This window comes from Pseudomonas frederiksbergensis (assembly GCF_017114915.1).
GTDB lineage: Bacteria > Pseudomonadota > Gammaproteobacteria > Pseudomonadales > Pseudomonadaceae > Aquipseudomonas > Aquipseudomonas frederiksbergensis_I.
The window spans coordinates 1-55,890 of record NZ_JAAUOE010000023.1; the positions used below are offsets into that span (position 1 = coordinate 1).

Here is a 55,890-nt window from a genome sequence, read left to right on the forward strand (position 1 = left end):
CTCGATGCGTTCTTTCGCGATGCGATGAACTGCACCATCCTGGCCTTCGCCCTGAACACCTGCGCCTACACCACGGAGATCTTCGCCGGGGCCATTCGCAGCATGAACCACGGTGAAGTCGAAGCGGCCAAGGCCTACGGTCTGTCAGGCTGGAAGCTCTATGCCTACGTGATCATGCCGTCCGCCCTGCGTCGCTCGCTGCCTTACTACAGCAACGAAGTGATTCTGATGCTGCACTCGACCACCGTGGCCTTCACCGCGACCATCCCGGACATTCTGAAAGTCGCGCGGGACGCCAACTCGGCGACCTTTCTGACCTTCCAGTCGTTCGGCCTCGCCGCGTTGATCTACCTGGCAGTCACATTCTCCCTGGTCGGCCTGTTCCGCCTGGCTGAACGCCGTTGGTTGTCTTTCCTCGGCCCGGCTCATTAATTCAGGATGCTTGTTCATGTACAAACTGACCGTTGAAAACCTGCACAAAAGTTACGGCAACCATGAAGTCCTCAAGGGCGTTTCGCTGAACGCCAGGACCGGCGATGTGATCAGCCTGATTGGCGCCAGTGGTTCGGGCAAGAGCACCTTTCTGCGTTGCATCAACTTCCTGGAAACGCCCAACGACGGCGCCATGAGCCTGGACAACCAGCCGATTAAAATGGTCCATGACCGCCACGGCATGCGCGTGGCCGACGCCAATGAACTGCAACGCATCCGCACTCGCCTGGCGATGGTGTTCCAGCACTTCAACCTGTGGAGCCACATGACCGTCCTCGAGAACATCACCGTGGCCCCACGCCGGGTGCTGGGCGTCAGCAAGAAGGACGCAGAGGATCGCGCCCGGCGCTACCTGGACAAGGTCGGTTTGCCGGCACGGGTTGCCGATCAATACCCGGCGTTTCTCTCGGGTGGTCAGCAGCAACGGGTCGCCATTGCCCGTGCCCTGAGCATGGAGCCGGAGATCATGCTGTTCGACGAACCGACGTCGGCCCTGGACCCGGAACTGGTGGGCGAAGTGCTCAAGGTGATCCAGGGTCTGGCCGAAGAAGGCCGGACCATGATCATGGTGACCCACGAAATGAGCTTTGCGCGCAAAGTGTCGAACCAGGTGCTGTTCCTGCACCAGGGGCGGGTCGAAGAACAGGGTGCACCCGAAGACGTATTGGGCAACCCCAAAAGCGAGCGCTTGCAGCAATTCCTCAGCGGCAACCTGAAGTAACCGCAGCGCCTTCGAGCGAACGCAGGGTCGCTCGAAGGCGCTGGCTCAACTTGATAGTCCATCTCTCTGCCCTGCCCCCCCGGCGAGCGCGATCCTTTAAAACCACTCTAGCCCGCACTCAACTCCCACAACACATCCAGCACATGTTGCGTTGGCCGTTCGACGTCTCGACTACGGTGGGCAATACCCAGTTGACGCCACAATAAGGGCTGTAGTGGTCGCATGACGATCCTGGTATCGGGCAATGGCGTGGAGGCCTCATGCGGCAACAAGGTCGCACCATAACCAGCGGCCACCAGGCTTTTGATCGCATCGTTGTAGTTCAGTTGAATACGCGGCGTGGGTTGCCGTCCGCCACTGGCGAACCACTCCGAGGTCAAGCGCGAAAGGCGTGTGGTGTTGTCATTCAGAATCAACGGCTGAGCGGACAGCCAATCGGGGGTCACAACATCCGGGGCTTCCCAGCGAGCCGGCAAGAAGGCCATGACCGGGTCCCGTCGCCACGGCTCGATCCGCAAGCCCTTCACCGGAGGCTGCGGCAGGGCGACCAAACCGATCTCCAAAGAGCCCTCGGCAAGCTTGTGCAAAGTTTCCTGCGACGTGAGCACCGCGACCTGCACATCGATCGCGGGATGGCGTTGGCTCAACGTCTCCAGAGCTTGCGGCATCAACTGTGCGATGGCCCCTGTGGAGGCGCCTAGTCGCACACGCCCGGCCAATCCCTGTACCTGACGTTCCACGTCCTCAAGCGCCTGCTCCGCATCCGCCAGCAGGCGTCGCGCACGTTCCACCAGTGTGTGTCCAATCGCCGAAGGCTGAACGCACCCGCGCGTGCGCGACAACAGCTTGCCGCCCACGCGCGACTCCAGGTCGGCGATATGCAAACTGACCGTGGGTGGCGCGAGGTGCAGCACGCGGGCCGCCTCGGCAAACGAACCCAGGTCGGCAATAGCCACCAACGTGCGCAGACGGTCCAGGCTGATTTCGCGCATGAGTGACTCCTTATTCAGAAAAACTGAATTTCATCGTTTATAAATTCAACTTTTCCTATCTTAACGCCTCGCTGAAGATTGGAACTCCTGATTTCCTATGTCCGGGAGCATTCCATGGCAAGTCCCCTTGTATTCATCGACGGCGACCAAGGCACCACCGGGTTGCAAATCCATCAACGTCTACGCGACCGGAGCGATCTGCGGCTTATCACACTCAGCCCCGAATATCGCAAGGATCCGCAACGTCGCGCCGAAGCCATCAACACCTGCGACATCGCGATTCTCTGCTTGCCCGACCCAGCCGCCCGCGATGCTGTGGCGACCATCGAAAACCCCGCCGTTCGGGTGATCGATGCGAGTTCGGCGCACCGCTCCCATCCAGACTGGGCCTATGGCTTTGCGCAGATGAATCCGCAGCAGGCCCAACGCATCGCCACTGCGCGACGGGTCAGCAATCCCGGTTGCTATCCAACGGGGGCGATTGGGTTGCTGCACCCATTACTGGCGGCCGGATTACTGCCCAGGGATTACCCGGTAAACATTCATGCCGTGTCGGGTTACTCCGGCAAAGGGCGTGTCGGAGTGCAAGAGCATGAGGGAGAAGGCGCATCACAGGCGTCGGCGTTTCAGGTCTATGGGCTGGGGCTGGCACACAAACATATTCCGGAGATTCAGCAGCAAAGCGGTCTGACTGAGCGGCCGATGTTTGTACCGGCCTACGGCGCTTTTCGGCAGGGGATCGTACTGACCATCCCCTTGCACCCCCGGTTGTTGGCGCCAGGTGTGAGTGCGGTACAGTTGCAGGCGTGTCTGATGCAGCACTACGTCGATGCGAGCCATGTACAGGTGATGTCGATGCAGGAGGCTAAAGGGTTGACGTACCTTGATCCTCAGGCACTTAACGGGACTGATGGTTTGCGATTGTCAGTGTTTGAGAATGATGAGACGGGGCAGGTTTTATTGGCCGCGGTGTTCGACAATCTTGGGAAGGGAGCCGCTGGGGCGGCGGTGCAGAATCTGGATTTGATGCTTGCAGGAACCTGACTCCGAACGACGCCGCCCAAAGAGTCAATTAGCTAAGCTTTATCAGTGCGCCACTTCGTGAAATCCTGAGAAGTCAGGAGGCAAAAAATGAGCAAACAACCTCAACCCCGCAGCCGCTCCAACCCTCAACCCAGATCCCGCCCGGTAGTGCCTGACCTGCCCGGCAAAACAGGCAACAGGTCCGGGGGCTTGCGTGGCAACAACTACCCGCCGAAGAAGTCGCAATGACCTCAGGTTGCGGCGGTCGCCTCAGGCTTTGAAGTCAGTGGAGAGAGCGAGCTCTTTGCGGACATGCCATTGCTTTCCATCGCCCTGAGCCAGCAGCTAAAGTACTGATTCATGGAGCTTAGAGACGAGCAATGAAACTGAACCACAGGCCAGTGAAGGCTAGCGACGTTAAAATGATTTGCGGCTTTCCTCAGAACGCTCAAGAGTTGTTTTTCATGTTTCCGAAGGCGCACTTCCCGCTAACGGAAACGCAGTTGATTACCGCGATCTCCCAACGCTTCGATTCTACCGTGGTGGAGAACAATGGAACTGTCGTTGGGTTTGCCAATTTCTATCGAGCTGAACGCAATGGCGTTTGCTGTATCGGCAATGTCATTGTCTCGCCGAGCGCTCGGGGCGAAGGAGTGGCCACGTTTATCGTAGAGACGATGACCGGCTTGGCATTCGAGCGTTACGGAGCCAACGAGGTGCAGATTTCCTGTTTCAACGAAAACACGGCAGGGCTGCTGCTCTACCCCAAGCTTGGGTTTGTGCCTTATGCCATTGAGGAGCGACCTTCTTTGGGAAACGGCCGATCGGCCCTCATACACATGACGCGCCGCAGAAGCTCGACCGGTTGAATCCACAATCGAAAGCTGCCGGACTGGACTCGCTCATCCCGCAACCCTGCCATACTGTTCAACATGACCCGTGCAACCTTCCGCTGCACGAGATCAGCCCGGAACTGGCCCGACAACAGGTGCCGCCACGGGTTGGCACCCTCTATTCACACTTCCTGCGCTGCGACGCCTGCCAACGGATTGACTGGGAGGGTTCGCACTGGCGCGGCATGTGTGCACTGCTGGCACCTTTGCTGAACCGATAGCCGAGTGCATCGCCCCCCAGACTAAAACGCTGATTCAACTCGCAGGAAAAACATCCTGTTTTGGCATAAAAAATCGAGCAAACAGTTCGGACTGTGACTTGATGTTTAATTTGGCGTAAATATTGCGGCGGTGAACTTTTATCGTTTCTACCGAGAGGGAAAGCTTTCCGGCTATCTCTTTATTAGAGAAGCCACTGAGCAATAATCTGAGCACATCACTTTCACGTGTTGTTATTTGCGTGCCAAGCTGGGCAATCGTTTCTGGCCATGGAGGTGGTTCGGTGAGATTTTTCTCCACGTCAACTTCAAAACACATGCGCTGATGCATCAATGCAGTCACCCAGGGTTTGACAATATCAAGCATTGTTATCTGCTCTTGATTAAAACGGACTTTGCTACCAACGGAAATGCACAATGTTCTATCGGAGTCGAGCTGAACATTGTACTGCGCCTCATCCACAGAGATATACTGTGCAAAATATTGATGATAATACTCAGTTTCAAGAAAGTATTCCGGCGCAATATCCAGCAAATGAAAGAAACCGCTCTGCGGGTTTTCTCGATTAGCTATATAAAATGGATCCAGCAGATAAAGCCCCTTCACATAGCGATGAGTGAATGCGTCTACCTCTTCCGCATCTGCTATCTCGGGAAGACTAACAACTTGCACTTGTTGATTACTGAAAATCAACACAACCCAATTATCGATTTGCACATATTCATTCAATATGCGAATAAGTGAACTCCAGAATTCCGGACGGTTCAACTGCATGATCAGCTTCCCAATCGATCGGTGCCAAGCCAGGCTCTGAAGGTCGAACGGCATTTTCTACCCCTTTAGGGTTAGGGATTCGGAGGTCAGAGGTAAGTATTCGTAGGTATTTACTATTCGGTAACGCCCGGTATATTCGCTGTCAGGACTTACGATGGCCATGAGGGCGCATCGTCTTGATAAGGATGTTGCATGAGAAAATCACGTTTGCGAACCATTTTTTCAGCCTCGCTTCTCTGTGCAGGGATAAGCACGTCAGTGGGGGCTGTAGAGCCTGGGGTGTATCTGTATAACTGGTTCGGGCTTCTCGCACCGGAGACCCCAAAGGAGTTCGAGCAGGAAACCGGCACCAGAATGCATATGGATGCGTTCGACAGCGCCGAAATCATGCAGAGCAGGATAATGGCTGGGCGCACGGGGTATGACGTGGTTGTGGCTACCTCCAATGTGTTGCCAAGCCTGATCCAGGCGGGAGTGCTTCAGCCGTTGGATCGTAATCAACTGAGTAATTTGTCCCATATCGATCCTGATATCTTGTCCCAGGTCGCGGTCAATGATCCTGGTAATCGCTACGCTGTGCCCTATTTATGGGGCACCACCGGCATTGGCTATGACGTTGATAAAGTCAAAGCGGCATTGGGTGATCATGCTCCGGTGAATAGCTGGGATTTGATCTTCAAAGAAGAAAACATCAGCAAACTCCAGTCGTGTGGTGTGGCAATGCTTGACTCTCCAAGTGAGATCATTTCGATTGCTTTGCATTACCTTGGGCTCCCCAGCAACAGCAGGAACCCGGATGATTACCAGAAAGCTCAAGCCCTGCTGTTAAAAATCCGTCCCTACGTCCTCTATTTCGATTCATCCAGAATCGACGCCGACCTGGCTGACGGCAATATTTGTGCAGTGGTGGGATGGGCTAATGGTGCCCTTGCCGCTCAGGCCATAAACGAGAAAGCCAACACGGGACGCAAGATTACCTACAGCCTTCCTCGTGAAGGAGCGCTGGTCTGGTCGGAAAATCTGGTTCTGCTAAAAGACGCTCCCCACCCTAAGGAAGGTATGGCGTTTATTAATTATATGTTGCGACCAGAAATCATTGCCAAGACCTCAAACCACACTCTATATCCTAACGCTAATAAAGATGCCACTGAGTTTGTCGAACAGAAACTGCGAGACAATCCCTGGATTTATCCAGACAAGAAGACTATTGCCACACTTATTCCACTTGAGCCACTGCCGTTGAAGCTGGAGCGAATCCGCACACGGATTTGGACCAAAGTGAAGACGGGTGTGTGATCTGACTTGATTTGTCGCCTGTTGCTCTATGCATGTCTTTATTTTATACGCGGGCGTGCTGTGAGCAGCAGGTTAAGGCTATTTATGTCCGGAAAGTAAGACGCAAACGCCGATATACAGAGGGCGCTAAACTAGTGGGTTAGTGCCTGTTATAGGCTCTTGCCCTGAGCTGGACTTATCCGGCTTCCTGATATTGCCATCTGCGGACAGCGCCGATTCAACACCTTAATGCAAGAAGAGAACAGTGGATGTTCAGCCCAGCCAATCAGACGCCTTTCAGTTTGACAATCGACGGTTTTGAGCACGACTTTCAAGTGCTCGCATTCACCGGAGAGGAGGCGATCAGCAGGCCTTACCTCTTCAGCGTGGAGCTTGTTAGCGAGCGGTCTGACCTGGATCTCGAAAGCCTCTTCGACATAGAGGCCTTTCTGACCTTCGACACGAAGGGCAACGGCATTCATGGACGGGTCTATCACATCGCTCAAAGCGGTAATGATCAGCGTTTGACGCGCTACAGCCTGGCCCTCGTACCGCACCTGTCCTACTTGCGCCACCGCATCAACCAGAGGATCTATCAACAGTTCTCGGTGCCGAAAATCGTCGCCTTGATACTGGAAGAGCACGGAATTTTGGGCGACGCTTATCGGTTTCATCTGGGGTCGACCTACCCCGAACGTGACTACTGCACCCAGTATGACGAAACGGATCTGCACTTTATTCAGCGCTTGTGCGAAGAAGAAGGTATTCACTTTCACTTCCAACACAGCGGTCAAGGCCACGTGCTGGTCTTTGGCGATGACCAGGCGGTTTTTCCCAGGATTGGGCAACCCACTGCTTATAGACAAGAGAGCGATCGGGTGGCCAACGAGCCACTGATCAAGCGCTTCTACCTGCGTCTGGGGAGAAACGAGCAACCGCCAGGCATGGAAAACGATGACAAGCTGGAGCGTTTCACAGGTCATGAGCACGGCAAGCGGATAAGTCTGCGTGCTATGGAGCGCCGCCACGCGGCTTATCGTCAAGCTGAAGGGCAAGGTGACCAGACCCGGTTAGTCAGTGGTCATGTGCTGGAAATCTCAGGCCACCCGCGCCAGGAATGGAACGCCCTATGGCTACTGACTCAGGTCATCCACGAAGGCAAGCAACCACAGGTATTGAGTGAGAACGTCGCCAGTGGCAACACTGACAACGAGGATGACTTTCATCAGGGTTACCGCAACCGCTTTATCGTTCTTCCGTGGGACGTGTCCTATCGTCCGCCTTTGGCTCATAAAAAACCTCAGGTGCCAAGCAATCAGACCGCTGTGGTCATCGCTCTGGAAGACGAGGCGGTCCAGAGTAATCGGCGCCTCGCAAGGGTCAAGGTCAAATTCCCCTGGGACCGCGAAGGTAGATTTGACGACAAGAGTTGTTGTTGGCTGAGGGGGACCTCCAATTGGAGTTGTGGAATTACGCCCCCCCGAACGGGAATGGAAGTCATGGTCACATTTCTCGAAAGCGACCCCGATCAACCGCTGATCAGCGGTTGCCTGTGTTGCCGTTAACCGCAAACCCTATTAGGGCAGCAACAGCCAGGTTGAAGTTTACCCATGTAATGACTCAGGCAAGGGCTCAAGCCAGCAGCTCGGTAATCCATCGGGCCTGCCGGGCGACGTCCTGCACCTTCTCCTCAGGCACGGCCTGCCGCGCCTGGGCGAAGTTGGCCAGGGTCTTCTGCTTCTGGCACAGCATGCGCTGCCACTTGACCAGGAACGCCGGGCTGCGTGCCTGCATCTGCAGTGGGCCGAAGTACAGCTCCTCGGCGGTGTACATCACCGGCCCGGCGCGCTCGGCGACGATGATTTCGTAGTCGAAGCGGTTTTCCCGCAGCACTTCCTCGCAGAGGATGCGGTAGCCATTTTCCATCAGCCATTGGCGCAGTGGCTGCTCGCCGCCGTTGGGCTGCAGGATCAGGCGCTCCTGGCCGCTCAGATGCGCCTTGCCGCTGTCGAGGATGTCGCGGATCGTCTCGCCGCCCATGCCGCAGATGCTGATCGCCGTGATCCCGTCTCCCGGCTCGATCGCCGCCAGGCCATTGGCCAGACGCACGGTGATCCGCTGCTCCAGGCCGTTCTCGCGCACGGTGCGGTCGGCCGAGCGGAACGGCGTCAACGCCACCTCGCCGGCCACCGCCGCCGCGATGGCGCCACGGCGCATCAATGCCACCGGCAGGTAGCCGTGATCCGAGCCGATATCGGCCAGGCGCGCATCTGCGGGCACATGCGCCGCCACGCGCTCCAGGCGCATGGACAATGTCTGTTCGTTCAACTGCGGTTCCTTTTCACCACGAATATCCGGCACCTTTGGCCGGATCGGGGCGCGATTCTGTCGAGCAACGCCGCGCATTTCAAATTTATGCGACCAGGGTCACGGCTCGGCCGGTACCTGCCGCTTGCGTATCGGCCTGAAGCGAACCCTGGTATCCAGCTTTTGGGGGGCAACTCACCAAGCCATCAAGAGCGCCCCGCGGTACCTGTGACCGGTAGATTCCCCAGCAATTTGAGCCCGGTACTCTTCACGAAGGCGTCATAGTCCATCGGCCTCTCGATACGGGTTTCAGCGTTGGGCAGTACGTAGGCCCAGGCACGCTTGGACGATGCGTCGTAAACCAGCTTGAACAGGCGGGTCGGCACCCAGACCTTGTTGTCGCCGATGGTGGTGTGGCCCGAATCAAAGAGCGGGCCGGTAAAGACAAAAACATTGCCATCGGCGCGCTTGGCAAACTTTCTGACATCGGACTCGACCTTGCTCCAGATCTTGCGGTTGTTGGTCGGGTCTTGCGGCACCATGTTCGACAGCGCAAAGGATTGGGCCATTGCGTTGGGGGTCGGTGCATCGGCTGCCGGGGATTGATGACCACGATCCACGGCCGGATGTTGGCCACGGTAGTCGCTCAACTCTGCCCGCCCACTCTTGGGGATGCGTGGGTCCGGGTAGAACTGGTTGGTGCGCTCCTCGCCTTTGGCATCCTGCAACTGGGCGGCATTAAGGCGTTCGACCACGACCAACGGCGTCTTACTGGTTTGCGAGTACAGCACCGCAAAGTTGTCGGAACACAGGGCCAGGGGTTTCATGGTTGCAGGCACAGTGGCCATGTTGATCGGTTTCGCTGCCGGGAACAGATCTGCGCAGCCGTCAAACGATGCCTGTTTCTGTTTGTTTGAATAGAGTTCCAGAGCCGCGTTCTGGCTGATCGAGCCCGAGCGGGACACTTGTTCCTGATGCTGGGTGGGCGGCTTGATGAGGTCCAGCAGACTGCGGGCTTCTGCCCCGGTCGAGAGCAAAACAAGGGCCGACAGCCCAACTGCAATTTTGCGTAGGTGCATGCTTTAAATCTTCGAATTGGATTGAGGGGTAAACGTACGGCAAGTCCCGATTCACGGAACCTGGTGGAAGCGGTTGCTGATTAAATAGCGGCAAACATGCTTTCGCTGTCCTTGATCAAAAGGCTGATGCGGATCCGAGCAGCACGACGGCTGACGGTCGTGCGGGATTTATTGACCACTACAAGTCACATTAGTGCTGAGCAGTTGGACTCGGTCCTGCGAATGACGGTCACTGCTGAGAATGAACGGCTTTGCTCGAACGAAAGACCACCCAGCTCGCCGCCACCAATACCCACGCAGCAATACCGCCATACAGCATCACCCAGCCAAACCCATGCGCCAAAGCTGCGTTGGCGACATCGGCCGGAACCGTAGTCCCCTGGACAGTCTGCGCCAACACGGCAGAGTTGCCGGCTGAAATATTCTCCGCCAGCCACCTCAGTTGCACATCATCGGCCGAGCCAGACAGCTGGTTGCGCAGGGAAGACAGGATGCCCTCCACCAAGATGAATCCCATCAGTGCGATATTGATTGCAAGACTGATCATACGAGCGCTGATATCGATGCCCGATGCCATGCCAGCACGTTCACTGGGCACCGATCCGGTGGTGGTATTGGTAACAGGCGTATTGGTCAGCCCCAGTCCGATTCCGGCGATCAGGCAACCTGGAAGCATCGTCAACCAGCTGGCGTGCGCGACACTGCTGCCCCATTTCATCAGCAGGAACCCCAAACCTATGGTGAACAAACCTGCGGGAATCACCACGTCAGGTCGATAGCGCAACGCCAGCCGTTCGCCTAACGGGGGAACAACCAGCGTCGGCAGCGTATAGGCCAGCAGTGCCAGACCTGTGCCGACACTGGCGTAGCCCAGGCTGTTTTGAAAGTACAGGGGCAGGTAAATCATGAACGGCCAGAAGCTGAAGTTCATGCCTGCCGACCCTAGCAAGGCACCCGAGAAGCGACGGATGCGCAATACCGAGAAGTCGAACATGGGATCGGCATAGCGTCGCTGCGCAACGACAAAGACGATGAAGCTGACCATTGCCACCACCAGGCTGGTGATGGCCGAACCGCTGGAGAAACCCTCCCCCGCGCCCTGAGTGATGAACCAGGAAAGGCCTGACACTGCCAGCGACAACGAAATAATGCCCAACACATCCAGCCTGCGACGCTGCGGATCACATGACTCATCGACACCGGCGATCACCAGCACCAGCGCGAGCACGGCAATGGGCGCATGCACCAGGAACACCCATTCCCAACTCGACAACGCCACGATAGTTGCGCCGATAATCGGGCCAAACCCCAAACCGATGCCGAACACGATCCCCCAGGCACTGAACGCTTTGCCGCGCGCAGCTCCCGACTGGAATCGATGAGACAGCACCGCCACCTGACAGATCAGCATGGCACCACCGGACATACCTTGCAGGAATCGGTTTACGATCAACGCGCTGGCGCTTTGCGCCCATCCACAGGCCAGTGAGGTCATGCCGAAAAGCACCAGGCTGATGACAAACACTCGCTTGCGCCCATACCGATCCGCCAGTATGCCGGTGGCCATCAGCACCGTGGTGCAGGCGATGGTGTAGGCATTCATGATCCACTGCAGATCTTTGAAATCGCTGTGCAGAACCGATTCAAGAGTGGGCAGGATTGCCGGCACGCTCGAGATTTCCAGGCCGAACATCAGCGAGGCCAAGCAAACGGCAGCTATTGTGAAAATATCCTTTTGCGAAGAAGAGAACGGCATCGTGATCTTCCAGATCAAGTTGATAGGCACTGGCAAGACCGCTCTGAACGCCGTCAGGGGTAGAGACGCGATAGCCTCGCCAGCGTCACCAGGCATAAGTCCAAGTGACCGGCCGCATTCTGGAAGTAATTAATAAATGACAGAAATGATTTAATTTCGTAAGTTTTATTAATATTCGTCATGAGTTGACTTAATGGACTTCGACCCAGCCCTGTTGCGTGCTTTTGTCGCGATCAAGGACACCGGTAGTTTCACTCGTGCCGCAGAGCGGCTGCACTTGAGCCAGTCAGCAGTCAGTCATCAGATCCGGCGCTTGGAAGAACAGGCCGGTACCACGCTACTGGTACGCACCACCCGACGTTTGACGCTGACAGAAGATGGTGAAGATTTTCTGCGCCATGCCGAACAAATCCTCATCGCACAAGACGCCCTCTCCCGACGTTTCGAAGCGTCGTCGGTATCCGGGGCTGTACGCTTCGGTGTGCCGGAAAATTTTATCGGCGACGGCCTGCCGCCGTTACTGACTCGGTTCGCCAGACAATTTCCCGCCGTGCGCCTGGATGTAACCGTCGGCACCTACCTCGATCTGCGCGCGCTGGTCGATGCCGATGGGCTCGACCTGGCCGTGGTCATGGCATTGCCGGGCAGTCAGGCCGGCGGTACCGTGCTGCGCGAAACCCGGTTTGTCTGGGCCGCTGCACAGAATTTCGACTTTACCGGCGATGCCCCTTTGCCGCTGGCGTTTGCCCCAGCGCCCTGCTTGCACCGCCAGGTGGCCGTGGAGGCGCTGGAGAGTTCCGCCGTGGATTGGCGGGTCGCCTTTACCTCTCCAAGTCAACAAGGACTGCGGGCGGCGGTATTGGCGGGGCTTGCCGTCACCGCTCTACCGCTAGGCGATCTAGAGCCCGGCATGGTAGTGATTGATGGTCAACATGGCCTGCCACCGCTGCTGGATGCTGATTTCAGACTGATATGGAGTGCCACGGGAACGACGCCAGCGGCCAATGCATTTGGACAACTGCTGGTGGAGGTGTCTGAGTCGCCATCGATCTAGAACAACGGAACGTTCACCCTTTGCTCAATCGTGTCAGGACATTCTCGATAGCTGCAGCCCTGCCATACTGTTGAGCATGACCCGTGCAACCTTCCGCTTCTATGAGGAGCTCAACGATTTCCTGCCGGCCGAACGGCGGCGGCAGTCCTTCACCTGCGAGTGCGCGCGAGGGGCGACGGTCAAGCACATGATCGAGGCGCTCGGGATACCGCACACGGAGGTCGAGCTGGTGCTGCTCAACGGCGAGTCGGTGGGCTTCGAGCGGATGATCTTCGACGGTGACCGGCTGGCGGTGTATCCCAAGTTCGAAGCGCTGGACATCAGCCCGCTGCTCAAGGTTCGTGCGCAACCTTTGCGGGTGCTGCGCTTCGTCGCTGATGCGCACCTTGGCGGGCTGGCCAGCCTGCTGCGCATGAGCGGCTTCGATACCCTCTACGACAATCGCTTCGAGGATGGCGAGATCGCCGAGATCGCTGCGCAGCAAGGACGCATCGTGCTGACCCGCGACCGCGAACTGCTCAAGCGGCGGATCATCAGCCACGGCTGTTACGTGCATGCCCTGAAACCGTCGCTGCAGCTGCGCGAATTGTACGAGCGCCTCGACCTGGCGCGTAGCGCGCGGCCATTCAGTTTGTGCCTTCATTGCAACCTGCCGCTGCACGAGATCAGCCCGGAACTGGCCCGACAACAGGTGCCGCCACGGGTTGGCGCTCTCTATTCGCACTTCCTGCGCTGCGACGCCTGCCAACGGATTTACTGGGAGGGTTCGCACTGGCGCGGCATGTGTGCACTGCTGGCACCTTTGCTGGACCGATAGCCGAGCATCGGGCCGGCTGCGTTTTCGCGCTCGCCACCGTCTAGTCTGAGTAGAGCAGGACCACAAACACGCCTCCAGCCTCTTGATCCAGGGGAAACGGGATGATCGGAAAAACAGCGCGCCAATGCTCGTCATGGATCCTCCCCTCCCTGCTCGCCATCAACCTGGCGCTGACCGCGGGATGTGCAGGCAAAGCTGTCACGGCTGGCTATTCGGCCTCAAGCATCGGCCCAAGCACAGGCTCAAGCTGCTACGCAAAAGCGCTGCCCACTGTCGGCGAGGGCGGCCTGGCCTGGGGTTCCACCCTGGACATGGCTCGTAAAAAATCCATGGATAATTGCATACGCTATGCCGGTCAATCCGGTGGCGCGCCGGATACGTGCCATGTGGTGTTGGCGGAGTGCAAAAATTAGAAGCCGATTCAGCAGGAAGATCCGCAGGCGTTCGCCAAGGCGGTGATTGATGCGGAGCACCTTTGAGACCTGACATCCGTGCACTTGCTTCGATAAGGGCAAATCGCAAACGTAGGAGCCCGGCTTGCCGGCGAAGGCACTCTTAAGGACACCTTCGCCGTCAAGCCGGGCTCCTACGAAAAGCAGTTCACTCGTTTAACTGACTGGCTTCGACATTTTCTATGGAAAGGGCTTCAAGCAGCACCTGCTCCAGGATGGCAAAAAAACATTTGATGTGGGCTTGTTTCAATGCCTGAGGCCGGGTCACCAGATAAACCTCCATATCTGGAAGTTGAAGCTCCGGGAACACCCCGATCAGGTCCTTCGCCAGAATACGGGGCAGTACTGCCACACCCATACCTCGCCTCACCGACTCGAGCTGAGCCGCGAACGCGTTCACGCTGATCTGCGCGCGTTCCAGCCCCGCGGCCTTTGCCGCACGCATCTGCGGCAACATGTCCAGCGGAGGAAGCAAGGCAATATTGACCGCAGTGGCCGGCGTCACTCCTGGAAACCGCTTCAGATAACCTGCATCAGCGAAGACACCGTAGGCGAGCCTGCCTATGGGTCGATAAATCAGCGACGGTTCACCCAGATGAGTGGTGCGTACAGCAATGTCTGCCACGCCGCGGACGATCTTGTGGAAGTCGGCTGTGACCAGCAACTCCACCGAGCAACGCGGGTGAAGAGCGGTGAAGCGACTCGCGGCCTCCAGCACGCAAGATGAGAATCCCTCCCCTGCGCTGACCAGGACGTTGCCGGATAACTCTGTGTGTAGCTCGGTGTTGCCAGCAACGGTTTGACCTCTCAAGCCCGCTTCCGCAGCAAGGGCAACTTCCACAAGAGATTGTCCCCGCGACGTCAACCAGCATCCTTCAACGCCCCGCTCGACGAGTGGCTCGCCCAGGGCGCCCTCAAGTTGGGTCAACCGGCGGGACACCGTGGACGCCGCGATACCCAATAACTGACCAGCCTGAAGAAAGCTGCCACGCCGCGAGACTGCCAACAGCAGACGAAGATCGTCCCAATTCGCTTGCAACGCCATGCTTCATATCCTCCCTGATTTGCATATGTGCAAAGCCATTATGCAGTAGTCGCTGTTTTTCGGCAGAGGCATCAAAGGTATATCTACAGGCCCTCGAAACCCATGGAATGGAACGGACTGTATGACTACTGGCCCTAACGACTTTGCCGAACGCGCCGCCAGCGCCTTCAATCGCCGTGATGTGGAGGCGATGGTTGCGCTGGTTTCCGAAGACTTCATCTACTTCGATGGGATGGGGATGCAAATCGGTCGCGAATCCATGCACAAGCGGGAAACCGCATTACTCGAAGCATTCCCCGACGCCCAGGTGACCTTGAGCCCATTTGTCGTCGGTGACGATCGTTTGGCACTGAGCGCCTTCCTGACCGGCACCTTCTCCGCACCCTTAGTGCTGTCGGACCGGGTGATTCCACCCCATGGCCGCCACATTGCCGTGTATTACGCCGCACACTTCACCTTCAGAGACGGGCTGGCCATTCGTGAAGAGGCCTTCTTCGACAGTGCGGCGTTGATGCCGTTAGCCGATCAGAGTAAGGGGTGACACATGCGTAATGCATTCGTTACTGGCGCGACGGGCTTGTTGGGCAACAACCTGGTGCGCGAATTGGTCGCTCGTGGCTGCGTGGTCAAAGCCCTGGTCCGTTCAAGAGCCAAAGGTGAGCAACAGTTCAAGCATTTGCCCGGTGTGGAACTGGTGGTGGGTGACATGGCCGATGTCGACGCGTTCGCAGCGTCGCTGCGAGGCTGCGATACGGTGTTCCACACCGCAGCGTTCTTTCGCGACAACTACAAGGGCGGCAGCCACTGGGAGGAACTCGAAAAGATTAATGTGTCTGGTACACGGAGCCTGCTTGATCAGGCCTACCGCGCTGGTATACGACGGTTCATCCATACGTCTTCCATTGCCGTGCTCGACGGCGCTCCCGGCACGTCAATTGATGAAACCTGCCTTCGGGCCGACGCTGACGCGGATGACTATTACCGCAGCAAGATCCTCGCCGACCGTATCGTCTTGTCATTCCTGGAAGTCCATCCCGAGATGCATGCCTGCATGGTCCTGCCTGGCTGGATGTGGGGCCCTGCCGACATTGGCCCGACCTCCTCGGGACAGTTGGTCAACGATGTCGTACGCGGTAAATTGCCCGGACTGATCCCCGGTAGCTTCTCTGTTGTCGATGCCCGCGATGTGGCGTTGGCACAGATTGCCGCAGCCAGATATGGGCGCCGAGGTGAGCGCTATCTCGCGGCGGGCCGGCATATGACAATGCGTGAGCTGGTGCCTGTTCTTGGGCGTATCGCAGGCGTCAAGACACCCGTTCGACAACTGCCGCTGCCCTTACTGTACGCTTTGGCGGCCGTGCAGGAGATCTATGCGTGTATTACCGGCAAGCCCATTCTGCTGAGCATGGCCACGTTACGCCTGTTGATACGAGAGAAGGACCGCACCCGTTTCAACCACAGCAAGAGTGAACGAGAGCTTGACCTGAGTTTCCGGGCGCTGGAGCTGACAATCACCGACACCGTGGCGTGGTACCGTGATCACGGTTGGTTTGAAACACACCAGAACAAGGACGTAAACATACTGTGAGCAGGAAAATAATCCTAATGCGTCACGGCCAGCCAAAGCTGGTCGCAACCGACAAAATGTCAGCGCTCGATATGAAAGACTGGATCGAACACTACGACCGGTCCGAAATTACCAACCACCCCGTCCCGGAGGCCAGCCTGCAGCTCGCCGCAACCGCCACGGTGATTGTCTCGAGCAACGCGCCTCGTGCGCTGACCTCCGTCCGGGCGCTTGGCCTGAAGCCGGCCCTCGTCGACACGCTTTTCTGTGAAGCGCAACTGCCTTATGGTCATTGGAAATTGCCAAGGCTATCGCCATTTACCTGGGCATTTATCCTTCGAGTCTTATGGTTGTGCGGATACTCGCGCAGAGTTGAATCCGTCGGCACGGCGAGAATGCGCGCCAGCACGGCAGCTCAACGACTTCAGTCCCTTGCCCGCGAAGGACCGGTTCTGCTGCTCGGTCATGGCTTTATGAATCGCATGATCGCCAAACAACTGGTGGCAGATGGATGGATCCGCCAAAAAAGTAACGGCAGCCGGTATTGGAGTGCGACGGTGTATCACTATGGCGGTGTTTAACGCAGGTCAGGCCCTTGGCAACCAGGATAAATTTCGTCGTAAGGAACACCCCGAGACTTGAATCGCATGTCAGGCCCGACCTTACTCTTGCCTGACAATATCGACCGAGATCTCCACCGCCGCAATTGTTCCTCTATCCCGAGTGCACACAGAAAGCCCGCATTACTTCAGCAACAGCGCCGATACCTCTTGCGAAAGCCCACGATTTTTTTCAACAAACGGAGTCACCTACATGGAAGTCATCAATCAGTTGCAACCCACAGAGTGTGCAGACATGGACGATATCCGACGCGAAATCGATGCCCTTGATCAGGCCGTTATCAAGCTATTGGGCAAGCGTTTTCACTATGTACTGGCGGCCTCGAAGTTCAAGACCTCAGCGACTTCGGTGCGCGCTCCGGAGCGTTTCAAGGCCATGCTGGCGACACGACGCGAGTGGGCCGAAGCCGAGGGCCTGAGCCCGGATGCCATCGAGAAGATGTACAGCGACCTGGTGAACCACTTCATTGCCGAAGAGATGAAACACTGGGCGGCTCATCGATCCGAAGCCTGATGCGAGTGTCAGGATTGTCTGCCCATGGGTTGAATCCACAGCTAAAAGCAATGGGATGGATCCTCCTCACTAAAAGACCGCGAACAGAGTTAGCGATGAAAATTATGCGCAGCGGTTCGAATGTGGGCTTTGATGTCCGTGCTTACTTATATGCAGCCATATTAGCTTCGACTCCGCACGAAGGTGGATGCGCCTAACGGCGGGTTCAGGTTGCCATGCACTTGTCTAATCAAGGAAGAAACGACATTGAAAATTGCTTTGGCCGCCCTGTTGTTGACCTGGCTGACTACTCTCGCACTCGCTGACGAGAACCCTGTCGGCTTCCACTCTTCCACACTGGCGGACTCGCACAATGACCGCGCGCTGGAGATGGTCGTCTGGTACCCCAGTGCAACTGCCGCCGCCACGCAAATGATTGGCGATGATGCGGTTTTCGTCGGGGCTTCTGCCGTTCGTGACGCGCCGCCCGCTGTGGGCAAGCATCCATTGTTGGTGCTCTCCCACGGGTACAGAGGTAACTGGAGCAACCAGATCTGGCTTGCCAGTGCTCTGGCCCATAGGGGTTACATCGTCGCCGCAATCAATCACCCTGGCACCACCACTCATGACCGTAGCCCTCAAGCAGCGGCGCAGTTATGGCAACGGCCCGTTGATTTGCGCCGAGTCATTGATAGGGTCACGACTCAACCTGAAAAATTCGGTTTGGTCGCCAATGGCCGAATTGCAGTAGTGGGCCATTCACTCGGTGGCTGGACCGCCCTGGAGATCGCGGGTGCTCGTTTCGATCCGGACCGCTTCGCCCATGACTGCAAAGCCCACCCGCAGATATCAAGTTGCACCGTCTATGGAAAGATAAACCCCGCAAGCACCTCAGAATCAAAGGCCGCATTGGCCGCCGATTTGCGCGATAAACGCGTCACTGCTGTGGTTACATTGGACCTGGGCCTTTCACGGGGCCTGACCGACGAAAGCCTGGCCGCGCTGCCGGTACCAGCGCTGGTGATCGCTGCCGGCGTACCGTCGCGCGAGCTTCCCGCTGAGTTGGAGTCTGCCAACCTGGCCAAACGCCTGCCTGCGGCGTCAAGCCGTTACGTCGAAATCAGCGACGCAAGCCACTTCAGCTTCTTGTCGATGTGCAAACCTGGTGCGCAGGTCATGCTCGAAGAAGAAGTACCAGGCGATGGCATCATTTGCCGGGATGGCGACAGCGGTCGCTCACGTGGGGTGATTCAACAGCAGATCACATCGCTGATAGCAGAGTTTCTTCAGTCATCTATTTACAAAGAAGACAGTTTGTAAACTCGTGGTCAATATGCCAGCCAAAGGACCCGACAATCGCTCACTCAGTCGTCGGGATCTGGGCTTTACTGCCCAAGCGGATCAGCTCATTGGAGAAACACAGCCCGACGATGATCAGTGCCGCCCCCGCGAACAGGCTTTCACGCGGTACTTCATGGAGCACCACAAACGCCAGCAACGCGGCGAACAGCGGCTCGGTCAGTTCCAGCGCCTGAACTTGGGATGGCTTGAGATATTCGATGGCCTTGGTGGTGCAAAAGAAGCCGAGGATGGTCGGCAGCGCGGCCAGCGCCAGCAGTGCGACGATCGCCAATGGCGACAGCTCGCCGATCACGAAACCATCGGCCGCANCCACAAACGCCAGCAACGCGGCGAACAGCGGCTCGGTCAGTTCCAGCGCCTGAACTTGGGATGGCTTGAGATATTCGATGGCCTTGGTGGTGCAAAAGAAGCCGAGGATGGTCGGCAGCGCGGCCAGCGCCAGCAGTGCGACGATCGCCAATGGCGACAGCTCGCCGATCACGAAACCATCGGCCGCAGCCGGCATCAGCAGGTACAGGCTGCCAAAAAACAGCAATTGCCGGGTCAAGTGCAGCCCCCCGGACACGCCCATCTGCTTCATGGCAACCGAAAAGGCCCCATAGCCGCAGCCGGCCATGGAGGCCAGCGCAGCACCTTGCAGGGTAAAGCCCTGCTGCAGGTCGCCGCCGAAGATCACCGAGATCCCAGCGATAGCCAGTGCGGCGCCAACGGTAGCGTTCGCGGTGATGGCATCCTTGAGGAAAATGCGCCCCAGAATGATCGAGGAAATTGAGGCACTGGCCATCAGCACCACCACCACACCTGCCGCAGCGTAGTGTCGATAGGCGGACGTTTCGAAATGGAACAGCACAAAGATGCCAAGGAATGCGCAGATAGCCGCCTGAGTCCATTTGGTCGACGCCGCCGGGCGCTTGAGGAAAAACAGTAAGATCGAGAGAAGCACGCAACCCAGTACGGTCTTGATGACAGCGACACTGCTAGCGGTGAAACCATTACTCATGAGTACTTTGCTGAGTACACCGATCGTTGCGTTCAGTGCTGCAGCGGAGAGTGCAAATATGACGCCTTTGCTGAAAGTAGATTGCATTGATGACGATCCCTGTCGCTGAATTGTCGTTCGATAGAATGCCGCCCTACATCGACGGCGCAAAGTTTGAGGATACGAAGATCCCACCAACCCCCAGTATTTATTGGGGCATAAGCTGGCTCGCCCAGTAGGATGCTGTCGGCCTTCTTGAAGTTCCCGTACGAAATGGCGGAAAAAGTTGTTGGATCAGATGGACGTTCACTCCCAAGCATCAAGCGGATGGCTGAGGCGATTGAGTGTTAGTTAAACATATCCCCCAAGCTAGAGGCGATTATGCACCCTGTTCTCCATGCATAGGATCAACATGACTCGACAAGGGCCGATTTCAAGCACGATGGTTGAACTTCTAAGTTGATGAATCCGCATTACTTACNAAGTCCATTTAATCGGGGCTAACGACTTTGTCGCCCCAAGGGAGAAGTCAGAGGGCCTAGCCCTTGGCTATGCAATATGAGTTGACGAACGTTGCAGTGTGCTGCAAAGACTGACGTATATCCGGTTTGGCTATTCCATGCCTATTGGCAAATTGCTCGACCGCCGCTGTATCAAAACGAGTGGTCTGGATAAAGTCCAAGGCTTCGGGTTTTGTGTTCAAAAACCGCGCGACGGGAGGAATACTCAGTAGCAACTTCAGCAATCGGAGTGAAATGTAATGCTTGGGAGACTTTAAGCCCAAAGGTTGTGCCACCTGTACCAGGAGTTCTCGCAAGTTGGGAGTTTGGTTATCAAGCGCCAGCAGTTCCTGGCCCACCATGGCAGGATCAAAAGCACAAACCGCCACCAGCTCAACCAGGTAATCCACGGTGACCAGTGGCAGCCAGTGCTCGGCGGTACCGGGCACTGCAGTCAGCTTTCCCTGCACAAGGTTGCGTATCAGCTCCACCAGCGGCTGACCGTCAAGGATATGCCCCGTACGGCTGTGGCCACAAACCGTCGCGGGGTGGACAACGGTAATCTCCCCGCCCTTGGCGGACATGACCTCCAGGGTCGCAAAATGCGCCTCCAGCTTGCTCCCCTCGTAACCACCGACATGTCGGTAGACGGCAGGCCAATTCGTCAGGTCCGGATAACGAGGATCAATTCCAATGCGTTGCAGATGTTCATGATTTTTCAGCATGTAGCCGCCGATCATCACTAACCGGCTTTTTTGCTCAGCCGCCAACAGCGCCACGCGCTTTGCCCCTTCCACATTCACCGCACGAGAATGCTCCACTGAAAGCCCCCATGCGAAGTGGGCGCCTAGGTGGAATATGACTCCGGCGTGCCTTAGCACTTCTCGGTCAGCAAGACTCAGCCCGAGGTTGTCCCGTTCCAGATCGCCAGCTACGGCAAATACCCGGGTTGCGCACCCTCCCAAATTGTCGACTTGCTCCCGCAGTGCAGCTAGTCGCTCTGGGCGACGCATCAACACCCGAATGGTGTGACCTTTTGCACTCAGGTACGCCACCAAATATTGACCGATGAAGCCGGTACCCCCCGTGACAAAGCACTCCACGCTCATTTCCCGCTCCTTGTTTAAGGTGAGAAATCAAGCGTAAACTATCGACCCAACTCTATAGTCAAGCGGTGTTTTCATGAAAATCGGCGAACTCGAGGCCCGCAGCGGCGCCAGCCGCCATACGCTGCGTTACTACGAGCAAATCGGCCTGATCTCACCGCTGCGGCAAACTAACAACTATCGCGTTTACACAGCGCAAACTCTGCAGGATCTGGACTTTATCCAGCGCGCGCAAAGCATGGGGTTTTCCCTGGGGGAAATAGGCGAGATTCTGGATGCGCAGCGGAACAAGCTGATCGATTGTGCTGACGGCGCTAAGCTAATTGAAAAGAAGATGGCAGAAATCAAACAGAAAATCGCCAACTTCCAAAGCATTTATCGGTATCTGGATGACGAGCGTGCAAATCTCGAAGCCAGTGCTGCCAAGCAACTTGAGCTTCAGCAGCTGAACAACTCTTCCAACTGAACTGTCAGCATCTGGGAAACGGAAGCTGCAGCCTGCTTCCTGTTTCAAGCCCATCGCTTACGCATTTTCTAGAACCTTGTGGCCAGGCCCTAGACAGTAAGCGTCCGCCCAAAAGACCTTGCGTGGTTAAACGGGCGCCCATCTATGCGGCAGCAACTCGATAATCTCGCTCGGCCGCTGCATCGGCAGTCGCGTGAGCACGCTCTTTAAATACGCATACGGATCATGGCCGTTAAGCCGTGCCGACTGGTTCAAACTCATAAACGCAGCCGCACGTTTGCTGCTGCGTAAGGAACCCGCGAATAGCCAGTTTGAACGCCCGAAAGCCCATGGCCGGATTTGATTTCCACATCAGTGAATTGCTCCGGATTTGCTAGACACATGATGTCTGTATATGGACTCCTCCTCATTGCAAGCCCCTTTGCTTTGGGTCGGTTGCTATCGGTGGGCAAGGAACGCTTTCAATCCAATTACCGTATGGGAAACCGATCACCACTTAACTCGTTGTCCCGTTCGTTCCTGTAACATGCCAGTCCCCACCACCTCGAGCTTTGAAAATGGATTCTCACTCGATTCTGACGTTTACATTAGTCGCCGCGATTGCCATTGCCAGCCCAGGGCCTGCGACCTTGATGGCGATCAACAACAGCCTGGCCCATGGGCAGCGCAGCGCCATATGGTCATCGCTCGGCAACGCCAGTGGCCTGTTCTGCCTGTCGTCCGCTGCCATGCTGGGGCTGGGGGCGCTGCTTGCCAGTTCCGAATGGCTGTTCAACGCAGTGAAGTTCATCGGTGCCGGTTATTTGTTCTACCTGGGCATCAGACAATTGTTCAAAAAGGGCCCAATGCTCCCGGACGGGATTCAGGACGACTTGAAGGAAAGCCGGCCGACTCGTTCCAAACTCTACAAAGCAGCCTTCCTGACGGCAGTGACCAACCCCAAGGCGACGATGTTCTTCACCGCGTTGTTCCCGCAGTTCATCGATCAGAGTGCGGCGTTGCTGCCGCAATTTCTGATCCTCACCTCGATCTTCATGGCATTGTCGGTGTCGTCCCTGAGCCTCTATGCCGCGCTCGCCTCGCGGGCCAAGGGTGTGCTAACCCGACCTGCGCTATCCCGTTGGGTCAGCCGGGTGGTGGGGTCGACATTCATCGGTTTCGGTGCTGCTATCCTGACCATGCGGCGGCAGGCGGCGTAGGGGCGTCGGGCTTGTAACTCCGGTAACAGGGAAGGCTGATAGGCCGAAGCCGCCAGCTATCGAATTCGCGCCGTCACCCAAGTGCTTGAGAACCTGTCCATGCGCGGCTCAGTCGAGTGCGATTCGACGATTCTCAGTGATTTTGCCTTGCTTTGTGCCATTCCATTGCGCGATGGCTGTGATGTGATGTGCTGGATGTGCTGGATGTGCTGGATGTGCTGGATGTGTTGGATGTGTTGGATGTGATTGGGCGGCGGTTGCGGGCTTGGCCTTCGGGCGATGTCTAGTGACGGATTAGTCCTGGGAATTTGTGGTGCTTGAGCGGGCCAATTCGCGGGCAAGCCTCGCTCCTACGGGTTTTGTGTCGTTTGTAGATATTGCGAGCGACACAAAATCTGTAGGAGCGAGGCTTGCCCGCGAAGGCGTCAGATCAATCAGCGATGCCCAACGAGCAGTTCTTCAGGTCCGGGCACCGCCAAGCTATCAATCACATGCACGCTATACCCCGGCACATTCTTCGCGTGGTGTTTGGCCTGCGACGCCATCTCTGCCAATTGGCTCGCGTCGAGTTGTCCGCAGGCTTGTGGATGCAGATGCACCACGCCGATGGACAGTGACAGCAATGGAAATTCCTGGCGTACGCCTTGGCGGTTGGGGGCGATGAAGCAGCCGGCTTCCAGGTGTTCGCTGCGGTAAAAGCGTCGGCATTGGCTGTGGAAGTCGTCCAGCAACTGGTTCAGGCGTTTGCGCCAGTCTTCCGGGCCGAGTACCAGCAGGAAGTCGTCGCCGCCGATATGGCCGACGAAGTCGCGGGACGGATCGATGCGGTCGTTCAGGCATTGCGCCAGGCACAGTAGGACTTCATCCCCGCGACCGTAGCCGTAGATGTCGTTGAAGGGTTTGAAGCTGTCGATGTCCACGTAGCAGATCACCGATTCCCGTTCCTGTTGCAGCAGCCGTGTCAGGCATTGCTGGATGGGCACGTTGCCTGGCAGCAGGGTCAGCGGGTTGGCGTAGCGGGCTTGCTGGATTTTCAGTTCGGTAATCAGTTTGAGCACGTCGATCACTCGGCCCAGGCCCAGATAGCCGCCGTGAAGGGTGATGATGAAGTCCTCTTCGATGCGCTGTCGGGCGCGGCTGGTGATCAAGCGGCTGACCTGTTGCAGCGACTGACTCAGCTCCACGGCGAGGAAGTCGTCGCTCATCAAGCGGCTGATGGGTTTGCGGGCGAACAGGTCGGTGGCAAAGGGCTTGAGCAGGGCGTCCGAGAGCGAATGACGGTGGACGATGCCGCACGGCTGGCCCTGCTTGTCGAGCACCGCCAGGGAGTTCAGGTTGGCTTGGCGACGGAAGGCTTCCAGTACGGTGGCGGTCGGAGTGTCGCTGGCCATCGCCGGCTGATCGTTGAGCAGGGCGCTGAGGTCACTGGCTTCCTCGTTCAGCATCGCCGCGGCGCTGTTGGGTTTTGGCATCAAGGTCCGGGCATCGCGGGGCGGTTGCTCTTGGGGCCGGCAGAGCAGATAGCCTTGCACAAGGTCGACGCCCATTTCGGTCAACACGGCGAGTTCTTCCGGCAATTCGATGCCTTCGGCGATCACTTTTGCCCGGGAAGCCTTGGCGATCTGCAGGATCGAGCCGACGAACTCGCGCTTGAGCGCGTCCTGATGAATGCCGTCGATGAAATGCCGATCGATCTTGACGTAATCGGGCCGCAATTCAGACCAGAGCCGTAAACTCGAGTAACCCGCGCCCAGGTCATCCAGTGCTATGGAAAAGCCCATCGCCCGATAGTGATGCAGGGCGGTTTGCAGCAACTGGAAATCATCGGTCGGGGTCTGCTCGGTGAGTTCGATCACCACCTGGCTCGGCGGTATGCCGAAATCCTGCAGCAGTTGCAGGGTGCGTCCGGGTTGGTGGGCGGCTTCGAGCAGGGATTCCGGGGATACATTGAGGAACAGTTTGCCGGGCAGTTGCTGTTCATTGAAACGACGGCAAGCGCTTTGGCGGCAAGCAATCTCCAGTTCGCTGAGGCGGCCGGCCTGGCGCGCTACCGCGAACAGGGCGATGGGGGAGTGCAGCGGGCTGTTGGAGGGGCCGCGGCTGAGGGCTTCGTAGCCGATGATCTGTCGTTCGGAGAGAGAAATGATCGGCTGGAACAGGCTGTGCAAACCGCTTTGAGTCAGTATTGAGCTCAAGGCACTCAGCTGTTCGGTTGTGGTCATGGCGATCTCTGGCGATAAAAAAGGACCGGGAGCGCAAAGCTCCCAGTCCTTTATTTCACGACAGAATGATGTCTGTTTGATGACGCTCCGGGGAGCGTCAGCATTAAATTGCCATCATTTTGGTTGTAAGCACTTAGTGCTTGGCCACCGCGGTGTTGAGTTTCAAGTAATCCAGCAGAATCCGCCCGGTCTCGCTCAGGTAGGCATCGTCTTCTGGCTTGGTCTTGTCCGGCTCGGCCGCGAGGGCATCTTCGTCTTCTTTCTTCAGCTCTTTGAGCGGTTCTTCGCCCTTGGCCTTGCGACGGATGTTTTCCATAGCCAGTTGCTTGGCTTCGATATCGGCGTGTTGTGCACGACGGTCGGCTTCATTGAGGCTGACGGTTTTTTCGCTCATCAGCTTCTGCGCCAGGGCCAGCTTGTCGCGGATGAACACGAACTCCGCGTCCTTGGTCGTGCGCACGTCATGCTCGGACTTGAGCTGCGTGAGGTACGGTTTGAACGGGTCGAGCGCAGGCTTGATGGCAGGACGGATGGTGTCCCACGGCATGGCTTCGGGCAGGGCGCTTTCGCCGATTTCCTTGGTGTCGATGAGCGACGGGTAATCGATGTCTGGCAGCACGCCCTGATGCTGGGTGCTCTGACCGGACACCCGGTAGAACTTGGCCAGGGTCAGTTTCAGTTCGCCATGGTTGAGCGGCTGAATGGTCTGCACGGTGCCTTTGCCGAAGGTCTGGCCGCCGATGATCAATGCGCGGTGGTAGTCCTGCATGGCTCCGGCGAAGATCTCCGACGCCGAGGCGGACAAGCGGTTGACCAGTAACACCATCGGGCCTTTGTAGAACGCCCCCGGGTTTTCATCTTCCAGGACATCGACCCGGCCGTCGGCGTTACGCACTAGTACGGTCGGACCTTTGTCGATGAACAGGCTGGTCAGCTCGGTGGCTTCCTGTAAGGAGCCGCCGCCGTTGTTGCGCAGGTCGATGACCACGCCGTCGACCTTGTCTTTCTGCAGTTCGGTCAGCAGCTTCTTGACGTCACGGGTGGTGCTCTTGTAGTCCGGATCGCCGGCACGGAAGGCCTTGAAGTCCAGGTAGAAGGCCGGGATCTCGATGACGCCGAGCTTGTAGTCCTTGCCATCCTGCTTGAGGTTGAGGACCGACTTCTTCACCGCCTGATCTTCAAGCTTCACCGCTTCGCGGGTGATCGGCACGATCTTGCTGGTCTGGTCGTTCGGCGCATTGCTGGCCGGGATCACTTCCAGGCGCACCACGGTGCCTTTGGGTCCACGAATCAGTTTGACCACTTCGTCCAGGCGCCAGCCGACCACGTCGACCATCTCTTTATTGCCTTGGGCCACGCCGATGATCTTGTCGGCCGGAGCCACCTGCTTGGTCTTGTCGGCCGGGCCGGCAGGCACCAGGCGCACGACTTTCACTTGATCGTTATCGCTCTGCAACACGGCGCCGATGCCCTCCAGGGACAGGCTCATGTTGATGTCGAAGTTCTCCGCGTTATCCGGCGACAGATAGTTGGTGTGCGGGTCGTAGGACATGGCGAAGGTGTTGATGTACGCCTGGAAGATGTCTTCCGCGCGGGTCTGGTCCAGACGCGCCAGTTGATTCTTGTAACGCTTGGTCAGGGTTTCCTGAATCTGCTTCGGCTCTTTGCCGGAGATCTTCATCCGCAGCACTTCGTCCTTGACGCGTTTGCGCCACAGGTCGTCCAGCTCGGCGGTGGTCTTGAGCCAAGGGGCATCCTTGCGGTCGACCAGCAAGGTTTCCTTGGCGGTGAAGTCGATCTTGTCGACGCCCTTGTTCAGCTCGGCCAGGGCAAAGTCCAGACGCGCCTTGACGCGGTCCAGATAGCGTTTGTAAATGGTGAACCCGGCGTTCAGGTCGCCGCTTTTGAGGAAGTCGTCAAACTGGGTTTTCCATTTGTCGAATTCGGCAATGTCACTGGCCATGAAGTAGCTGCGCGATGGATCCAGCAGCTTGAGGTAGCTGTCGTAGATGATCACGGAGCGCGCATCGTCGAGCGGCGGCTTGCTGTAGTGGTGACGCTTGAGCAATTCGACGACGTTCAGACTGGCAATGACTTCGTCGCGATCGGGCTGAAGCTTGTCCCAGCTGTTGGCTGCGAACGAATTGCTCGACATCGGCAAAAGACCGAGACCAATGACAAGAGCGAGGGCGGTGCTGGGGAAAAAATGCTTCATGCTGATTCGACGCGGGGACAATTGATCACGCATATTAGGCCGTCTTTGAAGTCGCCGGTTCCCACAAGGGCCGGTCGCATAATGCAAGAAAGCCCGGCGCTACAGCTTCGGGCTCAGTCCAGACTCACTATGGAGGCACTGTGAAAGCATTGCAAGGCGTTGAGGGGCGAGTGGAGTGGGTTGAAGAGCCGAGTCCTACATGCGATGTAGGACAAGTTCGTATCCGAGTGGCGGCAGCGGGACTCAATCGAGCTGATTTGTTACAGAAAGCAGGCCTGTATCCGCCACCGCCGGGAGCCAGTCAAGCACTGGGTCTTGAGTGTTCGGGGGTGATCAGCGAGGTCGGCCCGGGCTCGTCCTGGCAGGTCGGCGATCGGGTTTGCGCCTTGCTGGCCGGGGGTGGGATGGCCGAAGAGGTAGTTGTCGACGGACGGCATGTGTTGCCGGTTCCCGAAGGTTTGTCCCTGGCCGAGGCGGCGGCATTGCCGGAAGTGTATGCGACCGTTTGGCTGAATTTGTTTCAACTTGCTGCGCTCAAACCGGGTGAGAAAGTTCTCCTGCACGCCGGAGCAAGTGGAATCGGTTCAGCTGCCATTCAGCTGTGCAAGGCGTTTGGCAACCCGTGCTGGGTCAGCGTCGGTTCCGAGGAGCGTCTGGCCTACTGTGAAGCACTGGGCGCCCAGGGTGGCGTGGTGCGCAACAAGGATCTGGACAGGTTGAGCGATCTGGGCCCGTTCGACGTGATCCTCGATCCGGTGGGTGGCAACTACGCAGCATTGAACCTCAAGCTGCTGGCCCGCGATGGGCGTTGGGTGCTGATCGGTTTGATGGGCGGTCGCGAGGCGCAGCTGGATCTGGCGCAGGTGCTGGCCAAGCGTGTACAACTGCTGGGGTCGACCTTGCGCAATCGCGATGAGCAGTTCAAGGCCGATTTGTTCAGCGATCTTGGCCAGCACGTCTGGCCGCTGTTTGCCGAAGGGCGGTTGAGCCCGCAACTGGCCAGGACATTTGCGATCAGGGATGCCGAAGCGGCGTTTGCGGAGCTGGCGACCAATAAGGTGTCGGGCAAACTGGTGCTGGTGATTGACGAAAGCCTGGTTTAGCGATGATCGTTCCCACGCTCTGCGTGGGAACACCTCAATGGACGCTCTGCGTCCGCTTCTGGGACGCGGAGCGTCCCGGGCTGCATTCCCACGCGGAGCATGGGAACGATCAAGATCGCAGCCTCGCTTTTACTTCCAGATATGGATCGGCCAGCCGGCCTTTTCGGCATGCTCAAGCAACACCGGATCCGGATTCACCACGTGTGGGAAATCCACCTTCAGCAATAACGGCAAATCGTTGCGTGAGTCGGAATAGAAACTCGCGCCCTCCAGATTTTCCTCTTCGGCGTCCAGCCATTCCAGCAGTCGGGTGATCTTGCCTTCGCGGTAGGTCAGGGTGCCGACGGTGTGGCCGCTGTACACCCCATGCGCCACTTCCAGTTCGATGCCGAGAATCTCGTCGATGCCCAGACGGTCGGCAATCGGCTTGACCAGATGCGTGCCCGAGGCCGAGATCACCAGGATCCGGTCGCCGGCCTTGCGGTGGGCGGCGATGGCTTTGGTGGCGTCGCTGAAGATGATGGGCTCGATGAAGTCTTCCACCCAGGGCGCCACCAAGTGCTCGAGCTCTTGCGGCGTGCGACCGATCAGCGGCTCCAGGCTGAAGGCCATGTAGTCTTCCATGGCCAGGTGGCCCCTGCCGTAGGCATCCATCAATTCCTTGTCGCGACGCATGAAAGATTCGCCATCGACCCAGCCGAGGCGGGCCATCTGTTCGCTCCACAGCGAAGCGCAGTCGCCGTGGATCAGGGTTTCGTCCAGATCAAAAATTGCCAGGGCCATCAGTGCGGTTCTCTCTTCAACATCAGCAAGGTCATCAGGCTACCTCACACAGGGCTGTCGGATCGATGGAAAGTGCCAGGCGCTGACCATCGGGATGCAGGTCGGCCGCCGAGCGGTTCAGCACATCCACCACCAGTTCTACACCCCGGGCTTCGACCCGGTAGCGAATCACGTTACCCAACAGGCTGTGGCTGCGGATCTGCGCGTCGAGCTCGCCATTGAGGCTCAGTTCGATGGCTTCCGGGCGAATCGCGATGCGATGGGTGATCGGCCGTTGCAGCAGTTTACTGGCGCTGTCGGCGTCCAGCAGGTTGTAGTTGCCGATGAAGCCTGCGGCAAACACATCGACGGGCGCGGTGTAGAGGGTTTCGGCATCGCCACTCTGTACGATCTTTCCCTGATTCATCAGGAAAATTCGGTCAGACATGGTCAGGGCTTCTTCCTGATCGTGCGTGACGAAGATCGTGGTCAGGCCCAGTTCGCGCTGAATCTGACGGATCTGTTCGCGCAGATGTTTGCGAATCCGCGCATCCAGCGCCGACAGCGGCTCATCCAGCAACAACAGCCGAGGCCGGGTTACCAATGAGCGAGCCAGGGCCACACGCTGGCACTGGCCGCCGGACAGTTGATGCGGGTATCGGGTGGCGAAGTCAGTGAGCTCCACCAGTCTCAGCACTTCGGCGACGCGTTTTTGGCTGTCGTCGGCGTTGACCTTCTGCATGCGCAAACCGAAGGCGACGTTCTGCTCCACAGTCATGTTGGGGAACAGCGCGTAACTCTGGAACACCATGCCGATCCCGCGTTTCTGCGGGCTCAGCGGGACGAGGTCGTGCCCCTCCAGCAGAATCTGGCCGCCGTCCACCGAGGTCAGCCCGGCGATGCAGCGCAGCAGAGTGGACTTGCCGCAACCGGACGGGCCGAGCAGGGTGACGAATTCGCCTTTCTGGATTTCACAGTTGATGTCGCTGAAGACGGTGGTGCCTGAATAATTTTTTTGAAGATGTTGGACGCTGACATAGCTCATTCGCTTTTGTCCTTGTTCAAGATATTGGCCGCCCAGGTCAGAACCAGCACAAAGAAGAAGTAGGAGATCACCACCGCGCTGGTGAAGTGACCGCTGCTGTTACGCATGTTGTTGAGGTAGACCTGCAGGGTTTCGTAGCGGGTGCCGACGAGGATGTTGGCGAACACGAACTCACCGAACAGGAACGAGAACGACAGCAGCAACGCCACCATCAGGCCCTTGCGCAGGTTCGGCAGCACTACCAGGAAGGCTGCTTGCCAGGTGCTGGCGCCGAGCAGTTGCGCGGCGTCCATCAGGTCGCGCAGGTTGATCGCTTGCAGGTTGTTGGTGATCGCCCGGTACATGAACGGCAACGCCACGGTGAAGTAGCAACCGATCAGAATCCACGGCGTCCCGACCATGGCGAACGGCCCCGAGCCATAGAGCTGCAAAAGCCCCACCGAGGACACCACCGGCGGCACCGCGAAGGGCAGCAGGATCAGGATGTTCATCAGCGCGTCGAGTTTCGGGAAGTGGTAATGCACCACGAACAGCAGCGGCAGAATCAGCACCACCGACAGAATCAGCGCACCGATACAGACCAGCAACGACTGGCCGAACGCATCGAGAAAGCGCGGATCGCTCCACAGCTGGATGTACCACTTGAAGGTAAAGCCGCTGGGCATGACCGTCGCCGACCAACTGCTGGCGATCGAGTAGATCAATGTCCCGAGCAGCGGTAACAACAGAATGGTAAACAGCAGGTAAACCACGACCCGGTGGTAAACACCGACGGGGCCCTGTTCAGCGCGAGACATGGTAGCTCCTCTTCAACAGCAGCTGATGCACGATGGTCACCAGGGTCATCAACGCCACCAGCACCACGGCCAGGGCACTGGCCAGGTTCGGGTCCAGGGAAATGTCGCCGGAAACCATCGCCGCGATGCGGATCGGCAACACGTTGAAGTTGCCGGTGGTCAGGGCGTAGACCGTGGCGTAGGCGCCGAGGGCGTTGGCCAGCAGAATCACGAACGTGCCCAGCAGCGCCGGGGTCAGCACCGGAAGACCGATGTGCCGCCAGAACTGCCAGCCATTGGCGCCCAGCAGGGCGGCGGACTCACGCCAGTCTTCGCGCAGGGCATCGAAGGCCGGGTAGAGCAGCAGCACGCCGAGGGGAATCTGGAAGTAGGTGTAGAGAATGATCAGCCCGGTTTTCGAGTACAGGTTGAAATCCTGAATGATCCCGGCCTGTTTCAGCATGAGGGTGATGCTGCCGTTGAACCCCAGCAAAATGATGAACGCGAAGGCCAGGGGCACGCCGGCGAAGTTGCTGGTCATGTTGGCGAAAGCGTTGACGAAGTTGCGCAGTTTCGAGTCGACCCGGCGCAGGGAGTAGGCGCCGAGCACGGCGATGATGATGCCGAACACGCTGGACCAGAAACTGATCTCGAGGCTGTACTGGATCGCCTGCAAATAGAACTTCGAGTTGAAGATTTTGCTGAAGTTGGCCAGGCCCCAACCGAACTCTTCCGATTGCAGGCTGTTGATCATCACCCACAGCAGCGGGGCGATCTGAAACACGAAGAAGAAAATCGCGAAGGGCACCAGGCACAGAGCGGCCAGCCATTTACCGCGGGTCATGGCATTCACTTGAGCAGCTCCCGGCACACAGGTTTGTCATGGGGCACGCCCAGCAGTTCGCAGACGGTGCCGCACAGTTCGGTTTGTTTCGGTACGGCGCTGGCATTGAAGCTGAAGGCGTCGCCGAGAACGAACAGCGGCACTTCGCGTTCTTCGAGCAGCAAGCCGTTGTGCGAGCGGTCGTTGTTCATGCCGTGGTCGGCGGTCACCAGCACCTGGTATCCGGCGTCGAGCCAGCCTTGCAGGTAGTCGGCGAGGATGATGTCCGCCGAGCGAGCGCTGTTGCGGTACTGCGGTGTGTCAAGGCCGTGCTTGTGCCCGGCGTCGTCGATGTTCATGGGGTGGACCAGCAGGAAATTCGGCGCATGGCGCAGGCGCAGGTTTTCCGCGTCGGCGAACAGGTGCGAGTCCGGGTAGTGGTCGCTCCAGTAGAAGTGACCGTGCTGGATCGGCAGTTTCGGGTCGTCGGTGTGACGGTCCCGGGCAGCCACGAACGGCGAACGGTTATACAACTCGCTGACCCAGTGATAGGCCGCGGCGGCAGTTTTCAGGCCGGCGTCGGTGGCGTAATGGTAGATGCTGCGCTGGTTGGACAGGCGCGAGACGTTGTTGTGAACGATGCCGCTATCGATCGGCGCAACGCCGGTCAGGATGCATTCGTAAAGCGGTCGGGACAGGGCCGGCAGTTCGCATTCCAGTTTGTAGAGCGCCGCGCGTCCTGCGCCAACGTAAGCCTGCAGATGCCCCATGGCGTGGCGTGCGACTTCGTAATTGAGGCCGTCGAGCACGACAAGGATGACGTTGTGCTTCATAGGGGCTGGGACTCCGCGAAAACAGATGATTCAAGTACGCAACCAATCCCCTGTAGGAGCGGGCTTGCGCGCGAAAGCGGTATGTCAGGCAACATCAATGTTGACTGTGCCGACGCCTTCGCGGGCAAGCCCGCTCCTACAGTGGATCTCTATCAGATCCCCAATGCCTTACGGCATGTTGATGATGACTTCTTCCTGCCACTTCTGAGGCAGCGCCTTGGAGGTTTTTTCCCACGCATCCGCGTCTTTGATCGGCGTGACCTTTTTGTACTGCTCGTTAGGCAGTAGCTTGGCCTTGACCTCTTCCGGCAGAGTCAAATGCTCGGCGCGAATTGGACGGGCGTTGCCTTTCGCCAGGTTGATTTGGCCGGCATCGCTGAAGATGTATTCGCGGGCCAGCTTGGCGGCGTTCGGGTGCTTGGCGTATTTGTTGATGATGGTGGTGTAACCGGAAATCACCGAGCCGTCGGATGGAATCAGCACGGTGTAGTCATCCGGGTTCGCCATCTTGGCCTTGTAGCTCAGGCCGTTGAAGTCCCAGACCACGCCGACTTCGATTTCACCCTTTTCCATGGTGGCGATCGTCGGGTTGGCCATCGACAGGCGGCCTTGCTTGGCAATGTCGGCGAACAGCGCCAGGGCTGGCTGAATGTTTTTCTCGTCACCGCCATTGGCGAGGGCGGCGGCCAGTACACCGTTGGCCGCTTGGGCTGCGGTGCTCACGTCACCGATAGAGACTTTGTACTTGCCGGTCTTGAGGTCGGCCCATTTGGTTGGCGCTTCGGAACCGTGCAGCAGTTTTTTGTTGACGATGAACGCGATGGTGCCGGTGTAGGCCAGTGCCCAGTTACCGTCCTTGTCCTTGGCCCAAGCCGGAACCTGTTCCCAAGTGGTCGGCTTGTAAGGTTGCACCACGCCCTGCTTGACCGCGATCGGGCCGAAGGCGGCACCGACGTCGCCGATGTCGGCCGTGGCGTTGTCTTTCTCGGCGGCGAACTTGGCGATTTCCTGGGCCGAGCTCATGTCGGTGTCGATGTGTTTCAGGCCGTATTTCTTGGCCAGGTCTTCCCAGGTGCCTTTCCAGTTGGCCCAGTCATCGGGCATGCCGACGCTGTTGACTGCGCCTTCCGCTTTCGCAGCGGCTTCCAGGGCTTTTAAATCGGTATCCGCCGCCATGGCGGCAGTGCACAGGGCAATGGTCGAGCCTAACAGTGATGCCAGGAAAAACTGTTTCATCCGAAGCTCCTTTGGGCGTTTTCAACGCTGCGATTGCGGTTGTGTTGGTCTAGGTCAGCAATACCTGAGCCAATTTAGGTGCCTTCGATGACATTTTGATGTCGACGATCGGTCTGCCTGGAGGTGCTGCGCTCGGGTACGCGGTGTGCGAGATAAGCGTAGACCATGGCTAAGGGGCTGATATGAAAGGGACTTGGCCATGAAATTGCAGGTGTCTGGCGCAACCGTTCGGCGGCTTTGTCATCTGTCAGTCATCTGCAGTGCCTAGGCTTGCAGGCAGTTGATGGAACCCGGTTTCGATCGCGGTTCTGCCCTGAATCAGTGCTGGTCTAGTCCAGATAGGTAACGTTGATGCGCATCGAGACCACCAAAGCGGTGACAGCCATCGGGCAGGTCCTGCAAGAACAGCTCGACCACGGCCTGTTGGCGCCCGGGAGCAAGTTGCCGGCCGAGCGCAAGCTCAGTGAGTTGTTTGGTACCACGCGGATCACCGTGCGTGAGGCGTTATTGCAGCTGGAGGCCCAGGGCCAGATTTATCGCGAGGAGCGACGTGGCTGGTTCGTGTCGCCACCGCGGCTGGCATATAACCTGATGCAGCGCAGCCACTTTCACGCGATGGTCAGCGCTCAGGGGCGAGTGCCTTCCACCGAGGTGATTTCCGCGCGTTTGCAGCCGGCATCGGCGGCGGTATGTGCCTGGCTGCAGTTGCCGGCGCTGTCGAGCGTGATCCAGATCTGCCGCTCGCGACGGATTGACGGGCGATTGGTGCTGTACGTGGAGCACTATTTGAATCCGCAGTATTTCCCGGGGATTCTGGATTTCGATCTGAATCAGTCGATGACCGAACTGTATGCGCGGCATTACGACTTGCACTACGGGCGGGTGCGCTTCGAGATTGTGCCGACAGCATTGTCGGTGGACGCGGCGGCGGCTTTACGGGTGTCGGTGGGCAGCCCGGGATTGCGGATCGCCCGGGTCAACTACGATCAGCATCAGCGGCTGATCGATTGTGACCTGGAGTTTTGGCGACATGATGCGATTCATGTTGGGGTGGATGTGGTTTGAGGTTTTGATCTTCTCCAGGAATACCGCTGGAATAATTGTTCGAAAATAATTCCTGCCTATATAGATGTACCGCATCTGAAACTGCTGATCCTCATAGATTTGCCTATAGCGGGAAAGAGCTCTCCAATAATCTTGCGCACACACTCGAGGTTGAACTTGCGCAAGTTAGAGCGGCAGGTGATACGAGTGTTTTGCCTCCCTTGCAGGCCTTTGTACGTGAGTTGGGTGTCAGGGATGACTTGATCGCCAGAAAAGCCAGCGCACTGGCGTCCGCCAAGAGTACGGCCAGTCAAAGGTTCGGTCAGACACAGGTCGATACATTTTTAACGCGAGGGCGGTTGCCACAGATCAACCGCCGGGCCGGGGCCAGTGGCGTCTCGGTTCGCGAGGCTTACGCCGCATTGTTCAACGCCAAGTTGCTGGCTGAAGGCATCGCGCTGTTGAACACTCAATCCGTTACCGTGAAGGGCATCATTGCTACGTTACAGGCTCAAGAGGCCAATCGGTTAGCTCAGGAACAGGTACGGCTAGCGGCGGAGCATGCCCGGCAAGTCGCTCAAGAGCAGGCTCGTATCGCGCAGGAGCAAGCTCGTAGAGTGGCGGAAGAGTTGGCACGCATCGCCGCGGAAAACGAAGTCAGGCGACTGGCGCAAGAGCGAGCGCGCATGGCGGCCGAAGCGCAGGCAAAGGAAATGGCCGAGACGTTGGCTCGGCTTGAGGCAGAACAACTGGCGCGTCAAAGGGCTGAAGAACAGGCCCGGATCGAGGCGGCGGAGCAAGCACAACGCTTGGTGGATGCCGAGCTTCGACGCCTGGAGCTTGCCAGGGCCGCGAATACTTACCCGGTGCATGGCGCCACCGCTCACGCTCAGCCTGGATTCACGACTCCGAACGGCGCCATGGACATTGCCGAAGACGTGATGGCGGCATTGCGCGCTGCTATACGCTCTGCGATCGCCGCGTTATCCGGTCTGGCCGCAGGGACGGCAACGGGTTTCATGGTCGGCGTTGGCGCGCTGGTTTACTCACCTGAACTGGCCAATGGCGAATTGCCGAAAAGGTACATGTTCAGCTATCCCTTGGAGGACCTCAGGTCCGGTCCCTTGCCAGATCTCGATCATTTAGCGAAGAACGGCGGTTTGCTTGATGTACCGGTGCGTTTCAGTTCCAGGGCAACAGAGGGCGATCAATCGGAGTTACTTGTCGTTCCGGTCGATGGAGTAAGTCTTCCCGCCGGTGTGCGGGTCGTGGCGGCTGTCTACAACCCGCAGGAGAACATCTATAGCGTCACCCTCCCGGATGTTCCCCCCAGGACATTGGTATGGATGCCGCTGATTACTCCGGACAGCAGTTCGACTGCGCTGCCCGTCCAGGAGCCGAGTCCGCCGCGGTATGCAGGTGGCGTCATCATCCCCGTCGAAGGACGAATCGACAGTCATCCGGCTGTGGGTGAAGCCGGCTTCGACGATTACATTATTGTGTTTCCGGCGGATTCTGGCCTGCCCCCGCAGTACGTGATGTTCCGGGATCCCCGGGAGGATGCCGGGGTCGCCACGGGTGATGGAGAGCCGGTTGCAGGGAGATGGCTGGAAGCGGCTTCGCACGGTGATGGCGCGCCTATACCGGCGCAGATTGCAGAACAGTTGAGCGGTAGGCAGTTCAGGAATTTCAGGGCGTTCAGGGAGGCGTTTTGGAAGGCGGTTCCCAATGATATGGAGTTGGCGAAGTCGTTTGATCAGGGTAGCTTGAATGAAATGAATAAAGGACGAGCCCCGTTTGTAAGAGTGGCTGATCGTGCTGGGAAGAGAGTGAAGTTTGAGTTGCATCACAGCACTGCGCTAGCAAACGGTGGGGCTCTATATGATAACGATAATCTTCGCGTGCTAACTCCAAAGGGGCATGTGGAAATTCATAGGGGGATTAAGTAATGGTCAAGTTCATTAGTGATATGACTGAGGCAGAGTTCTTGGGCTTTGTACGGAGGATATATCAATCCGAGTATGCAACTGAGAAAGATCAAGTTGCAGCTGTTATGGAGTTTGAAAGATTGAGCGAGCATCCTGCTGGATCTGATTTGTTGTATTACCCGGGTCCAGGTAAAAGTGGGCCGGAAGCAGTTGTTTCAGAAATAAAGAATTGGCGCGCAGCTAACGGCAAACCCGGCTTCAAAGCATAACGCCACACAAACCAACGCGAATCAGACACGAGGATTTATGCGTTGAGTTTGGCGAGGATCTTGTAGATCACGGTGGCGAGGATCATCAGCATGCCGACCCACATCGCGAACACGCCGGCGTTCTTGTCGCGGAAGTTGAAGCCGATGGCCAGCATGATCATCCCGGAAAGAATCGGGACCAGCATGGCGTGAAACGAAGACATCGAGATCATGGTGCCAGCCTTGTCGGTGAAGGTACTTCCAGTCTAGGCGGCTTTCGGGCGAGCGGTGGTGCTGTATGGAGCTGCCGCAGCCTGCGGCAGCTCCATACAAGGGTTACGGCAATTCCCGGCAGGCGTAAAACGCGCTCAGCACTTTGACCAGGTGCGCCAGGTCATGGCTGCCGCACAGCTCGCGGATCGAGTGCATGGCGAACGTCGGCAGGCCGATGTCCACGGTGCGTACGCCCAAGTGGCTGGCGGTGATCGGGCCGATGGTCGAGCCGCAGCCCATGTCGCTGCGCACCACGAAGCTCTGCACCGGTACTTCTTCGGCCATGCACAAATGACGGAAGAATCCGGCGGTTTCGCTGTTGGTGGCGTAGCGCTGGTTGCTGTTGACCTTGATCACCGGGCCGGCGTTGAGTTTCGGGCCATGGTTGGCATCGTGCTTGTCGGCGTAGTTCGGGTGCACGCCGTGGGCGTTGTCGGCCGAGACCAGCAGGGATTTCTGAATGGTGCGTACGAATTCATCCCCTTCGGGCAACAGGCGACGCAGGGTTTGCTCTAGCATCGGACCGTCGGCGCCACAGGCCGAACAGGAACCGACTTCTTCGTGATCGTTGCAGACCAGCACGCAGGTTTCGTCGGTTTCAGCCGTCAGCAACGCTTGCAGGCCGGCGTAGCACGACAACAAGTTATCCAGGCGTGCGCCAGCGATGAAGTCGCCATGCAGGCCGATGACCGCGGCGCTTTGGGTGTCGTAGAAGCTCAGCTCGTAATCGAGCACTACATCGGCGTTCAGGCCATGTTCGCGGGCCAGTTGATCGGTGAGCACGGCGCGGAAGTCCACGCGTTCGTCACCGGCGAATTGCGCGAGGATTGGTGGCAGTTCGGTCTGGGCATTGATCGCCCAGCCCATGTTGGCTTCACGATTGAGGTGAATGGCCAGGTTCGGAATGATCGCGATCGGCGCCTTGAAGTCGATCAACTGGCTCTCGACCTTGCCATCACGGCGGAAGGTCACGCGCCCGGCCAGGGACAGATCACGGTCGAACCACGGCGCCAGCAGCGCACCGCCATAGACTTCGACACCCAGTTGCCAGAAGCCCTGGCGTTGCAGTTCCGGTTGGGGCTTGACCCGCAGGCACGGGCTGTCGGTGTGCGCGCCGACGAGGCGAATGCCGCCATGCAGGGGCGAATGACGGCCCATTTTGACCGCGACGATCGAAGAGTCGTTACGGGTGACGTAGTAACGACCATTGGCTTCGGTGGTCCACGGCTCTCGCTCGTCGAGGCGCACAAAACCGGCAGCCTCCAGGCGCTGGACAAGGCTGGCGGTGGCATGGAACGGGGTAGGGGAGGCCTTGAGGAAGTCGATCAGGCCTTGGTTCAACTCTTCGCGCATAAGAAGCTCCAGACAGCAATGGGCGGGAGTTTAACGTATTGGCCGGGGGCTTTGGGCCTGGTGTTTGCAGGTGACATCAGCGAGCCGCGGCTACCCGTTTTCTCAGGTACGTCATGATGATCAGCTCATCTTCAGGCTTTTCTGGCTTGGGCAATTGTTTGGGCCAGCCATTTTGATCGGTGCCCAGAAGTTGTTTCTGACGGGTATGGTTCCAGCGAAGAATCTCCCGTGAGGCGCATTCCCACCATTCGTGTCGGCATACCGTGTAGTACGGGTGATCGGGCGCCGCGCTGCCGTAAAGCAGATCGCGACCGACCTTTTTCAACGCGCCGCTCTGGTCGCGCAGCTTCCATTTTATTTTCAGTCGTTGCCAGGGCGACGGAAACGGCTTGACCCGCGGCACATCGCGGCACAGTTCCACCAGATCCCGGCTGAACTGCTCGCCATGCCGCGAGAAGAAATACGCCTGCATGGCATGAAAGAAGCGTTTTTCCGCGAAGTAGTGATAGATGTATTTTTTCGCTTCACCCACCGGTTTGTCGCGCATCGCGAACGACAGGGCGATTTGCTCGATGGTGTGAATGTCGAAACTCTCGCGGGTCCATTCGTCGATCAGCTGGATCGACGCTTCGAACAGGGGCGCGTCGCGGTCGGTCACGCCGCAGAGTCCGCTGTTGTACAGCTTGAAACCGTTATCGGCCGTGATGCCATGCGTGCGCAGGCATTCGCCGAGCTTCAGGTAGTCGGGGCGCTCATAGACGTCCCTCCAGTGGTACTCGAAGCGATCCATCAGGTAACGCCCGGGCTCGATCTGTTTGAAGATTCGATTCGGGTCGCTGGTGAACAGCGTGTCGGTATCGACGAACAGGGTTTTTTCCGCAAGCGCGAGGCCGGCGGCAATGGCGCAGGCTTTGCGGCGATGGTGATAGCCGTTTACGCCCTGCCACAGGGTCAACGTTTCCTGGCTCAGGAGTACGGTCTCAACTGGCCAGCCAGCGTAGTCCTGCGGGCGATCGGTGAGGATCCTGATGCACGGAAACTCGCCGTTCTTTACATGGGAAAGCGCAGTCAGAATGCTGAATTTGGCTTCCCGCCGATAAACGTCCTGATTGCCGTAGACCAGATAAAGCAGTTGATTTCGGGTTTTCTTGACGGGCGTTACCAAGGAGTCAGTACTACTCATCCTGTTCAGTCCTCGTTAAAACGGTGCCGGGCACTCGAAGCGCAAGCGGTCGCCGGTCTGAGGGTGGGTAAAGCTCAGCATACTTGCGTGCAGGCATAGGCGTGGCCAGGCGGCCAGAGCTTGCGGGTGGGCGTAAAGCCCGTCACCCAACAGCGGGTGGCCGATGGAGAGCATGTGCACGCGCAACTGGTGAGAGCGGCCGGTGATCGGTGTCAGCTCGATGCGGCACCAGTCGCCACAACGCTCCAACACACGCCAGAAGGTCAGGGCGTGCTTGCCGAATTCATGGTCCACCACATGCCGTGGTTTGGTCGGCGGATCGTAGCGCAGCGGCAGGTCGATGCTGCCACTGTCCAGTTCCGGTTGTCCCCAGCACAGGGCGGTGTAGGCCTTTTCGGTTTCGCGGTCGTGAAATTGCCGAGACAGCTCGCGATGAGTGTCCGGGTCACGGGCCAGTAGAATGATGCCGGAGGTTTCCCAGTCCAGCCGATGGACAATTCGTGCTTCCGGGTAGCCGTTTTCTTGCAGGCGCGTAATCAGGCAGTCCTTGTTGTCGTCGGCCCGGCCAGGGACGGAGAGCAACAGGGTCGGTTTGTCCACCACCAGTACGGCGGCGTCCTGATGGATGATGCGGATGTTGGACAACGGCATTAAAACAGCCTCGTAACAAACGCCAACGGCGACTCAGGCTCCCGCCCCCTGTAGGAGCGAGCTTGCTCGCGAAGCAGACAACTCGGTCTATCCCATAAACCGAGGTGATGCTTTCGCGAGCAAGCTCGCTCCCACGGGATTGCTGCAGAGCCTGAGCCGCCGTGGCTCCCGCCGGATCGACTCAGCGATCTGGCAGGGTGATATTGAGTTCCAGAATCGAGCAGCTGCCCTGGTTTTCCAGAGCGACGTGCACGTCATCGGACCCGATATTGACGTACTTGCGGATCACCTCCACCAGCTCCTTCTGTAAGGCTGGCAGGTAGTCCGGCGTACTGCGCTGGCCGCGTTCATGCGCCACGATGATCTGTAGACGCTCTTTCGCTACCGAGGCGGTACTGGGCTTTTTGTTGGCACGAAAGAAGTCAAAAAGGTTCATTACCTACCTCCAAAAAGTCGCTCGAAGAATCCCTTCTTCTCGACATCGAGGAAACGATGGTCCACGGTTTTGCCCAGCAGACGATCGACGGCATCGCTGTACGCCTGACCGGCGTCGCTCTGGTCGTCGAGAATCACCGGCACGCCCTGGTTGGAGGCCTTGAGTACGGCTTGCGATTCCGGGATCACGCCTAGCAGGGTCACCGCGAGGATTTCCTTGACGTCTTCGACGCCGAGCATTTCGCCGTTGACGACGCGCGTAGGGTTGTAGCGGGTCAGCAACAGGTGTTCCTTGATCGGGTCTTCGCCGTTTTCGGCGCGACGGGACTTGCTGGCCAGCAGGCCCAGCATGCGGTCCGAGTCACGGACGGAGGAGACTTCCGGGTTGGTCACCACGATGGCTTCGTCGGCGAAGTACATGGCCAGGTGAGCGCCTTTCTCGATACCGGCCGGGGAGTCGCAGACCACGAATTCGAAGTCTTCTTTCAACTGCATCAGGACCTTTTCGACGCCTTCCTGGGTCAGCGCGTCTTTATCGCGAGTCTGACTGGCGGCCAGGACGTAGAGGTTTTCCAGACGCTTGTCTTTGATCAGGGCCTGTTGCAGGTTGGCTTCGCCGTTCACCACGTTGACGAAGTCATACACCACGCGGCGCTCGCAACCCATGATCAGGTCGAGGTTACGCAAACCGACGTCGAAGTCGACGATCACTGTTTTGTGGCCACGCAGAGCGAGGCCGGTACCGATAGCGGCGCTGGTGGTGGTCTTACCCACACCACCCTTGCCGGATGTAACCACGAGAATCTTGGCCAAGGTGTTTTACCCCTAAGGAAAAAGGACGTTTAGCCCCTGAAAAACATCTCTTGAAAAACTACTGCAGTCGGACAGCCTTGGCTGGAATCCGGTTCTGAGCGGTACTTACCCCCGGTAAACACTGCTTTTAGCCTTTTTCCTACTTCGTTTGAGCCGTTTTCGCTATGTTTTAGAGATGCTTGGAAAATGCGGCAGTATCCGTTAAAGCCGAATGATGTTCAACACGTCACCCGACAGGCTGACTTGTACGCCCGCGCCCCACAATGGATCGCGTCGCAGATCCTCGGAAACCTTGTAGTGGCCGGCGATGGAGACCAGTTCAGCGGTCATTTGCTGACAGAAAATCCTGGCTTTCGTGTCACCTTTGACGCCGGCCAGGACACGACCGCGCATCGGGCCGTATACATGGATGTTCCCGTCGGCGAGAAGTTCCGCCCCCGGGCTGACCGATGAAATCACCACCAGATCGCTACCCTGGGCATAAATCTGCTGGCCACCACGTACTGGCGAGGTGATGATTTTCGTCGGTTTGAGGGTCGGCTCCGGTGGTTTTTCCGGTTTTTTCGCTACAACGCCTTCGAGCGGGTCGAGCGGACGCTCCCGCGCGCCGGACGGCGGCAGCACCGGCAGGTCGACCGCGATGGCGGCAGCGATGTCTTCGATGCGGCTGGCGCGGATCGCCAGGGTGCGTAGGCCATGCTGGCGGCAAATGCGCATCAACCCCGGCAGATCGACCGAGCCTTCGCTGGCCGGGAGTTTGTCCAGTGCCAGTACCAGCGGCGCGTTGCTGAAGAAGTTAGGCGCCTGGGCGACTTTGGCGGCCAGTTGCCGATCAAGGTTCTCAAGGTCGTTACGGGCCAGTTCCAGCACCGTAATGGCGAGCATGCTGCCCTTCAACTGGAACACGGGATCTTGGTCTAGCGGTTCGGTTTGGCTCATGGTCGGCATACAACGGCTTGTCACTAAAAGTGCCGAGACTTATAACGAGAACGCCCGCAGGCCGCAAGCCGGGTCGAACGATGTAGAATGCGCGGCCATTGTCTTTTCGGAACCTTTAATGGAACGCCCGCGTTTTCGAACAGCATTTCTTTCTCCGCGTTTCTGGCCGCTGTGGTGTGGCCTGGGGCTGTTGTGGCTGATTGTGCAGTTGCCGTATCCGGCGTTGCTGGCGATCGGTCGCGCCTTGGGTGCATTGATGTACCGGGTGGCTGGCGACCGACGGCGCATTGCCAAGCGCAATCTTGAGCTGTGTTTCCCTGAAAAGTCCGCTGCCGAGCGCAAGCGCCTGCTCAAGGAAAACTTCGCATCCACTGGCATCGCCTTCTTCGAGATGGCCATGAGCTGGTGGTGGTCGCGCAAGCGTCTGGCGAAACTGGCCCATGTCGAAGGCCTTGAGCACTTGAAGCAGGCCCAGGCGCAGGGCAAGGGCGTGATTCTGATGGCCGTGCACTTCACCACGCTGGAGATCGGTGCGGCATTGCTCGGTCAGCAGCACACCATCGATGGCATGTACCGCGAACACAAGAATCCACTGTTCGACTACATCCAGCGTCGTGGCCGCGAGCGGCACAACCTCGACTCGCTGGCGGTGGAGCGCGACGACGTGCGCGGCATGCTCAAACTGCTGCGGGCGGGGCGAGCGATCTGGTACGCACCGGATCAGGACTACGGCGCCAAGCAAAGTATCTTCGTGCCGCTGTTCGGGATTCAGGCGGCGACCGTCACCGCCACCAGCAAGTTCGCCCGGCTGGGCAAGGCGCTGGTGGTGCCGTTCACCCAGCAGCGCCTGGCTGACGGCAGCGGTTATCGGCTGGTGATTCATGCGCCGCTCGAGGGCTTTCCCGGCGAGACGGAAGAAGCTGACTGCATTCGGATCAACCAGTGGGTCGAAAGTGCGTTGCGCGAATGTCCGCAGCAATACCTCTGGGCGCATCGCCGCTTCAAGAGCCGTCCACCGGGCGAGCCGAAACTGTACGCCAAGCGCGGTTGAGTCACCGGTCCCTTTAAGCACCATGGAGTGTTGCGATGCGTTCTGCTGAACCGGTTACAGGGTTGATTCTTTCCGGTGGTGGGGCTCGGGCGGCCTATCAGGTGGGCGTGCTGGCGGCGATTGCCGAGTTGCTGCCGGTGGGGGCGGCGAATCCGTTTCCGGTGATCGTCGGCACCTCGGCCGGCGCGATCAACGCGGTCAGCCTGGCCAGTGGGGCGATGGATTTTCGTGGCGCGATCGAGCGTCTGACAGCCTTCTGGCAAGGTTTTCGCAGCCATCTGGTGTTGCGTAGCGACTGGCCGGGGGTGATTCATCAGGCCACCCGTTTTGTCAGTCACAACCTGATGGGCATTGGCGCGCCGGTGCCAGTGGCCCTGCTCAACAGCTCGCCACTGCGCCGTTTGCTCAATCACAAACTGCACATGCCCGGGATTGCCGAAGCGATTGCGCAAAAGCAATTGCAGGCCGTAGCCGTTACGGCGTTCGGCTATGAGTCCGGTCAGGCCGTCACGTTTTATCAGGGCGGCGGCACTATCGAGTCCTGGTTGCGCCATCGGCGAATCGGCGTGCCGACCCAATTGAGCGTCGAGCATCTGCTTGCCAGTTCGGCGATTCCGTTGCTGTTCGCGCCGGTAAAAATCGGCGAAGAATATTTTGGCGATGGCGCCGTGCGTCAGTCGGCACCGATCAGCCCGGCCCTGCACCTGGGCGCCAGCCGCGTGCTGGTGGTGGGCGTCAGTGGCAACCCGCGCGGGGTCGATCCGCAACAGCCGCTGCAACGGGCCTATACCGGTCAGCAGCCGACCCTGGCGCAAATCGGTGGGCACATGCTCAACAGTACGTTCATTGACAGCCTGGAAAGTGACATCGAGTTGTTGCAGCGTCTGAACCAGTTCAGCCATCTGCTGCCCGATGGCATCTCGAGTCGTGCATTGGGGGCGGCGCCGGTGGAGGTGCTGGTGATTTCGCCGAGTCAGCCGATCGATGAGATTGCGGCGCGGCATCGCCAGGAACTGCCGGCAGCCTTGCGCCTGTTTTTACGCGGCCCGGGAGCGACCAAGACCAGCGGGGCGGGGGTGCTGAGTTATCTGCTGTTTGAGGCAGGGTATTGCGGCGAATTGATCGATCTGGGGCGGCGCGATGCGTTGGCCAAGCGGGATGAGCTGTGCCGGTTTCTGGGGTTGTCATAAAGCAAAAGATCGCAGCCTGCGGCAGCTCCTACCCCGGATGCGCACGTCCGTAGGCGCTGGCGAAGCCTGCGATCTTTTGACTTTAAATCAGAAGTGGAACTTCACCAGGAAGCTCGTGTTGCTCTGATCGGTCTTGAAGTACTGGCTGTCCTTGATCCCGTACTTGTCGGACCAGTAGTCGTACTCGACACCCACATACAATTGCTTCTCGCCAATGCTCAACGCTTTACCCAGGTCATATTTGATCTGCGGGTTGAAGTGCAGGTTGGCGTGGTAGGTGCCTTTGCTGTTCTGGTCGTTGTCGACCACCCAGTCCATGAAACCATCGATCAGGATGTTCGAATCGCCCACGGGAATGGTGTAGGACCAGACCGGGGTAATCTGCCAGACGTTGTCACCCGGACGGCTGCCTTCGGTGTGACGCTGGTAGAAGTTCAGCTGGAAGTAGTCGAAGCCAGGAATCGCCAGGTCGAAGCCCGGACCGATCAGGTAGGACTCGGTATCGCCCTCACCGAACTCGTACGTCATGGCCAGCAATACGTCTTTGATCGGGCCGAATTCGATCTTCTGGTCGAGTACCTTGCCCAGTGAAATCCGTGGCTGGAACTCCCCGTAGTAAGTATTCGGGCCGGCGTTAAAGTCTTTTTCGCCGTTGTAGAAGATCTTGTCGAGGAAGAAGAAATTGTCCCCGTACTTCCAGGCATCGGCGTGCTCGAAGGTGACGGTTTGCTGAATGCGCGGGTTGACCTGGAAGTCCTTGCCATAGAGGTAGGTCAGGCTGTTGTTCTGCCATTGCAGCAAGTCGCCGGCCATAGCTTGGCCCCCGGCCAGCAAGGATCCCGCGAGCATCAGGCTGGTGCACGTACGTTTCATTCGGTTGCTCCCAAAAAGTAGGTGGTTCCACGTTATTTTTCTAAGGTCAGCGCTCTGGTGTGGCGCCTTTTCTGCTGCTGTAAAAATCATCCATCCGGTCAGCTTTAGTGCTGTTAGCAAGAGCTGAGCCAAGGCTTTCAAAAAGCCAAAAAACGCCCGTTCGGCTGTTCGAAAACAGTCGATCGAGCGTCATTCCGGGGGGCCTTGGTACTGTCCAGAGCCGGGATAAATTGGCTTTCTGGTCAGGAATTAAATCCGCGCTTTTTTTTAGAGCGAATTCGGGCGGGCGCGGAGAATACTGACTCCTTGGCCAGGTCTCAAGTGCCCCGCAACAGAGCACCGGCGATAGGTGTGGGGCACGGTTATGGGCGGTCAGCCCGGCGTCGCTGAACGACAGGCTTGTCGGGGTACGAATCATCTGTTGCTCCCTCTTGTTTTTATTGTTTGAGGCGCAGGCAGCCGCCCCTGTGGGAGCTGGCTTGCTCCCACAGGGTTTTGTGTTTTTACTGGGTCAGTGCGGGTGGGCGTGGCAGTCGTTGACGGCTGCGCGTTCGTGACCGCCAAGAATGTTGAACAACAGGTTCAACGCCAGGGCGCTCAATGTGGCCATGGCGATGCCGCTGTGGGTGATCGGGCTCATCCACATCGGCAGGTGGGCGAAGAACTCCGGACGCACCACCGGGATCAGCCCCATGCCGATACTCACCGCCACCAGCAATTGGTTGCGCCGGTCACCGATGTCGGCTTCCTGAAGAATCTTGATTCCCGTGGCGGCGACCATGCCGAACATCGCAATCGCCGCGCCACCCAGTACCGCCGGTGGAATTGACGCCACCAGGAACGCGGCTTTCGGCAACAGGCTCAGCATGATCAGCAAACCGCCGGCAACGATGGTCACCGAACGGCAACGCACGCCGGTCATCTGCACCAGGCCGATGTTCTGGGCGAATGAGGAGTGGGTGAAGGTGTTGAAGAAACCGGCGAAAAACGAAGCACCGGCATCGCACAGCAAGCCGCGCCGCAGCATCCGTGGCGTGACGTCCTGGCCAGTGATTTTGCCCAGCGCCAGGAACATCCCGGTGGACTCGACGAAGATGATCACCACCACCAGGCACATGGACAGAATTGGTGCGAGTTCGAATTTGGGCATGCCGAAATGCAACGGGGTGACAATTTGCAGCCACGGTGCCTGGTCCATGCCGCTGAGGTCGACCATGCCGATCACACCGCAAATCACGTAACCCAGGCCCATGCCGATCAGCACCGAAATGTTGACCCAGAAACCGTGCATGAAGCGATGGACCAGCAGAATGGTGGCCAGCACCAGTGCGGCGATGGCCAGGTAAACAGGCGAACCGAACTGAGCCGCGCCAGCGCCGCCACCGGCCCAGTTCACGGCCACGGGGAACAGCGATAAACCGATCGAGGTGATGACCGTGCCGGTCACCAGCGGCGGGAAGAAGCGCACGACTTTGGACATGAAGGGCGCGATGAGCATGCCGAAGAAACCGGCGGCAATGGTCGCGCCGAAGATCCCTTGCAGGCCGATGCCAGGCATCCCGGCCATGGCCACCATGCTGCCGACCGCGGCGAAACTGGCACCCATCATCACCGGCATGCGAATGCCCATCGGGCCGATGCCCAGCGACTGGACGATGGTGGCGATGCCGGCCACCAGCAGGTCGGCATTGATCAGAAAGGCGATTTCTTCACGGCTCAGGCCCGCGGCCTGCCCGATGATCAGCGGCACAGCAATGGCGCCGCCGTACATCAGCAGCACGTGTTGCAGACCGACCAGGATCAGTTGCACAAGGGGTAAACGTTGAATGGCGGGTGCGTCGGGGATGCGCGCTTCGGATAGCTCGGACATGCAACACCTCGGATCTTTTTTATTCTTGTGATTTTTGTATCAGGCAGGCCGCGTTGTGGCCGTTCGCCGGCGAGCCTCGCTCCTACAGGAGCTGGCTTGCCAGCGAAGCTTTTCAACGATTAATGGGTCGACGCTCCCTGAACAATCCACGCACCGATCAGGTCACGTTCCTGCTGGGTCATCTGGGTGATGTTGCCCAGGGGCATGATCTGGCTGGTGACGGCTTGAGCCTGAATGCGAGCGGCGTTTTGGCGGATCTGCTCTGGCGTATCGAACATCACCCCAGCTGGCGCGGCGCTGAACAGCGGACTGGTCGGTTTGGCCGAATGGCAGACCGTGCAACGCTCCTGGATCACGGAATGCACCTTGTCGAAGGCAGGCCCGGCGTTGGAGGCTTGTGCCGGTGCTTGAACAGGCTTCTCGACGGCAGGTTTGGCACCACCACCCAGGGCGGTTTCCGGCAGCGGCTGGTACTCGATGACCCCAGGGGCCTTGGCCACTTCAGGCGCGCTGGGCATCGGCGCCGGACCGGTCACGTACGCCAGGCAAATCATGCCGACCGCCGCAACGGGCAAGGTCCAGGCAAACTTGTGGCTGTCGTGACGGGTGTTGAAGTAGTGACGCACCAACACCGCCAGCACCGCGATCCCGGCCAGGATCAGCCAGTTGTACTGGCTGCCGTAGGTGCTCGGGAAGTGGTTGCTGATCATGATGAACAGCACCGGCAAGGTGAAGTAGTTGTTGTGCCGCGAACGCAACAGGCCTTTGGCCGGCAGCGCCGGATCGGGGGTGCGGTTCTCGGCAATCGCTGCCACCAGTGCGCGCTGGGCCGGCATGATGATGCGGAACACGTTGCCGACCATGATGGTGCCGATGATCGCGCCGACGTGCAGGTACGCACCACGACCGCTGAACACTTTGCTGAAGCCGTAGGCGGCGCCGATGATCAGCACGAACAGGATTGCGCCTAGCAGGGCAGGGCGTTTGCCCAGGGCCGAGTCGCAAAGGAATGAGTAGATGAACCAGCCGATGAACAACGAGCCCAGACCAAGGGCCACGCCTTCAGGGCCGCTCAGGGTGCTGCCCGGGGCCAGCAGGTACAGCGTCGGGTTGGAGTAGAACACCACGCACAGCAGCGCGACCCCCGACAACCAGGTGAAATAGGCTTCCCATTTGAACCAGTGCAGGTTGTCCGGCATGGTCGGTGGAGCCAGTTTGTATTTTTCCAGGTGGTAGATACCGCCGCCATGGATCGCCCACAAATCGCCCGCCAGCCCGTTTTTCGGGTTGACCCGGTTGAGGTTGTTTTCCAGCCAGACGAAATAGAACGACGCGCCGATCCAGGCCACGCCAGTGATCATGTGAACCCAGCGCACGCTCAGGTTCAGCCATTCCAACAGATGTGCTTCCACAGTCTTTACCTCTCGCCCGTCACTCTGTCGTCGAGTGATCGGACGCTTCTCTTATTGGTGGGGGGCGAGGATCAAACACTCATCCTCTTGGAAAAAATGCTCATCGCAGTTATTGCCTGTGCCACTGCGATCAACCACCAGGAAGTCATCCCGCTTTTCGATCGTCAGCACCGGGTGGTGCCAGACGCCGCGATGGTAATTAATGCCCTGCCTGCCGTTGGTGACGAAGGCGCGGACCAAGCCTGATACAGGTGCATCGCCAAGTGGCGCGACCACGATCAGAAAGGGGTTGCCGAGCAGAGGAATGAACGCCTGACTGCCCAGCGGATGGCGCTCCAGCATGCGGATGGTCAGCGGCATGTCCTGCGCGTCGGCGCGGAAGATGCTGATGATCGCCTTGTCCTCTGGCGTGGCGGTTTCCACCGTCGCCAGTTTGTGAAAGCGCATGGTCGAACCGTTGTTGATCATGAAGTGATCGCTGCCGTCGGTTTCGATCACGTCACCGAAAGGGGCGAAGGCTTCTTTGGTCAGCGGTTCAATCGTCAATGTGCGCATGCTGGTCTTCTTAATCTTTTGAATTTGATCGTTCCCACGCTCTGCGTGGGAACGTCGCCATGGACGCTCCGCGTCCACTGTGACGCGGAGCGTCACGGTATGCATTCCCACGCAGAGCGTGGGAACGATCGGGTGTTACTTCGCGACCTTGCCCAAGACGCGCAGGCGGCTCACACCACCATCCGGGAACACGTTCAGGCGGATGTGGGTAATCGGGCCCAGCGCCTTGATCTGCTCGGCGAAGGTGTGTTCGGCGTGCATTTCCAGCTTCTGGCTCGGCAGCAGTTCGCGCCAGAACAGCGATTGGGTTTCGATCTGGCTGTCGGTGCCGCCCTTCACGAACGCGCCCTGGATCGAGCAGCTGTCCGGGTAGTTGCCCTTGAAGTGCAGGGTGTCGACGATGACTTTCTCGACTTCACCGGCATGGCCCAGCGCGACGATCACCCAGTCATTGCCTGGCGTGCGACGACGGGCGGTTTCCCAGCCATCGCCCATGTTGATACCACGGCCCGGGTTGAGGATGTTGCTCATGCGGCCGAAGTGTTCGTCGGAGCAGGCGAGGGCGCGACCGCCGTTCAGGGCTGCAGCCAGGTCGACTTGTTCGTTGTCGCCAACGGCCGACCAGTCGCGGAACGGAATGCCGTACACGCGCAGACGGGCCACGCCACCATCCGGGTAGATGTTGAAGCGCAGGTGGCTGAACGCCTGGTCGTTATTGATTTCGTGGTAGTGGTGGCTGTTGCCTTGCAGCTCGACGGCCGACAGCACTTCAGTCCACTGGGTGTTTTCGTCTGGCTCGCCCGAGGCCAGGAAGCAGGCTTCCAGGGAGGCCGATGGCGGGTAGTTGCCGGTGAAGAATGAAGTGTCGATGTCCACGCCCTTGATCGAACCCGCCACACCCAGGCGGATCACCGCGCTGTCGTAGCCTTCGAAACGCTTGCGGCGCGACTCCCAGCCGTCCATCCACTTGCCGTTGTCATCGAACACGCCTTCCTTCCACACGGCCGGGGTCGGTTGGAACAGACGGTTGGCGTCTGCGAACCAGTCATCGGTGACCGAGATGATCTTGGTGCCCAGGCGGGCGTCGGCCAGGTTGACGAACTTCTCGAAAGGTACGGCGTAAGCTTTCATTCTTCTTGTCTGCCTTTAATAAAGTGGCTTGGGATACTTGCAGGGCCCGGGGCGTTTTTTGCGTTCGTCAACGTCGGGCCGAGCTTGCTATAGGGTCAGTAATCGGAACAGGGCGATCTTGTTGATCTCCGCCAGCGCGCACTTGAATTCGGTGTCGACCGGGTTGTGAATGCGCGTTTCGAACGCCGCGAGGATCTGATGCCGGTTGCTGCCTTTTACCGCCATGATGAAGGGAAACTTGAACTTGGCCTTGTAGGCGTCGTTCAGCTCGGTGAAGCGCTGGAACTCTTCTGCCGTGCATTGGTGGATACCGGCGCCGGCCTGTTCATGGGTGCTGGCTTCGGTCAGTTGGCCCTGGACGGCAGCTTTGCCGGCCAGGTCCGGGTGCGCGTTGATCAGGGCCAGTTGGCTTTCATGATCGGCGCTCAACAGGATGTCGCTCATGCGCTGGTGCAGGGTTTCGATCTGGTCGATCGAAGCGTCCTGGCCCAGGTCGAAGGCCTTCTCGGCCACCCATGGCGAATGTTCGTAGATGTCGGCGAAAGCGGCGACGAACGCATCGCGGCTCAGGCTCGACGGTTTGATGGTTTGAAAGGTGCTCATTTCGCGGCCCCTCGGAACGGGTGGGTTTCGTGCCAGTGGCGAGCGATGTCGACGCGGCGGCTGAACCACACCTGTTCATGACTTTTAGCGTATTCGATAAAGCGTTTGAGCGAGGCCAGACGCGCCGGACGGCCGATCAGGCGGCAGTGCAGGCCGATCGACAACATCTTCGGTGCTTCGGCGCCTTCGGCGTACAGCACATCGAAGGCGTCTTTCAGGTACTCGAAAAAGTCGTCGCCCTTGTTGAAGCCTTGGACCTGGGTGAAGCGCATGTCGTTGGTGTCCAGGGTGTACGGGATCACCAGGTGCGGTTTGCCGGTCGGGTTGTTCGGTTCCCAGTAGGGCAGGTCGTCGTCGTAGGTGTCGCAGTCGTAGAGGAAACCGCCTTCTTCCATCACCAGCCGACGGGTGTTCGGCCCGGTGCGGCCGGTGTACCAGCCCAGCGGACGCTCGCCGGTGATTTCGGTGAGGATGCGGATCGCTTCGAGCATGTGCTCGCGTTCCTGGGCTTCGTCCATGTACTGGTAGTCGATCCAGCGATAGCCGTGGCTGCAGATTTCGTGGCCGGCCTCGACCATCGCGCGGATCACGTCCGGGTGACGCTGGGCGGCCATGGCCACGGCGAAGATAGTCAGCGGGATGTCGAATGCCTTGAACAGTTTCAGAATCCGCCAGACACCGGCACGGCTGCCATACTCGTAAAGGGATTCCATGCTCATGTTGCGCTCGCCTTGCAGCGGCTGCGCCGAGACCATTTCCGAGAGGAAGGCTTCGGATTCTTTATCGCCGTGCAGGATGTTGCGCTCGCCACCTTCCTCGTAGTTGAGCACGAAGGACAGGGCGATGCGGGCATTGCCCGGCCAGTGTGGGTGAGGAGGGTTACTGCCGTAACCGATCAGGTCGCGTGGGTAGTCAGCGCTCACTGCAGTCTTCCTTCTTGTTCGTGTCGACTTGGTCAAAGTCAGGGTGTGTGTGGCGGCCTGGCGATGAGAGGGCAGGCTGGCGTCACAGCGATGGAGTGATTGTATACAACTTTATATTCACTTTGTAAGCCTGATTTTTTGCATTTTTCACCGACGGCCCTCATTGGAGGGTACTGCAAGAAACCTGCCTGACTGGTCAGCTAATGGATAGAAGGTCCAATGATTTTATGGTTTGGTGTGAAATTCGCTGACAACCCCCGGATGGCATTGGTGGCGGTAAAAATGTCGTTTTTATTGTGTACAATTTTTTTGAAAAATGTCTTAATCAGTCGCTTGCCGCAACTTTTCGTGCTCCGGAACGGTGCGGTCTCCTTTTCAACTGACTTCGGGAGGCGCGAGGTCTGACTGCTCCAGGCAGGCAGGCGCGCAGAATCAATGGGACGTTTGACTACACACGTTTTGGACGCTGCACACGGTTGCCCGGGCAGTTCGATCAAGGTCGAGCTGTACCGCGTCGAAGGCTCGCAGCTGGAACTGGTCGCCACGGTGCTCACCAACAGCGACGGTCGGGTCGATGCGCCACTGCTGCAAGGCGATGACTACCGTACCGGGGTCTATCAGCTTCAATTTCATGCGGGCGATTATTACCGCGCCCGGGGCGTTCAGCTGCCTGAGCCTGCGTTCCTCGACGTGGTGGTGCTGCGGTTCGGCATCTGTGCCGAACAGGATCACTACCATGTGCCGTTGCTGATTTCGCCTTACAGCTATTCCACGTATCGAGGCAGCTGATCCCCCAAGCAGCTGCCTTTTCCTGGAAGCGACTGCGCATATAGCTTCTTTGGTCTTTTGCCCGCTCACACTGCGGGCTTTTTTTTTGCAATTACGCCTCGTCTTGGGTACTCACAGTTTCGGCTGATCGTCTCTGATAATGAAGACCGTGTCCGGGTAAGCGATCGCTATCTGAGACCCGCCCTTGAGCCAGACGACTTTATTTGCCGCGTGTGCGGCTTGAACCGCTTGCATGGCTTGCTTTCCAACATGGTCGGTCAACCGGGCATGGGAACGGCCCGGATCGAGATCCAATGGCTGATGAATCTTGCGGCCTCTGATGCGATACAAGCTCAGGACGAACAGCAAATCATGTCCTGTGCGTCGAAACACCAGCGTCGGATAAGCGTTCAAAGGACTGGGTTCGAAGACGGTGTAGCCGTTGCGGGTCAAGAGGTTTGCCATGAAAAGCTTGAGGTCTGTCGCCGACTGGGTGGATATGAAATACCGCCACTCTGGCTGAAATCGCTGCGGGTCGAAATCCAGTCGCTGCATGGAGCCTTCAGTGTTGGGTACAGGCAGAACTAATGTTCGAGTCTTCCCTGCTGCTGCGGATGTCGGCAGTGTCTGAAGCATGAGCAGTGGGTCAGCCAGTTCTGGTCGAGGCGTGCTGTTTCCGGTTTTCCAGTCATTGAACGTTTGCCTGAGTAAAGTCAGTCCTGTTCCTGTGGCCATGTCAGAGCCGTTGGCGAGAATGAATTGTTTTTTTGCGACATTGAACCGTGAGGCATCTGTCAGCTCCGGAAAGTGGGAGGCTACGTATTCCGTCAGCGGTCTTTGAAAAGGGAGATTCGGATCGACTTCCCAATGAAGGGCGGGAGGAACGCGAATCACGCCACGGGGCTGTTGCAAGAAGTCTGTTTTGAGAATCCGGTCCAACGACGCGTAGTCATAGATCATATGGGTAGGGTTCTTGATGTAGACGATCGGCTCATTCGGTGCCGTGCCGCGCGGGACGAGCTTGTAGTGGATACCCTCTATGGTGATGTTATCGGGTGAAGTGTGTTCGCGTGCAACTCCCCAGGTTTTCCAGGGGTCAAGTAGAAGATCAATCGCTGGAACCTGCGGAGCTCTGGATTCGGAGGCTGTTCGGTTCGTGCCAGCGGATGTACCTTCGTCTGCATCAATCTGCGGCGTCTCTTCATCTGCCGCCCGACCGCGTTTGGCCAGTACGGCCTGCTGTTCTTCCTCCGGCAAGCGTCGGCGCGTGATGATCAGTTCCGAGGTGCCTCCTTCCATGACACTGCCCGACAGAATCGGCCGCCACTTGAGTGTTCCTGTCACTTGCTCAAGTCGGGGGCCGGATGGCCTGAGTTCGTTCGATAACCTGGCTCTGTATTGATTCTGCGCATCGTTGCCTATGAGAACCGTTCCTCCGTCCACAAGATCAACATACAAACGCATCGATCCGGCTGGTCTGATACCGGATTGCGCATCGGGTTCCGGCAACCTGGCGACCAGTCTCGGCGGGAGAAAATAATTGCTTAGCGGTAGCTCCGTGGGGATATGGCGAATGTGCGTATCGATCGGGAGGTCGACGATCTCAATCGTCGGAGGCTGGGATTCGGGTGCTGGAGCAAATTGTGGGGATGGCTCCGTATGTGTCAGATCGACGCCACGACCTTCCATGGCCAAGGGAAGCCTCGGAAATGTCGGTAGCGTTGTATCGCGAACATTGGAGGTTGTTTCGTGTGAAGAAGGTGCAGCATTCGGTCGTGTCGGTCGTTTGGGGCTCATTGGTTATATGTACTCGCAGAGTCGATTCATTTTTCCGGTATCCATCGGGCGCAATCTGGATAGGCGGTACCGGATGCTCTGTGAATCAACGCTTCGACGTGCGGTACATATATCTATGCTGTGAAGCTAAATGTTGCTGAGTGATACCCTTTTGTTGTTCGTTGTTCAATTTGGAACAAGGCCCTCGCAGGATCGCAGGCGATCCTGCGAGGGTAAATCCGCTGATGTTGAAGACCCCGTTGAAAGTGTCAGTGGCTGCTCAGTAAAGAGGCTGTACCCGCACCGCCAAACAAGCCGGCACTGACCCGGTTAAACCAGCTCTGCCCCTTGCCACTGCGCAGATACCGCGCCGCGCCATGAGCCCCCAGCCCATAAGCCAATTTGCACAGCAGATCCAGCACGGTCCAGGTGGCAATCATCACCAGCAACTGCGGCAGGAACGGTTGTTCTGCACTCAAAAACTGCGGCAGGAACGCGGCAAAGAACAAAATGTCTTTCGGATTGCTGGCGCCGAGCATGAACGCGCGCCCGAACAGTGCACGAAAGTGCGGCAGCGGTGCAGCCTGGGGCACTTCGGCGTTCTGGGATGGCTGGCGCGATTGCTGCCAGCTCTGCCAGGCGAGGTAGAACAGGTACAGCGCGCC

At 58.2% G+C, this 55,890-nt stretch carries 57 protein-coding genes and 3 pseudogenes (1 of these 60 only partly in view); 26 read left to right on the top strand and 34 right to left on the bottom strand.

Annotated features, from left to right (window positions below):
- Both HCU66_RS16880 and HCU66_RS16885 read left to right on the top strand, forming a co-directional pair.
- A partial coding sequence (locus HCU66_RS16880; RefSeq protein WP_205889550.1) for an ABC transporter permease subunit occupies positions 1-432 on the top strand: 432 nt, incomplete at its 5' end.
- 16 nt (positions 433-448) lie between these two features.
- Positions 449-1,213, top strand: a complete 765-nt coding sequence (locus tag HCU66_RS16885; RefSeq protein WP_205889551.1) for an ABC transporter ATP-binding protein — start codon at positions 449-451, stop codon at positions 1,211-1,213.
- A gap of 107 nt (positions 1,214-1,320) precedes the next feature.
- Here HCU66_RS16885 and HCU66_RS16890 read toward each other — a convergent pair whose 3' ends face one another.
- Positions 1,321-2,205 (bottom strand): LysR family transcriptional regulator, encoded by an 885-nt coding sequence (locus HCU66_RS16890; protein WP_205889552.1) that lies wholly within the window; start codon positions 2,203-2,205, stop codon positions 1,321-1,323.
- A gap of 114 nt (positions 2,206-2,319) precedes the next feature.
- On the opposite strand from HCU66_RS16890, the gene argC reads away from it, so the two are divergent.
- From argC to HCU66_RS16910, 4 genes and pseudogenes are all read left to right on the top strand, one after another.
- Complete coding sequence (gene argC, locus HCU66_RS16895; RefSeq protein WP_205889553.1) at positions 2,320-3,249, top strand: N-acetyl-gamma-glutamyl-phosphate reductase; 930 nt, start codon at positions 2,320-2,322, stop codon at positions 3,247-3,249.
- An 87-nt stretch (positions 3,250-3,336) separates the two neighbouring features.
- Positions 3,337-3,477: a hypothetical protein gene (locus HCU66_RS16900; RefSeq protein ID WP_205889554.1), complete on the top strand. Its 141-nt coding sequence runs from the start codon at positions 3,337-3,339 to the stop codon at positions 3,475-3,477.
- A 131-nt stretch (positions 3,478-3,608) separates the two neighbouring features.
- The gene (locus HCU66_RS16905) at positions 3,609-4,097 is read left to right on the top strand and encodes a GNAT family N-acetyltransferase (protein ID WP_205889555.1); all 489 of its coding nucleotides are present in this window, start codon (positions 3,609-3,611) and stop codon (positions 4,095-4,097) included.
- Positions 4,098-4,168: 71 nt separating this feature from the next.
- Positions 4,169-4,342 (top strand): annotated as a pseudogene (locus HCU66_RS16910) (Mut7-C RNAse domain-containing protein); the annotation flags it as partial.
- Between the two features lie 34 nt (positions 4,343-4,376).
- On the opposite strand, the gene HCU66_RS16915 reads toward HCU66_RS16910, so the two are convergent.
- Entirely contained in the window at positions 4,377-5,168 is a 792-nt protein-coding gene (locus HCU66_RS16915; protein ID WP_205889556.1) for a response regulator transcription factor, read from the bottom strand.
- Positions 5,169-5,306: 138 nt separating this feature from the next.
- Between HCU66_RS16915 and HCU66_RS16920 the strand changes: the two genes are divergently transcribed.
- Together HCU66_RS16920 and tssI are read left to right on the top strand one after the other, a co-directional pair.
- Positions 5,307-6,410: a polyamine ABC transporter substrate-binding protein gene (locus HCU66_RS16920; protein WP_205889557.1), complete on the top strand. Its 1,104-nt coding sequence runs from the start codon at positions 5,307-5,309 to the stop codon at positions 6,408-6,410.
- 248 nt (positions 6,411-6,658) lie between these two features.
- Complete coding sequence (tssI, locus tag HCU66_RS16925; RefSeq protein ID WP_205889558.1) at positions 6,659-7,954, top strand: type VI secretion system tip protein TssI/VgrG; 1,296 nt, start codon at positions 6,659-6,661, stop codon at positions 7,952-7,954.
- A gap of 67 nt (positions 7,955-8,021) precedes the next feature.
- Here the strand turns inward: tssI and HCU66_RS16930 are convergent, their stop codons facing one another.
- From HCU66_RS16930 to HCU66_RS16940, 3 genes are all read right to left on the bottom strand, one after another.
- A complete protein-coding gene (locus HCU66_RS16930) occupies positions 8,022-8,717 on the bottom strand; it encodes a tRNA (adenine(22)-N(1))-methyltransferase (protein ID WP_338136432.1) in 696 nt (231 codons plus the stop codon).
- 185 nt (positions 8,718-8,902) lie between these two features.
- Positions 8,903-9,775, bottom strand: coding sequence for a DNA/RNA non-specific endonuclease (locus HCU66_RS16935; RefSeq protein ID WP_205889560.1), 873 nt, complete (start codon positions 9,773-9,775; stop codon positions 8,903-8,905).
- Between the two features lie 229 nt (positions 9,776-10,004).
- Entirely contained in the window at positions 10,005-11,531 is a 1,527-nt protein-coding gene (locus tag HCU66_RS16940) for an MFS transporter (RefSeq protein ID WP_205889561.1), read from the bottom strand.
- Positions 11,532-11,724: 193 nt separating this feature from the next.
- Between HCU66_RS16940 and HCU66_RS16945 the strand changes: the two genes are divergently transcribed.
- From HCU66_RS16945 to HCU66_RS16955, 3 genes are all read left to right on the top strand, one after another.
- Positions 11,725-12,585 (top strand): LysR family transcriptional regulator, encoded by an 861-nt coding sequence (locus HCU66_RS16945; RefSeq protein ID WP_205889562.1) that lies wholly within the window; start codon positions 11,725-11,727, stop codon positions 12,583-12,585.
- A gap of 76 nt (positions 12,586-12,661) precedes the next feature.
- Entirely contained in the window at positions 12,662-13,402 is a 741-nt protein-coding gene (locus HCU66_RS16950; protein ID WP_205889563.1) for a Mut7-C ubiquitin/RNAse domain-containing protein, read from the top strand.
- 101 nt (positions 13,403-13,503) lie between these two features.
- Positions 13,504-13,815, top strand: a complete 312-nt coding sequence (locus HCU66_RS16955) for a hypothetical protein (protein WP_205889564.1) — start codon at positions 13,504-13,506, stop codon at positions 13,813-13,815.
- A 187-nt stretch (positions 13,816-14,002) separates the two neighbouring features.
- Here the strand turns inward: HCU66_RS16955 and HCU66_RS16960 are convergent, their stop codons facing one another.
- Positions 14,003-14,899 carry a LysR family transcriptional regulator gene (locus HCU66_RS16960; RefSeq protein WP_205889565.1) on the bottom strand — a complete coding sequence of 299 codons (897 nt, stop codon included), beginning with the start codon at positions 14,897-14,899 and terminating at the stop codon, positions 14,003-14,005.
- 121 nt (positions 14,900-15,020) lie between these two features.
- Between HCU66_RS16960 and HCU66_RS16965 the strand changes: the two genes are divergently transcribed.
- The 5 genes from HCU66_RS16965 to HCU66_RS16985 all read left to right on the top strand — a co-directional run bounded on the left by HCU66_RS16965 (position 15,021) and on the right by HCU66_RS16985 (position 18,899).
- Positions 15,021-15,440 (top strand): ester cyclase, encoded by a 420-nt coding sequence (locus HCU66_RS16965; RefSeq protein WP_205889566.1) that lies wholly within the window; start codon positions 15,021-15,023, stop codon positions 15,438-15,440.
- A 3-nt stretch (positions 15,441-15,443) separates the two neighbouring features.
- A complete protein-coding gene (locus HCU66_RS16970; protein WP_205889567.1) occupies positions 15,444-16,487 on the top strand; it encodes an SDR family oxidoreductase in 1,044 nt (347 codons plus the stop codon).
- A 17-nt stretch (positions 16,488-16,504) separates the two neighbouring features.
- The gene (locus HCU66_RS16975; RefSeq protein ID WP_205889568.1) at positions 16,505-17,047 is read left to right on the top strand and encodes a histidine phosphatase family protein; all 543 of its coding nucleotides are present in this window, start codon (positions 16,505-16,507) and stop codon (positions 17,045-17,047) included.
- A 232-nt stretch (positions 17,048-17,279) separates the two neighbouring features.
- Positions 17,280-17,600 (top strand): isochorismate lyase, encoded by a 321-nt coding sequence (locus HCU66_RS16980; protein ID WP_205889569.1) that lies wholly within the window; start codon positions 17,280-17,282, stop codon positions 17,598-17,600.
- Positions 17,601-17,846: 246 nt separating this feature from the next.
- Entirely contained in the window at positions 17,847-18,899 is a 1,053-nt protein-coding gene (locus tag HCU66_RS16985) for an alpha/beta hydrolase family protein (RefSeq protein WP_205889570.1), read from the top strand.
- A 40-nt stretch (positions 18,900-18,939) separates the two neighbouring features.
- Here HCU66_RS16985 and HCU66_RS16995 read toward each other — a convergent pair whose 3' ends face one another.
- Both HCU66_RS16995 and HCU66_RS17000 read right to left on the bottom strand, forming a co-directional pair.
- Positions 18,940-20,028, bottom strand: a complete 1,089-nt coding sequence (locus HCU66_RS16995; RefSeq protein WP_241015538.1) for a DMT family transporter — start codon at positions 20,026-20,028, stop codon at positions 18,940-18,942.
- A 430-nt stretch (positions 20,029-20,458) separates the two neighbouring features.
- On the bottom strand, positions 20,459-21,529 hold the full coding sequence (locus tag HCU66_RS17000) for an SDR family oxidoreductase (RefSeq protein WP_205889571.1): 1,071 nt from the start codon (positions 21,527-21,529) through the stop codon (positions 20,459-20,461).
- 73 nt (positions 21,530-21,602) lie between these two features.
- Here HCU66_RS17000 and HCU66_RS17005 point away from each other — a divergent pair, with 73 nt between their 5' ends.
- Positions 21,603-21,992: a MerR family transcriptional regulator gene (locus HCU66_RS17005; protein WP_205889572.1), complete on the top strand. Its 390-nt coding sequence runs from the start codon at positions 21,603-21,605 to the stop codon at positions 21,990-21,992.
- A 126-nt stretch (positions 21,993-22,118) separates the two neighbouring features.
- On the opposite strand, the pseudogene HCU66_RS17010 reads toward HCU66_RS17005, so the two are convergent.
- Positions 22,119-22,337: pseudogene (locus HCU66_RS17010) on the bottom strand (transposase domain-containing protein); the annotation flags it as partial.
- Between the two features lie 212 nt (positions 22,338-22,549).
- Between HCU66_RS17010 and HCU66_RS17015 the strand changes: the two are divergent.
- Together HCU66_RS17015 and HCU66_RS27100 are read left to right on the top strand one after the other, a co-directional pair.
- Positions 22,550-23,191, top strand: a complete 642-nt coding sequence (locus HCU66_RS17015; protein ID WP_052964729.1) for a LysE family translocator — start codon at positions 22,550-22,552, stop codon at positions 23,189-23,191.
- Positions 23,192-23,236: 45 nt separating this feature from the next.
- Positions 23,237-23,478 (top strand): annotated as a pseudogene (locus tag HCU66_RS27100) (hypothetical protein); the annotation flags it as partial.
- 147 nt (positions 23,479-23,625) lie between these two features.
- Here HCU66_RS27100 and HCU66_RS17020 read toward each other — a convergent pair.
- A complete protein-coding gene (locus HCU66_RS17020) occupies positions 23,626-25,413 on the bottom strand; it encodes a bifunctional diguanylate cyclase/phosphodiesterase (protein ID WP_205889573.1) in 1,788 nt (595 codons plus the stop codon).
- Between the two features lie 133 nt (positions 25,414-25,546).
- Complete coding sequence (locus HCU66_RS17025) at positions 25,547-27,628, bottom strand: carboxy terminal-processing peptidase (RefSeq protein WP_205889574.1); 2,082 nt, start codon at positions 27,626-27,628, stop codon at positions 25,547-25,549.
- Between the two features lie 140 nt (positions 27,629-27,768).
- Between HCU66_RS17025 and HCU66_RS17030 the strand changes: the two genes are divergently transcribed.
- Positions 27,769-28,731, top strand: a complete 963-nt coding sequence (locus HCU66_RS17030) for a zinc-binding dehydrogenase (RefSeq protein ID WP_205889575.1) — start codon at positions 27,769-27,771, stop codon at positions 28,729-28,731.
- A 129-nt stretch (positions 28,732-28,860) separates the two neighbouring features.
- On the opposite strand, the gene HCU66_RS17035 is transcribed toward HCU66_RS17030, so the two are convergent.
- From HCU66_RS17035 to HCU66_RS17060, 6 genes are all read right to left on the bottom strand, one after another.
- The gene (locus HCU66_RS17035) at positions 28,861-29,514 is read right to left on the bottom strand and encodes an HAD family hydrolase (RefSeq protein WP_205889576.1); all 654 of its coding nucleotides are present in this window, start codon (positions 29,512-29,514) and stop codon (positions 28,861-28,863) included.
- 34 nt (positions 29,515-29,548) lie between these two features.
- A complete protein-coding gene (locus tag HCU66_RS17040; RefSeq protein WP_205889577.1) occupies positions 29,549-30,538 on the bottom strand; it encodes an ABC transporter ATP-binding protein in 990 nt (329 codons plus the stop codon).
- On the bottom strand, positions 30,535-31,335 hold the full coding sequence (locus HCU66_RS17045; protein WP_205889578.1) for an ABC transporter permease: 801 nt from the start codon (positions 31,333-31,335) through the stop codon (positions 30,535-30,537). Before HCU66_RS17045 ends, HCU66_RS17040 begins: the two co-directional genes overlap by 4 nt.
- Positions 31,322-32,158, bottom strand: a complete 837-nt coding sequence (locus HCU66_RS17050; RefSeq protein WP_205889641.1) for an ABC transporter permease — start codon at positions 32,156-32,158, stop codon at positions 31,322-31,324. Before HCU66_RS17050 ends, HCU66_RS17045 begins: the two co-directional genes overlap by 14 nt.
- Positions 32,159-32,163: 5 nt before the next feature.
- Entirely contained in the window at positions 32,164-32,970 is an 807-nt protein-coding gene (locus HCU66_RS17055) for an alkaline phosphatase family protein (protein WP_205889579.1), read from the bottom strand.
- Between the two features lie 168 nt (positions 32,971-33,138).
- The gene (locus HCU66_RS17060; protein ID WP_205889580.1) at positions 33,139-34,206 is read right to left on the bottom strand and encodes an ABC transporter substrate-binding protein; all 1,068 of its coding nucleotides are present in this window, start codon (positions 34,204-34,206) and stop codon (positions 33,139-33,141) included.
- Between the two features lie 351 nt (positions 34,207-34,557).
- Between HCU66_RS17060 and HCU66_RS17065 the strand changes: the two genes are divergently transcribed.
- From HCU66_RS17065 to HCU66_RS17075, 3 genes are read left to right on the top strand one after another with little or no spacing between them, the layout of a single operon-like run.
- Entirely contained in the window at positions 34,558-35,271 is a 714-nt protein-coding gene (locus HCU66_RS17065) for a UTRA domain-containing protein (RefSeq protein WP_007940851.1), read from the top strand.
- A gap of 35 nt (positions 35,272-35,306) precedes the next feature.
- A complete protein-coding gene (locus tag HCU66_RS17070) occupies positions 35,307-37,199 on the top strand; it encodes an S-type pyocin domain-containing protein (RefSeq protein ID WP_205889581.1) in 1,893 nt (630 codons plus the stop codon).
- Positions 37,199-37,447 (top strand): bacteriocin immunity protein, encoded by a 249-nt coding sequence (locus tag HCU66_RS17075; protein ID WP_205889582.1) that lies wholly within the window; start codon positions 37,199-37,201, stop codon positions 37,445-37,447. The genes HCU66_RS17070 and HCU66_RS17075 overlap by 1 nt, the downstream gene beginning before the upstream one ends.
- Before the next feature lie 35 nt (positions 37,448-37,482).
- On the opposite strand, the gene HCU66_RS17080 is transcribed toward HCU66_RS17075, so the two are convergent.
- The 7 genes from HCU66_RS17080 to minC all read right to left on the bottom strand — a co-directional run bounded on the left by HCU66_RS17080 (position 37,483) and on the right by minC (position 43,073).
- Entirely contained in the window at positions 37,483-37,659 is a 177-nt protein-coding gene (locus HCU66_RS17080) for a hypothetical protein (protein WP_205889583.1), read from the bottom strand.
- A 103-nt stretch (positions 37,660-37,762) separates the two neighbouring features.
- A complete protein-coding gene (locus tag HCU66_RS17085; protein WP_205889584.1) occupies positions 37,763-39,052 on the bottom strand; it encodes a M18 family aminopeptidase in 1,290 nt (429 codons plus the stop codon).
- A 76-nt stretch (positions 39,053-39,128) separates the two neighbouring features.
- Positions 39,129-40,235 carry a hypothetical protein gene (locus HCU66_RS17090; protein WP_205889585.1) on the bottom strand — a complete coding sequence of 369 codons (1,107 nt, stop codon included), beginning with the start codon at positions 40,233-40,235 and terminating at the stop codon, positions 39,129-39,131.
- A 15-nt stretch (positions 40,236-40,250) separates the two neighbouring features.
- Positions 40,251-40,886: an RluA family pseudouridine synthase gene (locus HCU66_RS17095; protein ID WP_205889586.1), complete on the bottom strand. Its 636-nt coding sequence runs from the start codon at positions 40,884-40,886 to the stop codon at positions 40,251-40,253.
- Between the two features lie 181 nt (positions 40,887-41,067).
- Positions 41,068-41,322, bottom strand: coding sequence for a cell division topological specificity factor MinE (gene minE / locus HCU66_RS17100; RefSeq protein ID WP_007940845.1), 255 nt, complete (start codon positions 41,320-41,322; stop codon positions 41,068-41,070).
- Positions 41,322-42,134, bottom strand: coding sequence for a septum site-determining protein MinD (gene minD / locus HCU66_RS17105; protein ID WP_007940844.1), 813 nt, complete (start codon positions 42,132-42,134; stop codon positions 41,322-41,324). The genes minE and minD overlap by 1 nt, the downstream gene beginning before the upstream one ends.
- A 201-nt stretch (positions 42,135-42,335) precedes the next feature.
- Positions 42,336-43,073, bottom strand: coding sequence for a septum site-determining protein MinC (minC, locus tag HCU66_RS17110; protein WP_205889587.1), 738 nt, complete (start codon positions 43,071-43,073; stop codon positions 42,336-42,338).
- Between the two features lie 118 nt (positions 43,074-43,191).
- Between minC and HCU66_RS17115 the strand changes: the two genes are divergently transcribed.
- On the top strand, positions 43,192-44,124 hold the full coding sequence (locus tag HCU66_RS17115) for a lipid A biosynthesis lauroyl acyltransferase (protein WP_205889588.1): 933 nt from the start codon (positions 43,192-43,194) through the stop codon (positions 44,122-44,124).
- Between the two features lie 35 nt (positions 44,125-44,159).
- Positions 44,160-45,314 (top strand): patatin-like phospholipase family protein, encoded by a 1,155-nt coding sequence (locus tag HCU66_RS17120; protein WP_205889589.1) that lies wholly within the window; start codon positions 44,160-44,162, stop codon positions 45,312-45,314.
- Positions 45,315-45,401: 87 nt separating this feature from the next.
- On the opposite strand, the gene HCU66_RS17125 is transcribed toward HCU66_RS17120, so the two are convergent.
- The 8 genes from HCU66_RS17125 to puuE all read right to left on the bottom strand — a co-directional run bounded on the left by HCU66_RS17125 (position 45,402) and on the right by puuE (position 52,681).
- Complete coding sequence (locus HCU66_RS17125; protein WP_205889590.1) at positions 45,402-46,187, bottom strand: outer membrane protein OmpK; 786 nt, start codon at positions 46,185-46,187, stop codon at positions 45,402-45,404.
- 46 nt (positions 46,188-46,233) lie between these two features.
- Positions 46,234-46,605 carry a hypothetical protein gene (locus HCU66_RS17130; RefSeq protein ID WP_205889591.1) on the bottom strand — a complete coding sequence of 124 codons (372 nt, stop codon included), beginning with the start codon at positions 46,603-46,605 and terminating at the stop codon, positions 46,234-46,236.
- A 93-nt stretch (positions 46,606-46,698) separates the two neighbouring features.
- Positions 46,699-48,057, bottom strand: coding sequence for a nucleobase:cation symporter-2 family protein (locus HCU66_RS17135; RefSeq protein WP_205889592.1), 1,359 nt, complete (start codon positions 48,055-48,057; stop codon positions 46,699-46,701).
- A gap of 119 nt (positions 48,058-48,176) precedes the next feature.
- Positions 48,177-49,469 (bottom strand): urate hydroxylase PuuD, encoded by a 1,293-nt coding sequence (locus HCU66_RS17140; RefSeq protein WP_205889593.1) that lies wholly within the window; start codon positions 49,467-49,469, stop codon positions 48,177-48,179.
- Positions 49,470-49,520: 51 nt separating this feature from the next.
- Positions 49,521-50,024, bottom strand: coding sequence for an ureidoglycolate lyase (locus HCU66_RS17145; RefSeq protein ID WP_205889594.1), 504 nt, complete (start codon positions 50,022-50,024; stop codon positions 49,521-49,523).
- A 135-nt stretch (positions 50,025-50,159) separates the two neighbouring features.
- Positions 50,160-51,155 (bottom strand): allantoicase, encoded by a 996-nt coding sequence (gene alc, locus HCU66_RS17150; protein ID WP_205889595.1) that lies wholly within the window; start codon positions 51,153-51,155, stop codon positions 50,160-50,162.
- 87 nt (positions 51,156-51,242) lie between these two features.
- A complete protein-coding gene (gene uraD, locus HCU66_RS17155) occupies positions 51,243-51,758 on the bottom strand; it encodes a 2-oxo-4-hydroxy-4-carboxy-5-ureidoimidazoline decarboxylase (RefSeq protein WP_205889596.1) in 516 nt (171 codons plus the stop codon).
- Complete coding sequence (gene puuE, locus HCU66_RS17160) at positions 51,755-52,681, bottom strand: allantoinase PuuE (RefSeq protein WP_205889597.1); 927 nt, start codon at positions 52,679-52,681, stop codon at positions 51,755-51,757. Before puuE ends, uraD begins: the two co-directional genes overlap by 4 nt.
- A gap of 435 nt (positions 52,682-53,116) precedes the next feature.
- Here puuE and uraH point away from each other — a divergent pair, with 435 nt between their 5' ends.
- A complete protein-coding gene (gene uraH / locus HCU66_RS17165) occupies positions 53,117-53,470 on the top strand; it encodes a hydroxyisourate hydrolase (protein WP_205889598.1) in 354 nt (117 codons plus the stop codon).
- 111 nt (positions 53,471-53,581) lie between these two features.
- On the opposite strand, the gene HCU66_RS17170 is transcribed toward uraH, so the two are convergent.
- Both HCU66_RS17170 and HCU66_RS17175 read right to left on the bottom strand, forming a co-directional pair.
- Positions 53,582-55,138: a hypothetical protein gene (locus HCU66_RS17170; RefSeq protein WP_205889599.1), complete on the bottom strand. Its 1,557-nt coding sequence runs from the start codon at positions 55,136-55,138 to the stop codon at positions 53,582-53,584.
- A gap of 356 nt (positions 55,139-55,494) precedes the next feature.
- Positions 55,495-55,890, bottom strand: partial view of a LysE family translocator gene (locus tag HCU66_RS17175; protein ID WP_205889600.1) — the 3' portion only. Its footprint extends 234 nt past the window's final position; only the last 396 of its 630 coding nucleotides appear in the window; its start codon lies beyond the right edge, outside the window — the gene reads right to left on this strand; its stop codon occupies positions 55,495-55,497.

Bases quoted from the DNA above. Each gene is read 5' to 3' on its own strand.
- HCU66_RS17020 (WP_205889573.1), bottom strand. From the start codon at position 25,413: ATGACCACAACCGAACAGCTGAGTGCCTTGAGCTCAATACTGACTCAA.
- minC (WP_205889587.1), bottom strand. From the start codon at position 43,073: ATGAGCCAAACCGAACCGCTAGACCAAGATCCCGTGTTCCAGTTGAAG.
- HCU66_RS17135 (WP_205889592.1), bottom strand. From the start codon at position 48,057: ATGTCCGAGCTATCCGAAGCGCGCATCCCCGACGCACCCGCCATTCAA.
- HCU66_RS16905 (WP_205889555.1), top strand. From the start codon at position 3,609: ATGAAACTGAACCACAGGCCAGTGAAGGCTAGCGACGTTAAAATGATT.
- HCU66_RS17000 (WP_205889571.1), bottom strand. From the start codon at position 21,529: ATGAGCGTGGAGTGCTTTGTCACGGGGGGTACCGGCTTCATCGGTCAA.
- HCU66_RS17145 (WP_205889594.1), bottom strand. From the start codon at position 50,024: ATGCGCACATTGACGATTGAACCGCTGACCAAAGAAGCCTTCGCCCCT.
- HCU66_RS17060 (WP_205889580.1), bottom strand. From the start codon at position 34,206: ATGAAACAGTTTTTCCTGGCATCACTGTTAGGCTCGACCATTGCCCTG.
- HCU66_RS16940 (WP_205889561.1), bottom strand. From the start codon at position 11,531: ATGCCGTTCTCTTCTTCGCAAAAGGATATTTTCACAATAGCTGCCGTT.
- HCU66_RS16960 (WP_205889565.1), bottom strand. From the start codon at position 14,899: ATGGCGTTGCAAGCGAATTGGGACGATCTTCGTCTGCTGTTGGCAGTC.
- minE (WP_007940845.1), bottom strand. From the start codon at position 41,322: ATGAACCTTTTTGACTTCTTTCGTGCCAACAAAAAGCCCAGTACCGCC.
- uraH (WP_205889598.1), top strand. From the start codon at position 53,117: ATGGGACGTTTGACTACACACGTTTTGGACGCTGCACACGGTTGCCCG.
- HCU66_RS17035 (WP_205889576.1), bottom strand. From the start codon at position 29,514: ATGGCCCTGGCAATTTTTGATCTGGACGAAACCCTGATCCACGGCGAC.
- HCU66_RS16920 (WP_205889557.1), top strand. From the start codon at position 5,307: ATGAGAAAATCACGTTTGCGAACCATTTTTTCAGCCTCGCTTCTCTGT.
- HCU66_RS17085 (WP_205889584.1), bottom strand. From the start codon at position 39,052: ATGCGCGAAGAGTTGAACCAAGGCCTGATCGACTTCCTCAAGGCCTCC.
- HCU66_RS16970 (WP_205889567.1), top strand. From the start codon at position 15,444: ATGCGTAATGCATTCGTTACTGGCGCGACGGGCTTGTTGGGCAACAAC.
- HCU66_RS17125 (WP_205889590.1), bottom strand. From the start codon at position 46,187: ATGAAACGTACGTGCACCAGCCTGATGCTCGCGGGATCCTTGCTGGCC.
- HCU66_RS17065 (WP_007940851.1), top strand. From the start codon at position 34,558: ATGCGCATCGAGACCACCAAAGCGGTGACAGCCATCGGGCAGGTCCTG.
- HCU66_RS17130 (WP_205889591.1), bottom strand. From the start codon at position 46,605: ATGATTCGTACCCCGACAAGCCTGTCGTTCAGCGACGCCGGGCTGACC.
- HCU66_RS16945 (WP_205889562.1), top strand. From the start codon at position 11,725: ATGGACTTCGACCCAGCCCTGTTGCGTGCTTTTGTCGCGATCAAGGAC.
- HCU66_RS16900 (WP_205889554.1), top strand. From the start codon at position 3,337: ATGAGCAAACAACCTCAACCCCGCAGCCGCTCCAACCCTCAACCCAGA.
- alc (WP_205889595.1), bottom strand. From the start codon at position 51,155: ATGAAAGCTTACGCCGTACCTTTCGAGAAGTTCGTCAACCTGGCCGAC.
- HCU66_RS17170 (WP_205889599.1), bottom strand. From the start codon at position 55,138: ATGGAAGGTCGTGGCGTCGATCTGACACATACGGAGCCATCCCCACAA.
- tssI (WP_205889558.1), top strand. From the start codon at position 6,659: ATGTTCAGCCCAGCCAATCAGACGCCTTTCAGTTTGACAATCGACGGT.
- HCU66_RS16965 (WP_205889566.1), top strand. From the start codon at position 15,021: ATGACTACTGGCCCTAACGACTTTGCCGAACGCGCCGCCAGCGCCTTC.
- uraD (WP_205889596.1), bottom strand. From the start codon at position 51,758: ATGAGCACCTTTCAAACCATCAAACCGTCGAGCCTGAGCCGCGATGCG.
- HCU66_RS16975 (WP_205889568.1), top strand. From the start codon at position 16,505: ATGCGTCACGGCCAGCCAAAGCTGGTCGCAACCGACAAAATGTCAGCG.
- HCU66_RS17050 (WP_205889641.1), bottom strand. From the start codon at position 32,158: ATGACCCGCGGTAAATGGCTGGCCGCTCTGTGCCTGGTGCCCTTCGCG.
- HCU66_RS17095 (WP_205889586.1), bottom strand. From the start codon at position 40,886: ATGCCGTTGTCCAACATCCGCATCATCCATCAGGACGCCGCCGTACTG.
- HCU66_RS16980 (WP_205889569.1), top strand. From the start codon at position 17,280: ATGGAAGTCATCAATCAGTTGCAACCCACAGAGTGTGCAGACATGGAC.
- HCU66_RS16885 (WP_205889551.1), top strand. From the start codon at position 449: ATGTACAAACTGACCGTTGAAAACCTGCACAAAAGTTACGGCAACCAT.
- HCU66_RS16955 (WP_205889564.1), top strand. From the start codon at position 13,504: ATGATCGGAAAAACAGCGCGCCAATGCTCGTCATGGATCCTCCCCTCC.
- HCU66_RS16915 (WP_205889556.1), bottom strand. From the start codon at position 5,168: ATGCCGTTCGACCTTCAGAGCCTGGCTTGGCACCGATCGATTGGGAAG.
- HCU66_RS17075 (WP_205889582.1), top strand. From the start codon at position 37,199: ATGGTCAAGTTCATTAGTGATATGACTGAGGCAGAGTTCTTGGGCTTT.
- HCU66_RS17120 (WP_205889589.1), top strand. From the start codon at position 44,160: ATGCGTTCTGCTGAACCGGTTACAGGGTTGATTCTTTCCGGTGGTGGG.
- HCU66_RS16950 (WP_205889563.1), top strand. From the start codon at position 12,662: ATGACCCGTGCAACCTTCCGCTTCTATGAGGAGCTCAACGATTTCCTG.
- HCU66_RS16890 (WP_205889552.1), bottom strand. From the start codon at position 2,205: ATGCGCGAAATCAGCCTGGACCGTCTGCGCACGTTGGTGGCTATTGCC.
- HCU66_RS17025 (WP_205889574.1), bottom strand. From the start codon at position 27,628: ATGAAGCATTTTTTCCCCAGCACCGCCCTCGCTCTTGTCATTGGTCTC.
- HCU66_RS17040 (WP_205889577.1), bottom strand. From the start codon at position 30,538: ATGAGCTATGTCAGCGTCCAACATCTTCAAAAAAATTATTCAGGCACC.
- HCU66_RS17015 (WP_052964729.1), top strand. From the start codon at position 22,550: ATGGATTCTCACTCGATTCTGACGTTTACATTAGTCGCCGCGATTGCC.
- HCU66_RS17090 (WP_205889585.1), bottom strand. From the start codon at position 40,235: ATGAGTAGTACTGACTCCTTGGTAACGCCCGTCAAGAAAACCCGAAAT.
- HCU66_RS16935 (WP_205889560.1), bottom strand. From the start codon at position 9,775: ATGCACCTACGCAAAATTGCAGTTGGGCTGTCGGCCCTTGTTTTGCTC.
- HCU66_RS17080 (WP_205889583.1), bottom strand. From the start codon at position 37,659: ATGATCTCGATGTCTTCGTTTCACGCCATGCTGGTCCCGATTCTTTCC.
- HCU66_RS17055 (WP_205889579.1), bottom strand. From the start codon at position 32,970: ATGAAGCACAACGTCATCCTTGTCGTGCTCGACGGCCTCAATTACGAA.
- HCU66_RS17005 (WP_205889572.1), top strand. From the start codon at position 21,603: ATGAAAATCGGCGAACTCGAGGCCCGCAGCGGCGCCAGCCGCCATACG.
- HCU66_RS17045 (WP_205889578.1), bottom strand. From the start codon at position 31,335: ATGTCTCGCGCTGAACAGGGCCCCGTCGGTGTTTACCACCGGGTCGTG.
- argC (WP_205889553.1), top strand. From the start codon at position 2,320: ATGGCAAGTCCCCTTGTATTCATCGACGGCGACCAAGGCACCACCGGG.
- HCU66_RS17115 (WP_205889588.1), top strand. From the start codon at position 43,192: ATGGAACGCCCGCGTTTTCGAACAGCATTTCTTTCTCCGCGTTTCTGG.